Here is a 48,798-nt window from a genome sequence, read left to right as displayed (position 1 = left end):
GGGTTGTGGGGAGCGGTGGCACGATGGGGGTATGGCGCGACTCGATTATCAGGCTCTCAATTCGACCATCCGATACCTGATGTTCTCGGTGTTCCAGGTGCAGCCCGGAGTGCTGGGGGAAGATCGGGAGGCGGCGATCAAGGAGGCGCGGGTCTTCTTCGACGGCCTGGCCGACAAGGGTGTGATCGTGCGCGGGATCTACGATGTGTCCGGGATGCGCGCCGATGCCGACTTCATGATCTGGTGGCATGCCGAGCGGATCGAGGAGTTGCAGGGCGCCTACGCCGATTTCCGCCGCACCACCGAACTGGGCCGGGCCAGCGCGCCGGTGTGGAGCAACGCGGCGCTGCATCGTCCCGCGGAATTCAACAAGAGCCACGTGCCGGCGTTCCTGGCTGGTGAGGCTCCGGGCAACTACATCTGCGTGTACCCGTTCGTGCGCTCCTACGACTGGTATCTGCTCCCCGACGAACAGCGCCGCAAGATGCTCGCCGATCATGGCAAGGAAGCACGCGACTACCCCGACGTCCGGGCGAACACCGTCGCGTCCTTCGCCCTCGGCGACTACGAGTGGATCCTTGCCTTCGAAGCCCCCGAACTACACCGCATCGTCGACCTGATGCGCGATCTGCGCGCCACCGAGGCCAGGCGTCACGTGCGCGAGGAGGTCCCGTTCTTCACCGGCCCGCGCGTAGAGGTCGAGCAACTCGTCGCCGCCCTGCCCTGAGCGAGGTCGCCCGGTCGAGGCGGCCCCGCCCTGAACACGGGCGCCTCAGTGGGGCGCGTCGTCCTCGTTCGAACATCCACAGGCCAAGTGTCGACAAGTGTGTCCCGACACCCTGGCGTGTCACGCCGAATGCTCATTCGGTTGCCGAAATAATTTGCGGCAGTTCACTGTTGTCGGGATGACTTGTTGCATCAGGATCCGGGAGCCCGCTCTACGGGCAGCCCTGGGAGAGGAAATCGAGTGACAGTCGGGAATGCGTTGAACTTGTCCGCCGACGAGGTCCTGTCCACCACGCGTTCGGTGCGTAAGCGGCTGGACCTCGAGCGTCCGGTACCGCGTGAAGTGTTGCTGGAGTGCCTCGAATTGGCGCTGCAGGCACCGACGGGCTCGAATTCACAGGGTTGGCAGTGGATATTCGTCGAGGACGCCGAGCGTAAGAAGGCGCTGGCCGACATCTACCGGACCAATGCGACCCCGTACCTCGATGCGCCGAAACCCGCATTCGGCGACGAGCGTGATCTGCGCAGGCCCCAGGTGGTCGACTCGGCCAGGTACCTCAACGAGCATCTGCACGAGGTGCCGGTCATGCTGATCCCATGCCTCGAAGGGCGTGCGGACAAGGCGCCGGGTGTGTCGAGCGCGGGTTTCTGGGGTTCGCTGTTGCCCGCGGTATGGAGTTTCATGCTGGCGTTGCGCTCGCGCGGACTGGGTTCGGCGTGGACGACGCTGCATCTGGTCGGTGACGGCGAAAAGCAGGCCGCCGACCTTCTCGGGATCCCGTTCGACCAGTACAGCCAAGGCGGCCTTTTCCCGATCGGTTATACGAAGGGCACCGACTTCCGGCCGGCCAAACGCCTACCGGCCGAACAGTTGACCCACTGGAACGGCTGGTAGGCCGACCGACCGAATACCACTCTCTCAGCTGGTAGGGCTGTCCTTCGGCTGCAAACGCAGCGCAACTGCCGGAGGCTACATCGGGGACGACGACGTGCACGAGGTCGACCACGGGCGGGATCTCTGCGAGAGCTACTCCGGCGGCAAGCTGGGACAGCTCATCGAAATCAAGCGAATCTACGCCCCTTGGCGGTCTTCCAACGCAAGTTGAGTATCCCGACGGTGTGAGTTGGAGCCCAGCATCGATGTGCCCTGAGCGGAGGGTGGCCACGGCGCCGTCAGCACCCGTAGGAACACGGCACCCCTGCCGATTCATTGATCTGGCATATTAATCAGTGCAAAAATAGTATTTGTCCTGACTTAATATTCAGATCTACCGTGACTGAATACACATCAACGTGTCGCGGTGCATCGGAAGGAGGCCGGAGATGGAACTTCGTCACCTGCGGTACTTCGCGACCGTCGCGGATACCAAACACTTCGGCCGGGCCGCCGAACGGTTGCATATGGCCCAGCCCGCGTTGTCGCAGTCGATTCGGCAGCTCGAGGCCGAACTCGGCGCGGCGCTGTTCACCCGCACCACCCGGCAGGTCGCGCTGACCCCGGCCGGGGAGTTCCTGCTCGGTGAGGCGCAGCGGGTCCTGGATACCGTCGAGGACAGTGTGCGGGGGGTCCGCCGGATATCGGACGGGCGGCTCGGGCAGGTCCGGATGGGCTTTACCGGAACGGCCACGCTCTCGCATCTGCCCGCGATGGCCCGTCGGTTGCAGCACGCACTGCCCGATGTGGCCCTGCGCATCCATTCCGATCTGCTCACCGCGGAGCAGTGCGACCGGCTCCGTGCGGGGAGTCTGGATCTGGGCGTGCTGCGGCCGCCCCTGCGGGGCGATGACCTGGAGCTGCTGGTACTGGAAGTGGAACCGCTGATCCTGGCGGTATCCGCGGACCATCGTCTCGCCGCCGAACCTGTCGTCGCGATGGCCGATCTGCGCGCGGAGAGCTTCGTCTGCTACTCGGGCCGCGACTCGGTGGTCAACGCCGCGATTGTACGCAGTTGCCGCGCAGCGGGTTTCGGGCCGCAGATCGCGCACGAGGCCGTGGGGACCGGTGTTCTGCTGGCGCTGGTCGCCGGGGGGTTGGGTGTCGCGGTGCTGCCTGCCTCGGCTCGCGCCCTGCCGCTGGCCGGTGTCGTATTCCGGGAGTTGGCGGACGCGGAGTCGGTCGAGTTGGCGCTGGCATGGCGGCGCGACATCGATTCCCCGGTCGTGCGTTCCGTCCTCGGCGCGCTCGCGCCCACTCTCACCCGCGCGGGCGATCCGCGATCGGGCATTCCGACACATCCCGACGAGCCCGCGGAGGCCGGACGATGAAAATTACTGCGGTGGAGGCGATTCCGTTCGCCATCCCGTATCGCAAGCCGTTGATGTTCGCCTCCGGTGAGGTGCGGGTGGCCGAGCACGTCCTGGTTCGGGTGCACACCGACGACGGCGTGGTCGGCATCGCCGAGGCGCCGCCGCGCCCGTTCACCTACGGCGAGACGCAGGACGGTGTGGTAGCGGTGATCCGGAAGATCTTCGCCCCGCAGATCGTCGGACTGAATCTGTTGCAACGCGAGACGATTCACGCACGGCTCGGTCGCACGGTCGGCAATCCGGTGGCCAAGGCCGCGATCGATATGGCCGTATGGGACGCGCTGGGCCGCACGCTGGACATCCAGGTCACCGAACTGCTCGGCGGCTACACCGACCGCATGGGCGTCTCGCACATGCTCGGCTTCGACGAGCCCGCCGCGATGGTCGCCGAGGCGGAGAAGATGCGAGATCGCCACGGCATCAACACCTTCAAGGTCAAGGTGGGGCGACGGCCGGTCGAGCTGGACATCGCGGTGGTGCGTGCGCTGCGCGTCGCCCTCGGCGAGGAGGTGGAGCTCTACGTCGACGGCAACCGCGGTTGGACCGCCTCGGAATCCGCGGCCGCGATGAAGCGGATGGCCGATCTGAATCTGCTTTTCGCCGAGGAACTCTGCCCGGCCGACGACGTGCTGGGACGGCGGTGGCTGGTCTCGCACCTCGACGTCCCGTTCATCGCGGACGAATCGGTCCCGACCCCGGCTGATGTGACCCGTGAGGTGCTGGGCGGTGCGGCCACCGCGATCAGTATCAAGACCGCGCGCACCGGCTTCACCGGTTCGCAGCGCGTGCACCACCTCGCCGAGGGCCTGGGCCTCGAGGTCGTCATGGGCAATCAGATCGACGGCCAGATCGGTTCGATCTGTTCCGTGGCCTTCGGCTCGGCCTACCGGCTCACCTCGCGACGTGCCGGGGAGTTGTCCAACTTCCTGGATATGAGCGACGACCTGCTCACCGAACCGCTGGAGATCCGCGGCGGTGAGCTGATCATCCGGCCCGGCGGCGGACTCGGCGTCGAACTGGATCCCGACAAACTCGCCAGGTACCGCCAGGACATCTGACGATGCATACCCGAAACCTACAGCCCCACAACTGAATACAGGAAAGTATTCAAGGAGGACCCGATGACCACCGTGAACCCGGCACCGACAGCCGCCGATTCCGGCGCCCGCGCCACCGAACGTTTCGCCGCCGACAAGACCGATATCGCCGACACCCCGCCCGAGCGGGTCGACATGCTCGCCCGCGAGGTGCTCGAGGCGGTGCACGACACGATTCGTCGGCACAAGCTCACCTACGCCGAGTACAACGCCCTCAAAGCATGGCTGATCGCCGTCGGACAGGACGGCGAATGGCCGCTGTTCCTGGACGTCTGGGTCGAGCACGCGGTAGAGGGGGTCGCCACCGAGCACCGCCACGGCAACAAGGGCACCATCGAGGGCCCCTACTACGTGCCCGGCGCCCCCGAACGCGGCGTGGGCGATTCGGTTCCGATGCGCGACAACGAATCCGGCAGTCCGCTGGTGTGGACCGGCCAGGTCACCTCGACCGACGGCTCGGCACTGAGCGGCGCCACGATCGAACTCTGGCACGCCGACTCCGACGGTCTGTACTCCCAGTTCGCGCCCAACATCCCGGAGTGGAACCTGCGCGCCACCTTCCACGCCGACGCCGATGGCCGCTTCGAAATCCACACCATGCGTCCCGCGCCGTACCAGATCCCCACCGACGGCGCGTGCGGCAAACTCATCGCCGCCGCAGGCTGGCACCCCTGGCGCCCGGCGCATCTGCATGTGAAGGTTTCCGCCCCGGGCCACGAATTGCTCACCGCGCAGCTGTATTTCCCGCACGACGAGCACAACGACGACGACATCGCCTCCGCGGTCAAGCCCGAACTCATCTTGGACCCGCGTCCCCGGCCGGAGGGCGGCGAGAGCATCGACTACGGCTTCGTCCTCGACCGCGCCTGAGTACGGCACTGCCCGAACATCTTTCGAGTCCAGGAGTTACGACATGCTGTTCCACGTGCGGATGGACGTCCAACTGCCCCGTGATCTCGCGCCCGAGGCCCGTGCGGAGATCGTGGCCCGCGAGAAGGCGTACAGCCAGGAGTTGCAGCGCGCGGGCAAGTGGCCGCAGCTGTGGCGGATCGTCGGCGAATACGCCAACTACTCGATCTTCGACGTGGAGTCCACCGACGAACTTCACGAAATACTGTCCGGGCTACCGTTGTTCGAGTACATGAGTATCGACGTCACGCCGCTGGCGACTCATCCGTCCAAGATCTGACCGATCGGAGACTGATCGTGCCGATACTAGCCACCCGGTTCGGGCCCGTCGGATACTCCGATCACGGCAGCGGCCCGGCCCTGGTCTTCGTCCACGGATTCCTGTTCGACAAGCGCATGTGGCAACCGCAGATCGAGTCTTTCGTCTCGATCGGGTACCGCGTGATCTGCGTCGACATGGTCGGCTTCGGTGAGAGTGCCGCGGCGTGCGGCACCATCACGATGGCCATGCAGTCCCGCGCGCTGCTCGACGTCCTGGACGATCGCGGTGTCGGTGCGGCGGTGCTGATCGGGTATTCGATGGGCGGGCAGGTCGTGCTGGATCTGCTCGAGCGGTATCCGAGACGGGCGAATGCCGTGGTTCTCTCGGACACTTTCGCGGGTCTGGACACTCCCGAGGTGGGAGCCGGTCGCCGGGCCCTGGCCGATCGGCTCGTGGCCGAGGGCGTATCGCAGTACGCGGAGGAGTTCCTGCCGTTGGTACTGAGCGAACGCACCGTGCGCGAGCGTCCGGCGGTCACCGCGCATGCCCGGGAGATGATGACCGCCGCCCATCCGGTGACTGCGGCGGCCGCGCTGCGCGGGCGGGCGACTCGGCGGGATTACACCGAAACCGCACGGGGGCTGGATATTCCGTCCCTCGTGGTGGCCGGCGCAGAGGACGTCTTCGACCGCGGCGTGCTGGCCGCCGAGCTGGCGAATCTGATTCCGGACGCTCGGCTGGTGATCATCCCTGAGGCCGGACACACCCCCAGCATGGAGACGCCCGCCGCGTTCGACGCCGTCCTGCGGGAATTTCTTCGATCGATTCGCCGGGATGGTCGCCTACCCGGGCAGGAGGAGAAGGTGACCGCGAGGTCGTTATCTCGTGCGATCCAGAATTGATTCGAGCAGTGTGAGCTGTGCCTTGCGGGAGGTCGTCGAACGGTCCAGCACGGCGGTCACCTGGAGTCCGATCATCGTGGTCATGATGAGCTCGGCGTAGTCGGCCGTATCGAAGGGGGCGCACTCGCCGTCATCGACGGCTTCCTGCAGATGGCCTGCGATGCGGGTGCGCCATTGGGCGACTGCGTCGTTGTTCACCCGTTCCAGGGCGTGGTCGGTCATCGCTCGTTGCCACAGAGAGACCGCGATGCGCGCTTCCAGGCGCGCGGTCTCGGTGAGCGGCATGATCTCGTAACACACTTTGCGCACGGCGCGCAGCCCCCGCAGGCCGTGCGCGGAGGTGGCTATTCGCTCGTTCGTGGCTGCCAGCACGTGTTCGAATGCTGTCCGCAGGATTTCGTCCTTACCCGAGAAGTAGTGGCTCAGTGCGCCGTTGGCGAAGCCAGCCTCCGCGGCGAGGTCGCGCATGTTGATCCCGTCGATCCCGCGGGCGGCGATGAGCCGCCACGCGGCCGCGACGATGGCCCTGCGTCGTTCGTCGTGATCGACGAGCTTCGGCATCCAGACTCTCCCTGAGCATTGGTCGGGGCAGCGTATCAATTCAGTCGAATCGGCTCTTGATACTACATTTGTTTACCAAACAGGAGCGATTCTCGTCGGCTTCCCCGAAACTTGCCAATTACAAGTGCTTATCTGATCGGCAACAGGCTTCAGAGAGTATTCCGTCTACATACGTAGAAACAAACAGGGATGTGCAATGACCTCTGTCAACCCGGCTGAAGCCCGGAAGAAGACCACCGCCGCGGCGGCGACCGATCCTTCGTCGCTCGCGCGCGGCAAACTGGGAACCACCGACCTGGTCGCTCAATCGCTCGCGGTCGGTCCGATCACCTCGGCGGCCCTGCTCGGCGGGATCGTCGCGGCCAAGGGCGGCAGCGCCGGCCCGCTCTATCTGCTGGTAGTTCTTGCCGGTGTGCTGGGGCTCGGCGCGATCGTGGTCATGTTCGCGCGGCGTTTCACCCACGCGGGCGTGATGTACGAGTACGTCGGGCGGACGATCGGACCGGGGGCCGGAATAGCCACGGCGGGCTTCTACTACGCGGCGTACGTGATTCTGGGCGGGCCGACGATGCTGATCGGCGCCGGAGTACTGGGCCGGGACCTGATTTCCGCCCATCTGCACTACGACGTGCCGTTCTGGCTGATCGCGCTGGTCGTGCTGGCGGTCGTGGTGGTGCTGAACGTCCGCGGCGTCGACTTGTCCGTGCGGGCCCAGCTGGTGATCTTCGCTCTGTCGGTGCTGCCCTACCTGATCATCGCGGTAGCGGTGATCGTGCGCGGTGGCGTGCACGGCAACACGGTGCAGGTGTTCGATCCGTCGGCCTCCACCGCGGGAGACTTCCTGCCCACGTTCATGTTCTGCGCACTGCTGTTCGTCGGCGTGGAGTCCGCGGCGTCGCTGGGGGAGGAGGCCAAGGACGCACGCAGATCGGTGCCGCGCGCGGTGATCGCGACGATTCTTATCGTCGGGGCCTTCTGCCTGCTCATGCAGTACGCCGGGACGATCGGATTCGGTCTGCCGAACGTGGCGCAGACATGGGCGTCGGACCCGCGTGGGTTGTCGACGCTCGGCGCGCGGTACGTCGGGAGCTGGATTGCCCCGCTGGCACAACTGGGGCTGGTGTTCGACATGATCGCGGTGGCGATCGGTTTCATGGTGGCCTCGACGCGCGGGATGTACGCACTCTCGCGTGGCGGGCTTTTGCCCACGGCCTTCACGCGGTTGAGCCGCTGGCGCACGCCGGTGGTCGGCATAGCCGCTTTCGCTGTCGTCTCCGTTATCGGCGTCGTCGCGGTCGCCGCTCTGAGTTCGGCGACGGGCATGGACCCCTATCTCGGGTTTTCGATCGGCGCCACCTTCGGTGGACTGCTGGTGATGATGGCCTACCTGGTATTGATCCTGGCCGCCGGTTACCTGCTGGTCCGCGGCCGGTGGCAGCGTGCCGGGTGGATCGCGGTGGTGCTGGCGCTGTTCACCGTCGCGGCGGGCATCGTCGGATCGTTTGTTCCGATGCCCACCGACGAGACCCGTTACGGGGTGTGGGCCGCCGTGGCCGTGGTGCTCGTGTGCATCGGCTGGGGCGGCTATCACTCGAGGGTGAAGAAGCACCGGCTGCCCGAAGCGCCCCGCGCCGTAGATGTCATGGAAACCGTTGAGCTGTAACAGTATCGGTACGAGAAAAGGATGACGACGATGAGCGATGACGAGATGACGCTCTACAACCTGCGAGTCACCGTGTGTGAGATCAAGGGAAGGTCGGTCTGCGGTATGCGGGTCGGCGACTACTTCGAGGTCAGCGACAGCGATCGGCTCAGCCTCCCGCCCGGGCAGACCTTCTGCTACTGGGCCATCCAGTCGGTGCTGCCGCTGCTGCCCGCGAAGATGCGCAGGCTTCCGGAAACCGATTGGCTGGAACAGGATTCGCTCGTGTGCTGTCCCGACCCCGAGGAGGGTCTGACGATGACCGTCGAACGGATCGGCGAGGTGACGATGAAGACAGCGGACCTGACATGACCGTGCGGCCCACGGAATTCGGAGTCGGGTTCGGCGGGACGCTGAAGCCGTCGGAATACGGTCCGCTGGCGGAATGTCTGGAGCGGTACGGATTTCACGTCGCGACCGCGTTCGGCGACCTGATGATGCAGCCGCCCGCCCTGGTGCTGGCCATGATGGCCGGCGCCACCGAACGGTTGCGGCTCGGCGTCGGCTGTTACACGCCCTGGACGCATCATCCGGTCGAGATCGCCGGGCAGATGGCGTATCTGGACATGCTGACCGAGGGGCGCGCGTTCCTCGGGCTGGTACGTGGCGCATGGCTCGATCAGCTCGGCATCGACACCTCGCACGCGTTGCCCGCGCTCACCGACACACTGGCGATCATCGACGCGGTACTCGCGGGCGGCGAAACCGGTCACACGGGACCGGTGTACTCGGTCGAGGCCGGAACCCGTCCGTATTACCCGATCCACCGTCCGCGGCTGCCGCTGATGATCGGTACCTGGAGTCCGCGGCTGGCTCGGTTCGCGGGAGCGCGGGCCGATGAGATTCAGATCGGCGGATGCGCCAACCCGGCGATGATTCCGGTGGTCCGGGCCTGGGCCGATGAGGGCGCCGTCGCGGCGTCTCGCGACCCGGCATGTGTCGGGATCGTTGTCACGGCGGTCACCGTCGTCGACGAAGACCGGGCCACCGCGCGTGCCCTCGCGCGAACCGAGGCGGCGTTGCCGATGCACGCGATCGCCAGGCTCGACCGAACCCTCGAGGTCGATCCGGAGTTGCTGGATGCCATGGGCGTGCTGTTGCGGCAGAACGACTTCGAGGCGGCGGGCCGGTTGATTCCGGACGATCTGCTGGACCATTTCGCCTTCTGCGGCACGCCGGAGGAGGTGGCCGAGCACGCGGCGGCCGCCTACACGGCCGGGGCGAAGCGGGTGGAATTCGATTCGCCGTTCGGGTCGTCTCCCGCGCAGGGGATCCGGCTACTGGGCGAGCGGGTCCTGCCGATCCTACGGGCATCCGGTCTGGGACAGTGATGACAGCTGTGGACCGACTTCCATTGCTTCCCTGCGGAATTCGCGTGGCGTCCGGCCATATGCGGATTTGAACAACCGCGCGAAATGGCTGACGTCGGCCACGCCCCAGCGGGCGGCGATTAGCCCTACCGACTGATGACCCATCGCAGGGTCGGCCAGGTCCCGGGCGCAGCGCCGCAACCGCTGCGCCCGGATGTACCCGGCAACGGTGGCGCCCTCCGCGGCGAACAGCTTGAACAGGTAGCGCCGGGAAAGACCGAGCGCCGCGCAGACACTGTCCGGCCCCAGGTCGGGTTCGGACAGATGCCGTTCGATGTGGTCGCGCACTCGCAGCATGATCGCCGGGCAGGACCAATCGGGGTGGTGCTCGGTGACCTGCTCGGCCAACAGCCCGGTGAGTAACGACAGCGTACTGTCCTTCAGCCGCGGCGTGGACGTGGCGCCGACGTGATCGATAGTGCCGGTCAGCGAGTACAGGAACGATACGACGATGCCCGCGAGGCCCTGGTGGGCTTCGATCCGCCGCGCGGTGATCGGCAGCAGAGAATCCGGCCCCAGTGGTATCAGCGAACGCGGCACCAGCGCCAGCAGCGTGCGGAACGGAGCGTCGTACGAGAACGAATAGGGCCGCGAGGTGTCGCAGAGCACCAGATCACGCGGACCGATGCGGCATCGCTGCCCGTCCTGCTCGACCACGGCCGTCCCGTCGATCTGCAGGCCGAACTTGTAGTAGGCGTCCTCGGCGCAGCCGCTGTGCCGACCGGACTTGCTGACCTGCATGGGATCGGCGCTCACCCAGCACAACTGCAGCTCGTCGATGTTCGCTCCGACGGCCCGGCCGTGAAATACCTCGGAGGTCCCGGGCCGCGCGTCCACCGCGACGAACATCGTCCGCGCGACCTCGCCGACCCAATGGTCGAAACGCCGCTCGGGTTCGGTGCCCTGGGTGGTGACAAGTGTTTGCATGACGGCACTCCTGCGCTGCGGTACGAGGTCGGGGGACCAGGAGTGCAACTCCCCGTCCTCGCCGCTCCTCGTTCTCCGAGTCACCCGAACAGTACGAGAGCAGGCCGAGCAGGGGAATCGGTAGTGCCTCTGCGCGGGTAGGGGAATTCTTTACGGCAGGCCGAGCCTGCGGCCGCGTCCGTCCCCGGGGCTGCCGTGTCGTCGCTCAGATCTCGACGCGATGGAGCAGTACATCGCGGACGAGCGTGCCGAGGCTGTCCGCGTCGGTCTTCGCCTTGATCCGGGCCCGGTGCACGTCGATGGTCTTGACGCTGGTGCCGAGCCTGCGGGCGATCACCTGGCTAGACAGTCCGTCCACGACGAGCCGCAGTACCTCGCGTTCGCGATAGGTCAGCATCGCGACCCGGCGCGCGGTCGCCTGCCGGGCGATCTGCCGGGCGAAGCGCTCCCGGGCGGCGATCAACTGCAGCTGGACCACATCCAGCATGCGTTGCGGCTCGTACGGTTTCTCGAGGAAGTCCACGGCTCCGGCGGTGAGCGCCCGCACCGACATCGGGATGTCGCCGTGCGCGGAGCAGAAGATGACCGGTGCCGGATAGTCCAGCTCGAGCAGGCGTTCCTGGAGCTGGAATCCGCTCGATCCCGGCATCCGGACATCGAGGACCACGACTGCGGGCTCCGCGGTGTCGAGCTCCGCCAGAAACGAGTCCGCGTCGGGGTAGACGTAGGCCTCGATGCCGACGCTGTCGAACAGGAAAACCAGCGACTTCCGCAGGTCCGCGTCGTCGTCCACGATGTGCACGACGACGCGGGTGTCCTCGCTGTCCGGCGATACCGTCATACGACCGTCCTGCGCCACCGGCAACCTACAGGACCACCGTCACGGTCTTGGTCTCGGTGTTGGCGAGAATCCCCTCGTAGCCGAGTTCCCGGCCGATTCCGCTGGCTTTGTTTCCGCCCCAAGGCAACTGGGGCGCCAGTGGTGACCAGCCGTTGACCCCGATGGCACCGGCGTGCAACGCCGCGGACACCGTGTGCGCACGCGCGAGGTCTCGCGTCCACACCGTGGCCGCCAGGGCGTAGTCGTTGTCGTTGGCCAGCGCGATGGCTTCGGCGTCGTCGTCGAACGGGATCACCGTGCCGACCGGCCCGAAAATCTCCTCACGGGCGATGGTCAGGTCGTTGGTACCGCGGAACACCGTGGGTGTGACGAAGAAGCCCTTGCGGTCCAGAGCTGTACCGCCGGTGACCAATGTGGCGCCCTCGCCGCGGCCGCGTTCGATATAGCCCAGGACCCGATCCCGCTGCGCCCGGTTCACCAGCGGGCCCATCGTGGTCTCGGGGGCGAACGGATCCCCGACGACCTGAGCTTCGGCCGCACCGCGCAGCCCTTCGAGGACGTCGTCGATGATCGTGCGGTGCACCAGGATCCGCGTCCCGGCCGCGCATACCTCGCCCTGATTGAAGAACACGCCCATCGCCGCGCCCTTGATGACGGATTCGAGATCGGCGTCGGCGAACACGATCTGCGGTGACTTGCCGCCGAGTTCGAGTGTGGTGCGTTTGAAGTTGCCCGCGGAGTTGCGCAGGATGCGACGGCCGACCTCTGTCGAGCCGGTGAAACTCACCTTCTGCACGCCGGGGTGCACCGCCAGCGCCTCGCCGGTCATCGCACCGATCCCGGGCAGCACCTGCACCGTGCCGGCCGGGAATCCGGCCTCGGCGATCAGCTTGCCCAGATGCAGGATCGACAGCGACGCGTCCTCGGCGGGCTTGATGATCACCGTGTTGCCGGACACCAGCGCGGGCGCGAGCTTCCATCCCAGGATCATCAGCGGCGCGTTCCAGGGCACGATCGCCGCGATCACCCCGACCGGCTCACGACGGGTGTAGGCGTGCGTCGGCGCCCCGAAATAACCGTCGGTGGCGACCAGTTCGCCATTGATCTTGTCCGCCCAGCCGGCGTAATAGCGAAGCGAGGCAACCAGGTTGGGGACGAACATGGCCGTCGCGAAGCCGAGCGGGACCCCCATGTCGAGGGACTCCAGCGTTGCCAGGGTCTGCGCGTCGCGCTCCACCAGATCGGCGAGACGATGCAGCAGCGCGCCCTTCTGCGAGGGCGGCACGGCGGCCCAGTCGCCGCGCAGTGCGGTAGTGGCGACCTGGACCGCGCGATCCACATCGGCCTCGTTCGCGGCGGCGATCTGTGCCAGAGGTTCCCCGGTGGCCGGATTCAGGGTGGTGAAAGTGCCTGCGCCACCCGGCGACCAGGCGCCGTCGAGAAATAGTTCGGTAGTGAGGGTGGGAACGTCCACCATGGGAATCTCCTTGTTGTATAGCGGTGCGCGAGTCTCATCGAGACAGTGCGGCCGACAGGTGCGAGTGAGACCGCGGCGCGAACATATGAACCGGCCGGAAGGGCGGCCGGTGGGTGATCCACCCACTCGTGTGGCCTGGGCCACGCCTTGCGGTCCATGGTGCGGGACCAACCCTCGTATCGGCCCACACAGCACGGCTTCATGCAGTCATTGGCGGTTTTTCGTGCACGCATTGGCGAAGTCGCTGCGCCGAACCTGCTTAGTGTGTGTGCTACACCACAGCGGCGCTCGGCGAACTCTGCCGCTTATTTTCTACAAACGTAGACAAAAAATTGTCGGAGCGAAGGAGTACTCGATGCCCACACTCACCCCCGCCAGGGTCGATCATCCGTTGGCATTGCCGACCGCCGCCGAGATCGACGAGGTCCGCGCCATCGTGGCGGCGGCCGGGCTGGTGTCGGCTGACACGCGATTCGCGTACGTCGGACTCGACGAGCCGGACAAGTCGTTGCTCACCGACGAGGCTCCTGCCGATGTCGATCGCCGGTTCCGGGTGCTGCTGCACGAGATGGACCGGCCGCACGCGATGGATGTCGTGGTGTCCCTGGGCGCGGGCGAAGTTGTCTCCCAGCGCACCCTGGACGCGGTCCTCGATGGTCAGCTCCCGGTTCTGGAGGAGGAGTTCGGGCTGGTCGAGCAGCTCCTGTCCACTCGTCCCGAGTGGCTGGCGGCCCTCGCATCACGCGGGCTCGATGTCGCCGACGTGCGCGTCGCACCGTTGTCGGCCGGGGTCTTCGACTACGAGGGGGAGCGGGGCCGTCGGATCCTGCGCGGGCTGGCCTTCCTGCAGGAGCACGAAAAGGACCATGCCTGGGCGCATCCCATCGATGGCCTGGTCGGCTTCGTCGATGTGATGACCCGGGAGGTGCTGCGGGTGATCGACACCGGTCCGGTGCCGATCCCGCGGGGTTCGGGCAATTACGACGATCCCGCGGTCGCCGGCCCGGCTCGGACCACGCAGCGGCCGATCGAGATCACCCAGCCGCAGGGGCCGAGTTTCAGCGTCGAGGGCAACCTCGTCGAATGGGAGAACTGGTCGCTGCGAGTCGGTTTCGATGCTCGCGAGGGACTTGTCCTGCATCACATCGGATTCCGGGACTCAGGCCGGTTGCGCCAGATCATCCATCGCGCGTCGATCTCGGAAATGGTTGTGCCGTACGGTGATCCGTCGCCCGTGCGCTCCTGGCAGAATTATTTCGACACCGGTGAGTACCTGGTCGGGCGGTACGCCAACGCCCTCGAACTCGGCTGCGACTGTGTCGGGGACATCACCTATTTCGACGCCGTCATCGCCGACGAGGCCGGGCGCCCGCGTACGTTGCGCAACGCGATCTGCATGCACGAAGAGGACTTCGGCGTGCTGTGGAAGCACACCGATCTGTGGACCGGCTCGCACGAGGTGCGTCGGCAGCGCCGGTTGGTGATCTCCTTCTTCACTACCATCGGCAACTACGACTACGGCTTCTTCTGGTACCTGTACCTCGACGGGACCATCCAGTTCGAGGCCAAGGCCACCGGGATCCCGTTCACCTCTGCTCATCCGGGAGGTGAGTACCCCTACGCGTCCGAGATCGCTCCCGGGCTGGGCGCTCCCTATCATCAGCACCTGTTCAGCGCCCGGCTGGATATGAACGTCGACGGGTCACGCAACCGGGTCGACGAGATCGAATCCCGTCGCGTCCCCGCTGGACCGGACAATCCGCACGGCAACGCGTTCACTCTGCGGCGCACGCCGTTGACGCGGGAGTCGCAGGCGCAGCGAACAGCCGACAACAGGATCGGCCGCACCTGGCATATCGTCAATCCAGAGGTCGAGAACCGCATGGGCCACCCGGTGGGCTACATGCTGTACCCGGAGGGACGGGAAACACTGCTCGCGGCGGACGGTTCGTCTGTCGCCGGGCGCGCGGCATTCGCCACCAAACACCTGTGGGTGACCCGATTCGATCCGCGGGAACGTTATGCCGCAGGCGATTTCGTCAACCAGCATGCCGGCGGTGCGGGACTGCCCGCCTACGTGGCCGCCGATCGCGACATCGACGGCAAGGACCTGGTCGTGTGGCATACCTTCGGCCTCACGCATTTCCCGCGACCCGAGGACTGGCCGATCATGCCCGTCGACTATGCGGGCTTCGTGCTCAAACCGGTGGGATTCTTCGACCGCAACCCCGCCCTCGACGTTCCCGTTACGTCCTCGGCGCACTGCGCCTCGGTCGAATCCGATTGCTGCCATGGAGGTTCCGATGAGTGAGACACCGACGAGCGCCGAGGCGGGCGCCCACCCGGAGGGAACTGCCGGCAGCCTTCGTGGCGCGATAGGCGTGACGGGCATCGTCTTCCTGGTGATCGCGGCGTCGGCGCCGCTCACTGCGGTCGGCGGGGCGCTGCCGGTGATGATCGCACTCGGGAACGGAGCCGGTTCGCCGACCGCGTTCCTGGTCGTGGCGGTGGTGCTGCTTGTATTCAGCGTGGGCTACGCGGCGATGAGCCGCCATATGGTCGACGCCGGAGCGTTCTACGCCTACGTCCGCACCGGCCTCGGAGAAGTCTGGGGTCTGGGCGCCGCGGGACTGGCGCTGCTGGCCTATACCGCGATCCAGGCCGCGATCTACGGGCTGGCCGCGCATACGGTCCAGGATCTGGTCACACGGTACGGCGGCCCGAGCCTGCCCTGGTACGTGTACGCGCTCGTGCTGGTGGCGATCGTCGCACTGCTGGGATACCGGAACATCGAATTGGGCGCCAAGGTGCTGGGCGTGCTGCTCGTCATCGAGATCGGCGTCATTCTCGTACTGTCCATCGCGGTGCTGCTTCGCGGCGGGGCCCACGGAATCGATGCCACCTCGTTCACCCCGTCCGCGTTCTTCAATGGATCGCCGGGTATCGCCTTGATGTTCGCGATCGCATCGTTCGTGGGGTTCGAGGCCACCGCGATCTACGGTGAGGAGGCCCGCGACCCGAAGCGGACGGTGCCGCTCGCCACATATACGGCGGTGATCGTGATCGGCGCGGTGTATGCCTTCGCGAGTTGGGCGGTGGTGCTGGCCTTCGGCAGCGGTGAGGTGGCCGCCGCCGCGGCGAAGGACCCATCCGGCCTGACCTTCGCCGCCGCGGTGCGTTTTCTCGGCGGCCCGGCGGCCGACGTCATGCAAATCATGCTGGTGACCAGCCTCTTCGCGGCTCTGCTCGCCTTCCACAACGCGATTTCGCGATATTTGTTCGCACTGGCTCGCGACGGTGTCGGTCATCGGGCACTCGGCCGTACGCACGTCCGACACGGCTCTCCGCATATCGGTTCGGTCGCGCAGACGATCTCGGCGATCGTGGTTGTCGGGGCCTTCGCGGTGGCGGGCGCGGACCCCGTGCTCCAGCTGTTCACCTGGTTGGCCGGCTTGGCGACCGTGACGATCCTGCTGCTGATGTTCCTGACCAGCATCGCCGTGGTGGTTTTCTTCCGGCGCTCGGGCGCCGATCGGAGACTGTGGCAGACCCGGATCGCTCCGGTGCTCGGGGCCGCGGGACTGGCGGCGATCGCGGTGATGGTGGTCGACAACTTCCCCACCCTGGTCGGCGGGCGCGGTATCGCCGATGTGCTGTTGGCGGCGGTGGTGATCGTGTTCGTCGCCTGTATCGCGGCCGGGTGGTTGCGGCGTCGGCGTGGCGCCGTCGTCACCGCTCCCGCAGGCTGAGCGTCCTTCACCGCACGGGCCATCGCGTCGGCCGCCTACATGAGGGGGCGGCCGACGCGACGCCCTCAGCGTGCGAAAGTCTCGCCACCCCCGTCCGAGGGCGAACGATGGCGAGACGAAGATGGAGATATGACGACATCGGCCGGTGAGCAACCCGAACCAGTCGTGCATATCGTGGACGACGATGAGGATCTCCGGAACTCGCTGATGTTCCTGCTGGAGAGCGTCGGCGTCCAGGCTCTGATCTATCCCGACGCCGCGACGTTCCTCGCCGAATTCGATCCGGCCGAGCCGGCGGTGGTGGTCGTGGACGTGCGCATGCCCGGCCTGAGCGGATTCCAGCTCCAGCAACGGCTGGTCGACCTCGATTATCCGGCTCCCGTGATCTTCTGCTCGGCGCACGGCGACATTCCGATGTCGGTGCGGGCGATCACCGCCGGAGCGGTCGACTTCCTCGAGAAACCCTACGAACCGCAGCGCATGCTCGACGTGATTCAGCAGCAGTTGAGCAGTGCCCGGCAGCGCTTCGCGGACCAGGTCGCCCGCCGCGCGATCGTGCGGCGGGTGGACACCCTGACACAGCGGGAACGGGAGGTGCTGCGGCTGGTCGTGGACGGGTTGCCCAGCCAGGTGATCGCGCACCGGCTCGGCACCAGCGTCAAGACGATCGATGTTCATCGAGCACGGATCAAAGCCAAGACGGAAGCGGAGAGCATGGGCGCGCTGGTGCGCGACATCCTGTCCCATCAAGTCACGGTGTGAGAGGACGCGATGGGCGGCACAGTCGAGGTCAGGCGCTCAGACTCGGCACGGACAGGTTGTGGAAGCGGCGTCGAAAGTACACCAGCGCCCCGCTGTCCTCGCGCGTGATCACCTTGTCCACCTCGACGAATACCACCGAGTGCGATCCCAGGGTGCGGTCGGCGACGATCCGGCCGACCAGAGACACCAGAGCGCCGTGCAGGACCGGTACCCCCTCGCTGTCGTGATCCCACAGGCCGGTTTCGAAGCGCTCGGACGTCTGTACCTTGGTCGCCCCGGCGAAATGCATGGCCAGATCCTCGTGGTCCGCGCCGAGCACGTTCACACACAGTGTGCGGTTGCCGACGAGGATGTCGTGCGACCTACTCGACCGATTGACGCAGACCAGCAGGGTGGGCGGGTCGTCGGTGACCGAGCAGGCGGCGCTGACGGTCATTCCGGCGCGGCCGTGCGGGCCGTCGGTGGTGACGACGGTCACGGCGGCCGACAAATTCGCCATCGCGTTTCGGAACTCGCGCTGCGTCCGGTTCAGTTCGGACATGATTCCTCCCTTTGTCGGATGTGGGGCTGTGCCCATGAATAGACATTAGGACGAGCGCCACACCGCTAGGCATCATGAATTTCGCTGCTGCTGTTAAGGATTTCCCCTATTCGGTGGCCGACGAATCGGAATTTCCGATGACGAGCGGAAGCGTGAATCCGAAGCGGGAACCTCCGGACGGCCGTCGCTCGGCCCAGATCGTGCCGTGCTGGCGGGTGATGATTCGGTAGCTCAGCGCCAGTCCGATACCGCTGCCGCCCGATTTCGAGGTGAACGCTTCCTCGAACGGATCCTGCGCGATCCCGTGGCCACCGTCGTCGACGGTGACGCGTCCGGAACCGTCGGCCACGCTGGTGGATATCGTGACCACGCGCAGTTGCTCGGCGAACCCGGCCATTTCATCGACCGCGTTGAAGCACAGATTCAATACGACCTGCCCGGTGAGTACGCGTTCGCACCGGACGGGGACCGGGTCCGGATGGGTCCGCACCTCGATCCGGACTCCGTGTTCCGCCGCACGCAGGCGTACGAAATACAGGCATTCCTCGACGATCTCGTTCAGATCGACTTCCTCGCGGATGTGTTCGAGGTGCCCGACGAAAGAGCGCACCGACGTGACAACGGCGCTGGCCCGCTCGATCTGCTGGATCGCGCTGTCGATGCCGTAGGACAGGTCCGCCCCGGCGGGCGACTGCGCCCGGGTTCGGACGCCGGCCAGGAAATTTCCCGCGGCGGCCAGCGGCTGGCCGAGTTCGTGCGCGAGGGCCATCGCCATGTCTCCCATGGCGTTGTAGCGAGCGAGATAGTTCTCCCGGCGCGACTCGCGCTCTTTGCGCACTTCGCCGTGGATCCGGTCGGACACGTCGTGCAGGATCATCAGCAGCGCGTCGCCGTCGGCCTCCTGCAGTCGCTCCAGGCTGCCCTCCAGCCAGACCGCCGCTGCGGAGTCCGCGCGGACCTCGAGTTGCACGGTGGTGACCGGATCGGCCTGCCGGGCGAGTTCCTCCCAGGTGAGGCTGCTCCCGTTCGATCTGAGCCGGCCGTGGTGGGTCACCGGGCCGAGCGCTTCGTTCGGGTCGGCGCCGAGCATCGCGATCGCGGTGTCGGTCGCGAACCGCACGGCGCCCGTGGAATCGAGCATCAACGCGATGGTCGAGGTGTGATGGGCGAGCGCGTCCACGTACGACGTCGTCAGTCGCAGGTCGCGTTCGATCTGTTGTTCGTGTTCGATATCGCGGAATTGGACCATCACCGCGGTCTGCCGGGTGAGTTCGACCCGAATCGCCAGCGCGTCCGTCGGAATCACGCGTCCTGACTTGGTCCGGTAGTGCCACTCGATCCGGCTGACCCCCTGTTCGACCGCCTCCTGCAGCCACGCCCGCCCGATTACCCGGTCGTATTGCTGTGCCGAACTGCTCATATCGTTCGCCTTGAGCGGGCGTAATTCGCTCATACTCCATTCGAGCATCTCGCAGGCGGCGGGATTGGCCCACAGAATGTTCTTGGTGGCGGCGTCGTGAATCAGTACGCACAAGCGAGTGGCGTTCATCATCGTCACGAAATCGTCCATGGCGAGTTCCGGGGCGCGGGGGTCGACCTGCATTCTGTCAGGCTAGTCCGCACTTTCCGGCGTCGTGCTGAAGATATCCCCTACGGGGACAGAGACAATACCCATTTTCCCGCTCGAATCGTGCTCGTAGTGTCCAGAAACATCTGGAGAACGAGGAGCAGCGATGACGAAAACCCAGGAGGTACGGCCCGTACCCTCCGCCGACCTCGATGACGGAACCCTCTTCGACTCGGTGCTGAACGAACTGGCGACTCGCCGTGAGGAATTCCGTCGTCAGCGCTTCGTGACCAAGGATTTCATCGCCCGGCTCAAACTGACGGGCCTGTACCGGGCGGCGACCCCCGCGATGTTCGGCGGGCAGCCTCTGCCGCCCGCCCGGTTCCTGGAGCGGATCGAGCGGATCTCCGTCGTCGACGGGTCGACCGGGTGGGTGGCCAGCTTCGGCTCGGCGCTGATCTACCTGGCCGCCCTGCCACTGGACACGCAAGCCGAGCTGTATGCCGACGGCCCCGATGTGGCCTTCGCGGGTGGACTTTTCCCGGTCCAACCGGCCCCGCCCACGCCCAACGGCTTTCTGGTCAACGGCCGCTGGCGTTTCGCGAGTGGTTGCATGGGAGCCGACATACTCGGCGTCGGAATTCCCGGCGACGACACCACCGCCGGTAAGCCGCGTACCGCGCTGCTGCGCCCGGATCAGGTCGAGATCGTGCAGGACTGGGATGTCGTGGGAATGCGCGGCACGGGTTCCTTCGACCTGCTCGTGAGCAATGTCGAGGTCCCCGCTGCCTGGACATTCGTTCGCGGCGGTGAACCCACGGTGGACGAGCCGCTGTACCGGTATCCGACGATCGCCTACGCCGCCCAGGTGCTGGCTGTCGTCGGTGCGGGCGTCGCACGCGCCGCGCTGGACTATGCCCGCGAGGTCGGCGCCGGATACGCCGGGATCACGGGCGCGCCGAAGCTCGCCGACCGTCCGTACTACCGCACCGAGGTCGCGTCGGCCGAGGCCGCGCTGCGCTCGGCGCGCGCCTGGTTCTACGACATCAGCGACGAGGTGTGGGACACCGTGGTCGCGGGCGACCCCGCCTCCGACGAGCAGAACGCCCAATTGCGGCTCGCCTCGGCACATCTGGCGAAGACATCCTCCGACGTGGTGTCGCGGCTGGTCGAGATCTCCGGTACCGCTCCCATCTACTCCGGCCATCCGTTGCAGCTGCTGCTCGGTGACGCGCTGGTCCCGAAACAGCATGCCTTCCTGGGGCCCGCCATGTTCGATTCCGCCGGCGCGGTGTTGATGGGCCTGCCGCCCACCGCGCCCGGATTCCGGTGACCCGACCCGACCGACGACAAGGAAATCCCATGACCGCACAGCCACTGCGCGTGCTCTTCTGTATCGGAATCAACCAGAACTTCTTCGACCTGCCGGCCGACGACATCACCGCCGGTGACGTCTGGCAGTCGTTCGTATCGATGATGGATCAGCTCAAAGCGCTGCCCGGAGTCGACTTCATCGGCGACATCGACGACGACGCCACGTTGGTCGGCCCGTCGGACAGCTGGCCTTGGACCTGCTACATACTCGCCGACGTCGACACCAGGGATACGGTCGTCGCGGCGTGCAATCTGTTCCGCACCGTGCCGGTGGGCGCCGCCGGGGCAAAGCTGTGGAAGTTCGCCAAGATCGAGGCCCGCATCGGCCGCGCGCTCACCGTCCGCGACGACGTCGAGCTGCCCGAGCAGCGAGGAGCCGCCCGATGAGCATCGAGTCCTTCCGCACCGATCCGGCGGATCTGGTTCTCGGCGATCGCGTCGCGGGCCGGCTGTACACCGATCCCGACATCTTCGAACAGGAGATGACCAGGATCTTCGAGTCCACCTGGGTATGGGTCGCGCACGAGAGCGAACTGCCCGGACCGGGCACCTTCAAGACCGCCCACGTCGGTCGTCAGCCGGTCGTGGTGACCCGTGATCGCAAGGGCGCGTTACGCACTCTGCTCAACCGTTGCCGCCATCGGGGCGCCAGCATCTGTGAACAGGCGGCCGGTAAGGCAAACGGATTCACCTGTCCCTACCACGCCTGGTCCTACGGTCTGGACGGGGCGCTGCGCGGGATCCCGTACCCCGAGGGTTACGACGGCGTGCTGGACAAGCGCGAGTTGTCCCTTCGGCAGTTGCGCACCGAGTCCTACGGCGGCATGGTTTTCGCCACCTTCGCCGACGAGATCGAGCCGCTGACAGAGTTTCTCGGCGACGCCAAGCTCTGGATCGACCGATTCATGAAGCAGGGGGGTGGCTACCCGATCAAGGTGCTCGGGAAGCACCAGTTCAAGTTCCGGGGTAACTGGAAGATCCAGCTGGAGAACACCACCGACGGTTACCACTTCCCGATCGTGCACCGTTCGTGGATGTCGTCGGTCGACGCGGAGACCGCGAACATGATGTCGTTCATGACCGACCCGACCGCGGTGACACATGATCTGGGACACGGACATTCGGTCATGCAGATGGTCCCGGGACATTCCGATCTCGACGCCGACGACGGCAGCGAGCCGCTGCAGGCACGGTTCGACCCGGTGATCACCGAACTGTCCCGGACGTTCGAGCCGGCCGAGGTGCGAAAGCTGGTGCGGGCCATGCACGGCACCGGATTCAACCTCAATCTGTTCCCCAACGTGTCGATGTCGGCCGCGTTCTTCCGGGTGCTCCGACCCATCTCGGTCGACGAGACCTGGATCGAGCACATCGCCATCGGACCGGACGGGCCGCCGGAGCTCGACGTGCTCAATCGGGAGCGGCTACGCGTCCACGAACACTTCCAGGGCCCGTTCGGTTTCGGCACACCGGACGATGCCGAAGGCTGGGACCGGGTGCAGCGCGGCGCACAGGGCGCACCGGACATGCCGATCATGGTCAATCGCGGCCTGGGCCGGGAGAAACCGAATCCGGACGGCTGGCCGACCTCCCACGTGACCGATGAAACCGGCATGCGCGCGGCCTATCAGCAGTGGAAGCAGATGATGAGCGATGACTGAGGCAGCGACGGCGACCGAGCCGATTTCGACCACCGATCCGCGGGTCGCACGGGCGATCGAACTCGCGTGGCGCGAGGCCGAACTGCTCGACCGCAAGCAGTACGAGCGCTGGAACGAGCTGTACACCGAGGACGGGATCTACGTCGTGCCGATCGATCCCGGCACCGATGACTTCGCCGCCGGGCTCAACATGATCTACGACGACGCCCGGATGCGCGGGATGCGAGTGACCAGGATGACCGAGGGGTACGCGATGAGCGCCGTCGACTCGGCACGCACGGTACGCACGGTCTCTCGCTTCGTCCCCGAATCGGTGTCCGACGACGAGGTGGTCCTGCGCTCGGCGCAGATCCTGATCGCGTTCAAACGCGACCGCCACGACATCTGGGCCGCCGATCTGGTGCACCGAATCAAGTTGTGCGACAACGGGGCCGAGGGAGACCAGATCGTGCTGAAGGTGATCCGCCTTGTCGACAGCGATAGCGCGGTCCCGGCGGCGGGATTTCTGCTGTGAGCGCCCCGCAGGGTGAGCCGGGCGTGGCGGTCGTCACCGGAGCCGCGAACGGACTCGGGGCCGCCATCGCGACCCGCCTGCATCGAGCCGGTCACACCGTGGTGGTCGCCGACGTCGATGGTCCGGCGGCGACTGCGGCCGCCGCCGCGCTGGACCCGAGCGGCGTTACCGCACACGCACACCAGCTGGACGTCGCCGACCGCGACAGTGTCCAGGGATTGCTGGATTTCGCCATCGAGCTGGGGGAGGTCCGGGTGCTGGTCAACAACGCCGCTCGCACACGGTCGACGCCGTTGATGGAGATCACCGCGGATGAACTGGCGTCGGTGCTGTCGGTGAACTTCCACGGAGTGTTCTACGCGTGCCAGATCTTCGGCAGCTACATGTCCGATCGAGGCTATGGACGCATCGTGAACATGGCGTCGCTGGCCGGCCAGAACGGCGGAACCGCCACCGGCGGGCATTATGCGTCGTCCAAGGGAGCGGTGTTGTCCGCGACCAAGGTCTTCGCTCGTGAACTCGCCCGCCGTGGCGTGACGGTCAACGCGGTCTCGCCGGGGCCACAGGACAGTCCCGCGGTCGAACAGATCGTCGGCGCGGACAATCTCGCGACTTTCGCCGAGAACATCCCGGTGGGACGGCTCGGCGATCCCGCCTTCATCGCCGAGATGGTGGCTCTGCTCGCCACGCCCGGCGCGGCGTCGGTCACCGGCGCCTGCTGGGACGCCAACGGCGGGCTCTACCTGAGGTAACGAGAGGACTCATCGATGAGCGACATCGCGGTTCGCGTCGCGGACATCGCCCAGGAAACCGCCGACATCAAGGCACTACGCCTGGTCGGCGAAGATGGTGCGGCGCTGGGCCCGTACCGCGCCGGCGCCCACATCGACGTCGTGGGGCCCACCGGCATCCGCCGTCAGTACTCGCTGTGCGGTCCGCCCGACGAGCCGGACTCTCTGCTCATCGCCGTCAAACGAGAGGCAGCCTCGCGCGGCGGATCGGCTGCGCTGCATACGGTTTCGGTTGGGGACCGGCTGCTGGTCGGACTGCCGCGCAATCTGCTGACACTGGCCGACGGCGCGGACCGCGCGATTCTCGTGGCCGGCGGCATCGGGGTGACGCCATTACTGAGCATAGCCTATGAATTACACAGCCGCGGAGCGGAATTCGAGCTGCATTACTTCGCGCGCAGCCGGGATGAGGCGGCCTTCGCCGAACTCCTGGATCGTGTTGAATTCCGCGACCGCGTGCACTGGCATCTGGGCATCCCTCGCGCGGAGCACGCGGCGGCACTGGCGGCGCCGCGCGCGGCAGCGACTCGCGCGACTCACGTATATACATGTGGCCCAGAGGGTTTCATGGATCAGGTGCGAGAACTGTTCGCGCCGCAGGTGGGCGAGGGCAGCGTGCACGTAGAGCATTTCGCCGCCACCGAGGTCGATACCAGTCAGGACGCCGCGTTCACGGTCGAACTCGACACCGGTGAGACGTTCGAGATCCCGCCCGACCGTTCGATCCTGTCCGTGCTCGAAGAGAACGGCATCGAGGTCTTCAAATCGTGTGAGGAGGGCATCTGCGGCTCGTGCGTGTCCGGAGTGCTCGAAGGAGTGCCCGACCATCGCGACAACTGCCTGTCTGCGGCGGACAAGGCTGCCGGAAATCAGATGGCGCTGTGTGTATCTCGCGCGTCGAGCGAGAAACTGGTCATCGAACTGTACTGAACAGCATCCCGGCGGCGTACGACGCTGAGCCCGGTCGGTGTTCGATCGGCGGGCTTTGCGGCCCGGTGGTCAGAGCCACCGGGCTCGCGTGTGTCCCGATTTGCCGGGCCCCGGCAATTTCAGTCCATGAGTGTTGGCTCCGGGATGCGCCGGGCGCGCCGCAGCATCGCGGCCGGAGCCGTGTCGTAAATGGCGAAGTCGTACAACTTCAGTGACGTGCCCACACTCGCTGCGGCCGCGACTCGTAGCAGGGCCCGGAGAGGTGTCCCCGGATTATGGTTTCATCAGAACCGATGTCGAGGCGTGAGCGTCGGTGAAATTCGGCGGTAGCGGCGCGACGAAGACATTCTCCGTACGGGTCCGGGTGATTCGCCAGGTGTCACCGGTTTTGCGAAATGCGTTGTTGAGCCGGCTCGAGCGCAATATCGCGGTGCCGTCGGAGAACAGCCACGGTTGCATATGGATCCACTGACCGGTCGCCTGCTCGCCGTCCACCCGGATCTGTTCGGAGGTGAGGTAATGCGCGTTGAGCAGCAGTGCGGGGTCCTGCTTGCGGCCCCAGAAGTTCTCGAAGTGCCGGCGAATCGCGGCGGCGCCCTCGGCTCGCCCGAACTGGCCGTCGTAGTACTCGCCGACGCCTTCCCAGACGGCGTCGTCGGTGTAGAGCTCCATGATCAGATCGATTCGATGCGCGTCGTCGCGCACGCCGAATTCCGGGCACGGGGTGTCGCACAGGAACATGTATCGTGCCTGAACTCGGCGTATCTCGGCCTCGGCTTCCAGGACCTCGATCCGTCGTAGCAGTTCGGCTGCTGTCGCATCACTGATCACGTCGTCTCCTCGCGTCGGCTCGTCGCCGCGGTCGGCCGCTGGTACGGCCGGCCCGTGGCAGGTATCGCGCGATGCCGACCGTACGGGCAGATTCATATCGGCGGGAATGCGGAGTTACACGTGCCGGAGTAGGGGATTTCCTCAATCCGGAGAACGTGGGCGGCTCGGACATTCGATGGGGAAGTAGGGGAAATCTTCACGCGAGGCGGAGAAAGTCTCGATTTCGGGGATCCGCGCCGCGCCGTAGGTTCGGATTCACTCGTGCCGGTCACGACGGGAAGCGGGAACAGATGCACATGACGCTCGTCTGCTACAACGACACTCACGGCTGGGGCTGGAAACACGTGGACCTTTTCGTCCGCGACGTCACCGGCCGGGAGCTGAGCTGGGTGCACTGGGGCGTTCCCGAGGACGGACCGGACGCGGCCGACCGGGCCACCGCCAAGGTCGAGCCCTCTCTGCGGCGTGTCTCCGAATGGCGCCACGGCAGGAGCTCGAGCGGCATGGACTACTGGGAGGCGGACGCGGCATGGGAACAGGCGTGAACCTCTGGCAGCCGTGGCCGCTGCGCGACCTTGTCGTCGACCTTCGGCAGGGTCGCACGACCCAGGAGGCGGCGGCCGCGCGCAGTCGTGACCGGATCGCGGCGACGGAGCCGGAACTGGCCGCCTGGGTCGCTCGGCACGATACGCCGACAGTGCCGGTTCCCGGGCCGCTCGGCGGCGTGCCACTCGGGGTCAAGGACATCATCGATGTCGCGGGCTACCCGACGAAATGCGGATCGGCCCTGCGCGCCGACATCGCCGCCGCGGACCGCGACGCCGCGATCGTGAGCGCGTGGCGCGCCACCGGCGCGGTGCCGGTGGGCAAGACCGTCACGACCGAATTCGCTTTCTTCGCACCGGGTCCCACCCACAACCCGGCTGATACAGCGCACACTCCCGGCGGCTCCTCGAGCGGATCGGCCGCCGCGGTCGCCTCGGGCCAGGTACCACTCGCCCTGGGGTCACAAACCGCGGCATCGGTGACGCGTCCGGCCGCGTACTGCGGCGTCGCCTCATTGGTGATGAGCCGTGGCCGATACCCGGTCGACGGTGTGGTGGGCCTCAGCCCGAGTCTGGACAGTCACGGCGTGTTCGCCGCGCGTGTGTCCGACCTGGCCGTCGCGTGGTCGGCGCTGACAGGTGCCGATGACGCGGGCGTCCGGGCCGTTCGGCCGCCGCGGTTACTGCTGTGGACGGCCGAGCCGCTCGGCGTCGTCTCCGATGAGATGGGTGCGGCGCTCGAAGCCACGGCAACCGCGCTGCGTGCGGCCGGCGCGACCGTCGACGCGTTTCCCCGGGAGGATCTCATCGCCGAGATCACCACGGCGCATCCGGTCATCATGGCGTTCGAGGCCGCTGTCGAGCGTGCCGGGGAGTTGGCACAGGCGGACAGCCTGAGCGCGCCCCTGGCGAATCTGCTGCGCACGGGTGCACGGACGGCCCCGTCGCTGTACACCGCAGCGCGTCGCACCGTGGCCGCGGCGCTGGCGGAAGTCACCGAGGTGATGTCCGGCTACGATGCCGTGCTGGGACCGGCCGCACCGGGCGCCGCTCCTGTCGGACTCGCTTCGACCGGAGACCCGGTGCTGAGCCGGGCATGGCAGGCGCTCGGCCTTCCGGCAGTAGCCGTGCCCGGTCTGCGTGATCCTGCCGGTCTTCCGCTCGGATTACAGGTGATCGGCCCCCCGGGCGGCGAACTCGACGCGCTCATGGCCGGCTGCTGGATCGAGAAGCGCCTCGGCCGCTCGCTGATCAGACTGTGACTCGTGTTGCAGGTTGTCGCGCACCAGGATTCGCGCACGCCGACACCGTACGGAGGACCTGACATGACCGCGCACGAGGCCGGACTGTCCATCGGACTGGGATGGGCCGCCGCCGCCCGCCCGGGCGAGTACGGGCCGCTCGCGGCGTATGCCGAGGAGATCGGCGTCGACGAGTTGGTCGTTTACAGCGACCTGATGTTTCGCCCGCCGCTGGGCCCCTTGCTCGAGATGGCCGCTGCCACCGAGCGGATGGAACTGGGGCTCGGGTGTCTGACTCCTTTTACCGTGCATCCGGTCGAGATCGCCGGACAGGTCGCCTATCTCGACGCTCTGTCCGGCGGTCGCGCTCACCTCGGGCTGGTCCGGGGCGCATGGCTGGACAAGCTCGGACTCGAACAGCGACGGGCGATCACCGCGATTCGCGAGACGTGGGAGATCGTCTCGAAGCTGCTCGCCGGGGACACCTCGGGAGTATCCGGTCGCGTCTTCCGGTTGGAGCCGGGCCTGTCGCTGGAGTACGAACCCGAGCGGAGCCGGGTGCCGCTGGCAATCGGTACCTGGAGCCCGAAACTTGCCGAGCTCGCCGGTGAACTCGCCGACGAGGTCGAGATCGGCGGTACCGGCAATCCGGAGATGGCGGAGGTCATCCGGAACCGGATGGCGCCCGGCGCCGAGCGTGCTGGGAGAGATGTCGGGCAGATCCAGGTCTCGTTCAACCCGATGCTGGTCGTCGACGAGGACGGCCCGGCCGCCGAAGCCCTCGCCCGGCGGATGGGCGCGATGTACGTCGAGGTGGTCGGACATCTGGATCCGACAGTGAGCCTGGACCCGGACATGATGAACAGGATGCGCGCACTGCTCGCGCAGGACGATCACGAGGCTGCCGGCCGCCTGGTTCCCGTGGACCTCCTGCGGCGTTTCCTGGTCTGCGGCACTCCGACTCAAGTGGTCGACCACCTGTTGGAACTCGAGGCCGCAGGCGTCGACAAGGTCTACCTGGGGAATCCCTTCGGCCTGGAAGAACGCCGTGGGCTCGAGGTCCTCGCCGAGCGGATCATCCCCGCGCTCGCTCGTGCCCGCGTCCGCTGAGCCGGTCACTCGTCGGTCGCGGCGAAGGATCGGACCGCTCACCGGCTCGCGACCGGAGAATGCGCGCACGGTATCTCTTCAGCGGGTCAGTGTGGTGGCACGAGCTGAAACGCTGCCCGCGTCAGGTCCAGTCACCGGACCGACGGCGTGCTCGTGGCGTGCGGGTTTGGAACCTTGGCGGGAAGGCTCTGCAGTGGAGCTCCCATATGTGAAGGAGGGGCCGATGCGTGCAGCGCAGCTGCTCATCGACAACAGCTGGACCGATGCGTCGACCGGGGCGACCGGAACGACCATCAACCCGGCCACTGGCGAGCCGATCGGAAGCTTCGCCGAGGCCACGGCCGCCGACGTCGACTCCGCCGTCGAGTCCGCGCGCCGCGGCTTCGAGTCGGACGATTGGCAGGGGATGTCGCCGGACGTCCGCGGCAAGCTGCTGTGGCGCATCGCCGAGCTGATCGATGAGAACGCCGTGGAGCTCGCCGCGCTCGAGACCCTGGACCAGGGCCAGCCGACGTTCATCAGCACCGGCGTTTCGGTGCCGCTGGCAGCCCAGGTGTTCCGGTACTACGCCGGCTACACCACGAAGATCGAAGGCAAGGTCTCGCCGGTTTCGATCCCGAATCAGCTGAGTTACCAGACCCGGGTTCCCTTGGGGGTCACGGGCCTGATCACGCCGTGGAACTTTCCGCTCGACATCGCCGCCTGGAAGCTCGCGCCCGCGCTCGCGACCGGAAACGCGGCGATCCTCAAGCCCGCGGAGCAGACTCCCTTGTCGACGGCTTACCTCGTCGAGCTGTGTGTGCGGGCCGGTGTGCCCTCCGGTGTCGTCACTCTGCTCACCGGTGGCCCTGACGTCGGTAAGGCGCTCGTCGCCCATCGGGGCGTCGACAAGGTCTCGTTCACGGGCTCGACCGCTGTGGGGCAGGAGATCGTTAAGGCCGCGTCCGGCGACCTCAAACGTGTAGGGCTCGAACTGGGTGGCAAGGCTCCGAGCATCGTGTGCGCGGACGCGGACATCGACGCGGCCGTGCTGGGAAATCTGCAGGGTGCGCTCTTCAACACCGGCCAGGCGTGTGGCGCCTTCACTCGTTTCTACGTGCATCGCTCGAAGGTCGACGAGTTCACTTCGAAGCTGGTGGCAGCCGCCGACGCGCTGCGCATCGGGCCCGGCCAGGACCCCGACACGGTGGTCGGTCCGTTGGTCTCCGCGGAGCACCTCGGCCGCGTCGAGAGTTACGTCGCGAGCGGGAAGGCCGAAGGAGCCGAGCTGGTGACCGGAGGCGAACGCGTCGGTGGTGAGCTCGAGCGGGGCTTCTTCTACCGTCCGACGGTCTTCACCGAGGTCCGGGACACTATGACCATTGCCCGGGAGGAGATCTTCGGCCCGGTGTTGTCGGTGATGCCCTTCGATGACATGGATGAGGTCGTCGCGCGCGCCAACGACACCGACTACGGCCTTGCCGCGGTCGTGTGGACACGGGATCTGAAGACCGCGCACAACCTGCCGAAACGGATCCACGCCGGAACCATTTTCGTCAATCAGCTTCCCCTCATCGACCCAGGCTCCCCGTGGGGCGGATTCGGTATGAGTGGGTGGGGGCGTGAAATGGGCGAATACTCGATCGATGAGTTCACCGAGCCGAGAACCGTGTTCATCAACCTGGACTGAAATCCCCGCATCATCACTATCAGGGAGACGGTGAACTGCGGTCCGCCTTGTCGGGTCGATGTGTCGTAGCCGGATCATGCGAGAAGGAAACAACCATGCACAGCGAACTTTTCGACGCACTGACGGCCGATGAGATCACCAAGGTTTCCGAGATAGTCCGCAAGGCCGGTATCGGTGGCGAGCGTCCCGGCTTCGGATCGGTGTTCACCGAGGAGCCCGATAAAACGGTTCTGCGGTCGGGCGGCACGGCCGGTCGCCGGGCGCGGGCGCTGATCCTGGACCGGACCTCCGCCGCCACGTTCGATGTCCTGGTCGATCTCGACGATGAATCCGTCGTGAGGTCGACGCAGCTCACTGCCGGCGGCGCCCAGATGCTGGCCGAGGAACTCGAGATCGCCACCAAGCTCGCCAAGGCGGATCCGCGCTATGTCCGGGCACTCGCCGAACGCGGCATCCATGACCTCGACCTGGTTCAGATCGACCCGTTCGGCGCCGGCAACCGCGACGACATCGATCTGTCGGGGCGTCGCCTGTGGTGTTGTGTGTCCTACTACCGTCACTTCCCGGAGGACAACGGTTACGCCCATGTCATCGAGGGGCTCATTGCCGTCGTCGACACGGTCAGGGGTGAGGTCTTCGCAATCGAGGACAGCGGCGCCAAGCCGATGAACCCGACCTGCGACAACTACACTCCCGAGCACAACCAGCCCATGCGCGATGACATCAAGCCATTGGAGATCATTCAGCCCCAGGGTGTCAGCTTCCAGCTCGACGGTCCGCAGATAACCTGGCAGAAGTGGCGTTTCCGCATCAATATGCACCCGCTGGACGGCCTGGTGATCTCGGGCGTGGAGTACAAGGACGGCGAACAGTACCGCTCGGTCATGCATCGGGGGTCGCTCGGCGAGATGCTGGTTCCGTACGGTGACCCCGACGATGCGCATTATTGGCGCAGCGCATTCGACGCCGGTGAGTACGGGCTGGGCAGGATGGCCAACTCGCTGCGCCTGGGCTGTGACTGCCTCGGTGAGATCGTCTATCTCGATGCCGTCATGGCCGATGACGACGGCAACCCGGCCGTCATCGAGAACGCGATCTGCATCCACGAGGAGGATGCCGGGATCCTGTGGAAGCACACCGACTGGGTAACCGGCAACGTCGACGTTCGCAGGTCCCGTAAGTTGGTTGTCAGCTTCATCGCCACCATCGGCAATTACCACTACGGGTTCTATTGGAATTTCTTCCAGGACGGCCACATCGAAGTCGACACCAAACTTCTCGGTGTCGTGCAGACCCGCTCGATCGAACCCGGAGAGGTGCCGGCGCACGCTACTCCGATCGCCGAGAACCTGGCTGGCACCTACCACCAACATCTGTTCTCGTTCCGCCTCGACATGGAGGTCGACGGTTGGCAGAACACCGTCTTCCAGAACGACGCGGGCGGTACTCCCGTCGGCCCGGCGAACCCACACGGCAATGCGATTTCGGTAACCAAGACGCTCATCGCCCGTGAGCAGGACGGTGACGGATTCACCAATCCGCAGAGCGCGCGTAGCTGGACGGTCGTCAATCCGAACAAGAAGAACAAATGGGGTATGCCTGTCGGCTACAAGCTCCTCCCCGGCTGGGCGTCCGACACCTTGATCGCGCAAGCGCCGTCACTGATGGTCGAACGTGCCGGCTTCGCCACGAAGAACATCTGGGTGACGCCGTACTCGCCGTCCGAGATGCATTCCGCCGGTGACCATCCCAACGCGGACCGGTCCGGCGCTGGGTTGCCCGCCTGGACCGCTGCGAACCGTCCGGTCGAGAACACCGACGTGGTGCTGTGGCATACGGTCGGTGTCACGCACATTCCGCGGTCGGAGGACTGGCCGGTGATGCCCACCGAGGTGGCCAGCTTCATGCTCCTCCCCAACAACTTCTTCGACCGGAATCCCGCACTGGACGTACCGGCCGGCGAGCCCGGGCACGGTGCCGCCGTGGACGGGTGCTGCCATCCCGAACCCACCGAGGTTCATCCACGCTGAGGCGCGTCCGTGGCCCGGGGCGTGAGACCGGGGCACGGACAAAGGGTTCGTCTGTGAGTTTGAAACGCGGTAAAGGAGCGCCGTCAGTGATTACCGATCTCGCATTGCGATGGATCACGACCGGACTATTCGGCTTCGGGGCGGCGAATGTCATATCCCGGCTAGTGCGCGCCGGATCGTGGATCAGCCGAGTCGACCACACCGTGCACTTGGCGATGTGCACAGCCATGATTCTGATGGCTTGGCCGCGAAACCATCACATGCCGCTCGGTTTTCAGGGGGCGTTCTTTTCAGTCGCCACTGTGTGGTTCGGCGCGATCGCCGTGCGGCGCGCGCGAGCTTCTCGCCATGAGCCTGTGGGCGTACCCGGCCACGAACCGATGACGATCCGTCTGTATTACGCGCTGATGATGGCGGCCATGGTCTGGATGGTCGCGGTGATGGCGCATTGGTCGCTGCGGCAAGGCCACCGAATGCGTATGAGCGGGCAGGCCATGATCGAAGCCCCTCGCGCGGAAATGAGCATGGGGCCCATATGGACCACATCGGTCTCAGCGGTGCTGACAGCCATCTTCGCGACGGCGGCGGCAATGTGGCTGTACCGGTCTTTTGCCCAGTGGAAGCACTGGGCAAAAGACCCGGCCCGATATGCCGTACAGATCGGAAACACGGTGGGAGCAGCGCAAGCCGTGGTCACGGATCGTGTCGTTCCGATGGCTGAGCCTGCCTCGTTGCTATGCAACGCCGCGATGGCAGCGGGAATGGCCATCATGCTGGAGACGATGTCTTGACAGGGTTTCGCCGACTTCTGGCCGAATAAGGAGCCGCGCCCAGTTGTCGCGGCTGTTTCGAGTTGCGCGCCACGCGGAATGAGCTGAGCCCGCTCGCCACCCAGACACTGAGCCGCTGCGCCTGATCGATACTCGCTCGGCCCAGGCCGGCAGCCATCCGCGACTCGGCCCGCGTGGAGGTACCGAGTTGCGCTGACGGCCAATCGATTCGAGGCGTACCCGGATCGGTCCCCGAAACCGCGCGTCCAGCGACCGACCGAGATTGGGGTCAGGGCTTGATCTCGGCCGGATCGGTCCGAGGCACCCGGTGGGTCGCTGTCTGATTGTGTCTCATCGACCGCGCACTATGCGGCAATATCGCTCACTCGCATTAACTGAAGTCAGCTGTGTCGCCATCGAAAATGCCGCCACTGGTGACCGTCGTCGACGGAGGTGCCGATGTCCTCGATGCCGGTGAGCTTGACGATCGCCGACAGGCTGCGCGCGTTGTCGTGACGGATGCAGACGTGGAAGGCCTCCGCGGCCGCCGCTATGGGCCGCTCACACGCGGCCAACTTGGCTGCACCCGCGTACCCACGGCCCCACAACTCGGGATCAACCAGTGTCGAGAAGGACATCCACGGCCCTGTCGGCTCGCTGAACGACTTGCTCGGCGAGAACACCTCCGGCCGACGCCATCTCGACAGCTCAGCGGAGATAAACGCCACCGGCCGCTGACCGTCGTAGGCCACCCAGCTGTGCGCTGCCAGGCAGTCCTGGAACCGGAGCTCGGGCCGCAGCGTCCGCGCCACCGACAACGCCATCATCGCCTGCGACGCGTGGGCGGGCATCAGTTCGTGACTAGCCCAGCCAAACACCCGGGTCTGAGTCTCGCGATCACAGACTGCCCACTCATACAGAGTCAATCGCGCGGGACTTCCCATTTGGGAACCTTAAGCCGAGATTTGCAGCTGCACACCACCACTGGCCGCCGAGGCGATCAAGGGTCGGGAGGGCCGTGCGTAATCTGCCCGGCCAGGGCCATTGGCTACGGTCGGTGTGAAGAGACGTCGCGAAAATCCGTTCGAGTTCTGTCGGACCTCGGTGGTCCAATTATCTGACCACGGAGATCGACGAGGAGTGGTTTCTGCCGCACTAACCGCTCGGCCAGTGCGATCTGCGGCATGTGAGGGTTGAACGGCACCGGCCCCGCCCGACTGGACGGGGCCGTCCGTGCACTTCAGTTCACCCGGTCAGCGGCATCACTGCGCGATCTATCGTCGATATCATAAATTGAATTCGGTCCGGCACCATACTCCTCAGGTTGACACCTGGCCGACACGCCGGTGTGACGGCTAATAATCGGTCGCTGGGGGTGAAGCTGGGCGGGGCGAGCATAGAACTTCCAGCCTCAACCGCTTAAGTGGGGTGAGACGGCTCAGTTCTTGGCTTCCACTGTACCAATGTCGTCTGGCCAGGAAATGCGACCTGCGTTATTTCGCAACTGAGGTCGTTCTGATCTTCGGCATCCGGCGACAGTGTCAATTCATTACTTGCGCCGACCTGCGTAACGGAAAATTCTAAGCCGGGCACGGCGGACCCCTTGATGACGATTGTTTGCCGCAGGGCAACGCGCGGCTGAAACAGTGGCAGGAAGTCCACCATCCACCGTGACGTCTTGATGTGGCGCTCAACCGCATAATTACCTTGAAACGGAACGCCGCTGTCGATCCTGAGCTTCTTTTGATCGAGAACCGTCCGGCCGCTACTGTCTACGCTGAGTGCGCCGGAACTCGCAAGCTTCGCCGTGTCTTTGGCGATTTTGCGATCGCCGCTCTCGAATGACCAGTACACGTATTGCGACGGCTTACCATCATGTCGACTGACGACGACAACTTGGCCATGCATCAAATAGCCCCGCCGGTCCAAGACTGTCCCTCGGGTCCATATTCCCCAGCTCACGTTCAGATATCCAGGCGTGTCAGGTTCGTCGACACGAGTAAAGTCCAATTCATACTTGACGCGGTCGAGATAACCGTCTGGAGATGCGAGGCCCTGTAGTGCGTCTCGGAAGTCGAGCGGTGCATTCGGGCTGAATATCGCCCAGTATAGGTCTCGGCCCCAATCGGTCGCGAACTGCGCTTGAACGACAGGGTCGACCAACCCTGCAAGCACACCGGCTATTAGAAAGGCCTCACCGAATCCATTGGTGAGCTCATCCGGCCCCCACAGGAAATGGGTACGTCCGATGACAAGCAGAATGATCGCGAATGTAATTACGGCTGAGAGTTGAATCTGATAGATGGGTCGGCGTTTGACCAGGGCCAGGTACCGACGCGTCCCGAGAAATCGAGTGGGCATAACTAACTTCTCCAGTTCAGCACTGGCCCGGGCACGAACAGCCCGGTTTCGCGTAGTACAGCGTCCAATTGGTTGAGCACGGTACCGACCGCCGTACTGGCAGTGCGTAGTTCCGCCGCCGTGACGCTGTTCTGCTCAAACACTTCGTGTAGCGAGTCCAGGCGCAACCCGGCGTCGAACAGGTTCCGTGCCAGCCGATGGCTCACTTGCGCGAATGTCACCGCATCATCACTGTGTCCGGCCTGCCGGATCGGAGCCACCGTGGCCTCCTGCGACTGCTGCACCGGCACCAGCTCAGACATCACCCACTCCTCGCTCATCACACCCTTCGCCGAACCGCGGACCGACCCGACGTGGACAAACCCTACAAACGGTGCCCGCTCCACGGCAGGGGCTATAAGTCACCAGCACGACCGCGAAGGGCCGCAACAACGCCAGCGATTCAGGCCCCGTCCGCAAACCCACCCGTCGGTCGATACCAGTGCACTGCCCGTCGGTGTGTCACTGTGGACCGTCGCATGGCGCGGTGGGTGCGCAGGTTAGGGGTCAGCTCGTGGTGCATCTGGCCACGGGCCTGGATGAACAAGGTCCGGTCGATCGTCTCGTGCGACACATAACCTATGCGGGCCTGCGGATTTGGCCTCTCGGTCGACGAAAGCTTGCGGCTGGATCTGTCGTCCCGCTCTACACCTGGGGGCCGGCCTGGACAACCGAGCCCTACACCCTCAGCCGCGGCAACAAAAGCCTGCTCACCGTGTACGGCGGCGAGCACTTCCTCGGCGGCATCTCCGGCTATGAGGTGGCAGAGACCACCGACGAGAACCACGGCCGTGTCGCTCTCATCCAGCACGTCACCCTCGCCTCCCTGCACCACGTCACCGAGATCGACCACACCGACTGGAGGAAAGCCGAATCCATCCTCACCGATGCCCACCCAGTGGGACGACTGGAATCCAAATAACCCCGGCGGCGACCGCACACGCCGTCGCCCGACACGGTCACCGCGACCTCACCGGAAGCCGCTGCCCGGCAGCTTCAGCCGGGCCGCCTCCACCGACAAGGATCCGTACGACAAATGCCGGTGCAACCACCGAGCGCGGAACCGTCAGCTCTTTGCCACTCGCCGAGTAGCGCCACCGTGTCACAACAACGCAGCCGCTACACCCGGAGAACAACCGGAAATCGGCAGAAGAGTGCGTTCTCGCCTGAGTGCATCGGCTCGTTTCCGCTGTCTGAAACGCACTGACCGCACGGTACTGCGTGCCGGGAAACGGTCGATGCTTCATACGAGACTGGCATGAGCGCCCTGGCTGAAGACCGCGACCGCTGCCCTGGACATCCAGACCGGAGGTGGCGAAGTCCTCGCCGAGGCCGAGACCTTCCCGCCGACCGTGGTTGCCACCGAGTCGTGGTCACCCGACATCGCCAGGGCCGCCGCGCTGCTGCACCCGCGGGGCGCGGTGGTCCCCGGCTTCACCATCGATGATTACCTGGACCGACTTCGCCTGCTCCACAACCAGATCCAGCAGCAATGCCCGTTCATCGCCTACTCCGCTCGCACTCTGATCGAAGCCACAGGGCCCTGACCGGGAACCCTGGCGAGGTCCGATTGGATTGTGTCTCAGATACACAGCTACCGCCCCGGGTTGCGTATGCAGGGTGTCCGGCGTGAAGGATCACGTGATCCGGGTGGGGGCATTTAGCCGGTTGTGAGCGTGCTGCACAATCACAGGGTTATGAATTCGTTGTTCTCGATCGTTCCGCTGGCGGTGGTGGACTCCGTGAATGTCCTGGCGTTGCTTGCGGTCTCCTTTGTGTGGATATCGAGCGCATCGCGGTGGGCGTATGCGAGGACAGCCGTTTCGTTCATGGTTGGTGGGATCTGCGGGCTGGCGCTGACCCTGGTGTTCTCGTTCACCGTGATCCTGCAACTTGTGCACCGGGCCCTGAACTCGCTGTCTCCGACGGCTGTTGCCGCGATCGTGGTGGTAATCGCGCTGCTGGTCATCGGTACGGCGGTGCACGGATTCCTCCGCCCACCGATGTCACTGCCGGTGCACCACGGTCTGCACCCGGCCGCGGCCAGCGCACTCGGTCTGATCACCTGGACCGCCCAGTCACTGACCTCGGCACCGTTCTACGGGGCCATCGCCGTAATGGCCAACGAGACCATCGCCTCGCGCCTGGGACTGTCCACGGTCTTCGTCGTGATCGCGGTTGCGCCGGTCGCCGTGCTCATGATCGCTCTGTTGCTCTGCCCCACCACGGCCGGACACCGTATGCTCGCCCACCTGCAGGCAGCACTGCCCATGACATCGCGGATCGTCGCGGCAATCCTCATCGTCGCCGCCGTTGCCGCAGCCGCCGTCGGACTCACGATCATCTTCAGATAGCTGCGTGGGTTTGGACACCGGCGAGTTCGGCCCGCACTCCGCGGGCGCGCGACGAGGCAGCGGCGCAGCTCACCTGATGCGGCGTTCACACTCCTGGTAAGACGCACCACACCGCGTATAACCCGGGGCGTCGGTGCCGTCGGGCATGCGGCAGCGGCGTGGTCGCAGGTGTAGGGCTGCTTGTTCGGGTCGCTGACCATGCTGTGTCGGCTGTAGGACCCACGCGGGCGTCGGTGCGGTCGACCAGTACGCAGTACACGGTCCGGCCGTTGGCTGCCGCCGCCCACCTGGACCCAGATGCAATATTCAACCCGGGGCTATTACGCGGGAAAACAGGATAACTCGGACCCTGGCCAGTCGGGCGAGCGCGCAGCCGCGCGGCCGGGACGAATATCACCGAGTTGGGGCTCCCGGCCGTGGGCGTCGGATTTGCCTGGTCTCGATGCCGTGCCAGGACTGGTGCGCTCAGATGGCTTGGAAGTCGGGCAGTGACCAGGTTTTGTCGAAGAAGGATTGGGTGGGGGCGTAGAGGCGGAAGTAGACGAACCAGCCGTCCTGGGCGATGGTTTTCATCCAATTGTTCTGTGCGCCTTCGGGGGCGGTGGGGCCGATATACAGATCGATGCTGCCGTCGTCGTTGAATTGCAGGTCGGGGTCTCGGCTGTCGAGGCTGACGCTGCGGATGTCGGTGCCGCCGTTGTCGTATGGCCGGCGGGTGTCCTCGCTGTAGAGGGTCAGCGACCAGAACTGGGCGACGGGCACGCCGGCGGGTACGTGCAGCCGGTAGGTGTGGTCGGCGCGGACCAGGCGGGCTCGGTCGTCGCGTTTGGTGGTCATGTAGACCTGTCCGGCGCCGGGTGTGGGGTGGACCATGCCTTTGGTGCTGGTGACTGCTTCGTAGAACCAGGTGGCGCGTTGATCGAGTTGCAGGATCGTGTCGTTTTCCTGCTCGATGTCGAAATCGAAGCTCTTGTACCAGCTGGTCGCGGGCCAATAGGGGGCGGTGTATCGCGGGTTGACCTGGATGTTGCGCACCAGCAGCTCACCGAGTGCGGCGCCCTCGGTCAGGATGCGACGCTGGCGTTCGTCGGGCGTGAAGGGTTCCCCTGTGCTGATGCCCAGTGGTTCGAGCATGGCCATGAGGGCTTTGTCGACCTCGCGGACGGGTTCCTCGTGCAGTGCCATGGCCAGGTCCTGCCAGAAACTCAGACCGCGCCCCGGGGTTGCGCTCCATTCGGTGTCGACGCCTTCGATGAACCGTGCCGGCGCGGGGTCGCGGCCGGCCCGCGAGAGCTTCAGGCCGTTCTTGGCCGCGGCCATCAGGTCCGCGTCGCGGGTCAGCACACGAAACGCGATGAAGATGTTCACCGTCTGCGATTGCACGACATAGCGCCCGGAGCCCTCGAACTCGGTGGCATCGTCGGCTGGGCCCAGGATGAGGTATCCGCCGCCGTTGCCTTTGTCGGGGCCGGTCTGGCCGAGGTCGACCACGGGGCGCTGCCAGAAGTCCAGAACGCCGCCGGCGGTGGGGCCGGCGGGGTAGTCGATCAGGACCGGGCCCTCGGCGAGGCTGGTGAAGTTGATGATGTAGGGCGTGGTGAGGTTCGCGGTCACGATGCCGCGTTTCTCGCGCAGCGAGTCGTAGACGACGAAGTCGCCGAACTGTGTGGCGCCGAACGTTTTTCCCGCGCGCTCACGCCAGGTCAGGAACCCGACCAGCGGCAGCGCCCACAGATACCCCTGCGCGGCGCGCTGGGCATCGAGCTGGTCGAACAACAACTGCGCCGACGCGTCGGTCGGGAAGGTGTGCTCGAGCTCGATCGTCCCGAACGAGGTTTCGATCCTCTCATCGCCGGTCAACCGCGCGTCACCAAGAGTGGACATGCACATCACCTTTCGTCCCAGGATGTTCGGATGCTGGCCGGGTCAGCCGCCCTCGATCGCCTGCTTGTACATCGTGCGATAGTTCATCACCAGCGGATACGCGAAAATATAGGCATCGGTGCCGAACCCCGCAGATCACCGGATTCCGCCGATGTCGATCCGCTCCCCGACGAATTCGAGGTGGATCCGGAACCACACCCCGACGCCGTCGCCGACAGCGTCGCCCCCAACACCAGCGAACCACCCGCCGCGAACATCCGCCGCCGCGTCCAACCGGCCATCACGTCCCACCTTCCAGCCCGTCGCACCGAAGGATCAGAACAGAACAAACCGCACGCCGACGTTAGCTGACTGATAGCTACATCGGAGTGGAACGGCCACACCTCTATACAGACGGCACAATCATCACGTTGCGAAGCGTCCTGCATCAGGATCGTCGAATGATGCGAGTACCCGGTATGCAGTCGCCCACTGTGGAAAGACCGCGCCAAGACGGGTGCCGCAAATGCCTCTCCAGTGGTCCGGTTAAGGACCGGCGATGGACGACTCCGTCACCCCTCCTGACGGGGACTGCGACCGGACGCCTCCCAGACGAAGTCTTTCGGGAACTATTCCATCAACCGGTGAACGAGCCCACGCCGAGCGCCCTCCTCAGCAACGGCAGGCAACCAGCTCAGTCGCCTTATCGTGTCAGAGTTCCACCGCGCGACCGAGCGAGGGTTCGGGACGGAGCTTGTATCAGCTTGGGTGACAGGAGTTTTCGGTCGTCGTGGTCAGCATCGATGGGTCGACCGCGTCGGCCATGGCCTGATAACCGTGGGGTCCGGGATGTAGGTGATCGACACTGCTGTCGGCGGCCTGCAATACGGCGGGGTCGGCGGGGTCGCGGAGCGCGGCGTCGAAGTCCACCACGCCGTCGGCGTCGTGCTGGGTGCGGATCCATGAGTTGATTCGCTGCCTGGTCGCTTCGCTGTTCGGTGCGAGGGCCCGACCGTCGACGATGGCGTTCGAGGCGGGCAACAGGGTGCCGAGCCAGATCTTGATACCGCGAGCGTGGGCTCGCGCGATGAGCTGCCGGTATCCGGCGATCATCTGATCGGCGTCGGGCCGGGGCAGCAGACCGAGGTCGTTGATCCCTTCCTGAAGGAGGACGCCGGCGACCCCGGCCTGATTCAGGGCATCGTGATCGAAACGTTCCAGTGCGCTCGGGCCGAGCATGAGCGGTTCACCGCTGGCGAGGAGGCGATTGCTGCCGATTCCGGCGTTCACCACCGAGATCGGGATACCGGCGCGGTCGAGGATGTGTTGCAGGCGGTCGGGGTATCGGCCGTTGGTATCGGCGACGGCGCGGTCGGCCGGGACACTGAGCGGGGTGGAGGAGACGAAGCCATCGGTGATGGAGTCGCCGAACGCCACGATGGCGCGCTGCGGGCCGGAGGCCGCGACATCCAGGCCCGAGAGATACAGCCAGGAACCAGTGGTCGCTCCGAACCCCCGCCCGTCGGTCCGGCCGGTCAGATCGCCACTGCGCGGTGGTGAATAATAGGAGGTGGCGTTGGCATTCCAATGCTTGGTCGGCGGCCCGGCCGAACCGGGTACGTATATGCTGACCGCGAGTGGCGTGAATGCGTTGAACCGCAAGGCAACCGGATCGCTGATCATATCGCCGCCCGCCGGGACGGTAATCGATGTCTTTCCGCCGAAGCGCACCGGCTGCGGGTCGCGGACCGCCGCTGCGGCGGTCTGAACGCCGACGTTCACCTGGCCGAAGGTCACCGGGGTGAGCCCGAATCTGTTGGTCAGATGGATTCGCACCTCGGACCCGCCCAGATGGGGACTGATGACCATGCGGAAGGTTTGATCGTCCACAGTGAGGGGGATCGGCCCGCCCGAGGCGTCGACGGGGGAGATCGCATCGGTGGGACTGGCCAGCCAGCTCGCGACGAAATGCGTACCGCAGGAACCGGATTCCGCCATGCCAGGCGGCGAGGCCGCGACCGCGCCCGCGATCAGCGCGCCCACGGCCACAACCACTCCCGTGCAACGAGACCGGCGCCGCACCGCTCGCCGTCGGCCGCCGATCATGTCGCCGATGACATTGCCGGAACCCATTGTCCGCACCTCTCGTCTAGGCCGTCCTCGCGTGGTCCGGTCCTGGGAGGACGTGCTGTTCGAGTGCGCGCCGGCCGCTGTCGAGATCCGATGCTCACTCGGACTACCCAACCAAAATAGACACTTGGCGGCCAAAGTGTCTATGAATGTAGATGTCGCACCCCGGATAGTCCAGAGCGCTTCGAAACCAGGCCCGGGCGGTTCGCGGTCGCCCGCTCGAACCCCGGCAAACACGCGTACATCGGCATCATGACGCGTTCGCGGGACACGCCCGAGCGTTCGGACACGCTCATCCACAACTCAGATTCCGCCGATGCCAACAGCTCCCGACCACACCATTGCATGCCGGAATGCACCGGCAAGCGCGATCGAGCCCACCAGCGTGACCACCAGGCAGGCGGCCGGGAGCAGAGGCTCCCGGTCGCCTGATCGTGCGAGTGGTCGATGCCGAGATCCGTTGCGCCAATCCGAGAACGGGCGAATGTGACTCCCGTGCCTCAGCGACCGAACCGTCGACCACCCAGGGATTTGATCGTGGCAACTCTGGATAAGTGCGCCGGTCGAGGGGTTCGAGACGACGATTTTCCTTCCCAGACCGGCGAAGTGCCCGCAGTCCGACCGGGGTGCGGCGCGTCGATCTTGTCTCGCACCTGAAGTCGAGCCATCGGCACCACGCAGAATGTTCGAACGCTTGACCGGTGACCTGAGGTGAGGAACACTCCCTCCAGTAACCGGATATTTCCCTCCGGTTACCGGCCTGCCACGGCGGACGTGACTCTATGAGGAGTTGACGATGAACACACAGAGCCGGATCGGTGCGCGAGGCGGAAAGCAGAGACCGACGCGGCTGGTTGCTGCGCCAGGATGGATCACTGGCGGTGGTGACCGGACCTACATCCCGGCAACCGGCCCGCGGCGGGGTGCCGGGCCCGCGCCCGACGATCGTGATCGGCCGGGGTACCGCCGGTCGAGGTGATCGATGTGCGGTGGACCGGCTGGCCGACAAACCGGTCGCGGGCTGCACGTTCGCCTGAGCTTGCGAGGCGCGATGTTGCACCCGACCGGCATCCTCGCAGCACACCATCGAGCTGAGGTGTGCCGCTCCCATGCGAGTCGACCGGCCCGAAATCTGCCGATTGTATGGTGGGGGCGTGAAAGCGCCCTCACGCGTCAATCGCGGTCCGGCCGCCGCGGCGGAGAATCGGGCGGCCCTGATACGGGCCGCGCGGGAGGTCTTCGCCCACAGCGGCCCGCACGTACCACTGGCGCGCATTTGGGAAGCGGCGGACGTCAGCCCAGGGGTGTTCTACCGGCATTTCTCCGGGCGCGCGGCCTTGACCAGATCCCTGCTGGAGCAGGATCTCGAGCACCTCGAGGCGCTCGTCGCCGAACCCGAATGCACCTTGGATGTTCTGCTGGCCAGAATCCTCGACCAGCTCGTCGGATGCGCCGGGCTCGTGGCCACCCTGGCCCCGGACAGCGAGGATGTGGCCGCATCCCACGCACGAATGCACACTCTGGTCGCCGACAAACTCGCTACCGGCGACCACGGCAGTCTCGGTTCCGATATCACCGCGGACCGTTTGATGCTGGCGTTGGCCCTGATCGGGGGCCTGCTCACCAAAACTCCCGAACGCCGCCGACGCCGGGTCGCGGAGAATTCCTGGCAACTCCTGCTTTCCGGGCTGCGCTGACAGCCCGCCGCCCAGCGCAGGCCGCCGACTCCGGCACCCGCCCTCGAACCGGGTTGCATCGTTCGGAAACCGCTGCCCGCCTAGATAACCCGACTCGCACAAGCCTTGACCGTCACCAAGATGTAAGGAAAACTGGTCGATCCCAACCGGACTTTTTACTCCGGTTCACGATGCGGTCTTTCGACAATCAGTCCGCACCTTCACGTTGAGAAGTACTGCCGATCGAGCCCGGCATCATCGCGGTCTCGACGGTGAGAGGAGTGCACGATGCAGACGAAAAAGGCTTTCGATACCGCTGCTGATACCGGGCCGGCTGCCACGTCCTTCCGTGACCGCACAGCCTTGGCCCGAGAAATGGTGCAGCACTTCAAGCAGACTGTCGCAAACTGCTTGACCATGCCCGACGACACCCTGCGCGGCGACGTCACGGCCGTGACTGTCAACTGCCTCACAATCGCGACCGCGATCCTGGACGGGCGTGGTACACCCGCCGAACACGAGGTAGCGCAACTGGAAGCCGCCGCCGGGCGCTGGGCGCGCGCGGGTATCCCGGTAGACGTGATCCTGCACGCCCTGCACGAGGGGTCGAAGATGGCTCACGCGCTCGTGACCAGCCAAGCCACAGTGACCACGGTCGCCGACTGCGTCGACCTCGGCACCCGCACCATCGCGCTACTCGATCTGATGAACACCACGGTCACAATGGCGTACCTGCGCGAATACCGTTCCGTCACCGAGCATCACGCCGTGAGGCAGACACTCACCACCGCGCTGCTCGAGGACCGGGCCACCAGCGCGATGGCACGCGCGGCAGGTACGACGATCGCGGAGTCCTATCACGTGCTGGCGATTTCTCTGGCGCCGCACCCCGCAGAACACATCGACGGCCTCGACCGCAGCGTGGCAGGGCGCCGCAAAATCCGGCGCGCCCAATCCGCACTGACCCACCACACCCGCGGCGATGCGCTCTCGCTGCTGAGCAGCCGCGGTGGGACAATTCTCATCCCGTCGGACACCATGACACCGAACGCGCTGGCACCGCTCATCAAAACACTCGCCGAGGCTGCGCAGGTTCCGGTCGTCGCCGTCCACGGTGTCGCCGACGCCGACGCAATCAAGGCCAGCACGAAGACACTGCACGAGATGCTCGATCTCGCAAGCCGGCTACACGGAACCCGGTCCGACCGAACAGTCACCCGGCTCTACCGATTCGGCGAACTCTCCGCCGAGCACCAGGTCACCCGTCCGGGACCGGCCCGAGACATCCTCGCCGCCAAGCTGATTCCACTCGCCGACCAACCCGCACTGCTGGATACACTGCGCCTCTACCTGCTGCTGAACGGCAACCGCCAGGAAGTCGCGCACCGCCTGTACATCCACCCCAACACCCTCGACTATCGCCTCAAACGCATCACCGCACTCACTGGCGCCGACCCGACCCGCGCCGACGGCCAATGGCAACTCCGCGCAGCCCTCATCGCGCAAACCTTCGACACCTCGAATCACACCACCACAGCCCCCGCCGGCGATGAACCCACGATCGCCTGATCAGCATCCGGCCACGAACACCACCGCCCAGACAACTCCTGCGATACGGCAACGGCAACCCATTACCAGACGACGTTTACGATCATGTCTGACACCGCACCGGCCGAAACTCCCCACTCGGGGCCGTCACTCTTCGGCGGCGACCGGATTTCCGTTGAAGCAACGCCGCTCACCGCCTCGCGCCGCCGCCATGACAAAGCGGCTGAGACGCCGGGCTCACGTCCGGCGCCGCCGTGGTGCTGACCATCGTGATCGGCGGGCTGGTCAACGGGCTGCTGATCGGCCGGGCGAAGCTGTCGTTCCTCGTGGTCACCCTGGGCTCGTCGGCGGTGTTCCAGGGTGTGGTCAACGTGTGGTCCGGCGGCGCCACGCGGCAGATCGCCTCACCGTTCCTCGCGTCGCTGGGCACCGGCACGTGGCTGATTCCGGTGCCGATCTGGCTGATGCTCGCCGCGTATCTGCTGGCCGCGTTCGTGTTGCGCTGGACGTACTTCGGCCGGGACGTGTACGCCACCGGCGGCAACCCCGACGCCGCGCGGCTGGCGGGGATCAACACGACCCGCACGGTCGTGCTGGTGTACGTGATCGCCGCGGTCTTCGTGGGCGTGGCCTCCGTGGTGCAGGTCGGCCGCATCCAGTCCGCGAGTCCGACCGTGGGAGCGACGCTGGCCCTGGACGCGGCGACCGCAGTGCTGCTCGGCGGCACCAGCTTCCGCGGGGGAGTGGGCTCGGTGACCGGCACGATCGTGGGAGCGCTGTTCCTCGCCGTGCTGCAGAACGGGCTCGCGCTGTCGGGCGTGCAGAGCTACTGGAGCCAGATCGTCAGCGGCGCTGTGCTGATCGGTGCCATAGCCGCCGATCGCGCGCCGGTCGTCCGGGCGGCGCTGCGCCGCCGCCGGAACTCCGCACGCGAGCCCGCGGCGGTCGCTCCGCGCTGAAGAGGTCGTGGGATCCAGCTGTCGGAATCGTTGAAGCGGATCCTGGCGGTGATGGTGACGGCTGGGAATTCCGGCCGCGAAGGTCGGCGCAGGTGTTGGCGTCGCACGGTATTCCGGCGGCACGGCTGATCCTGGGCCACGAGGAGAACTCTGCTATCACCACGCAGGCGTATGTGCTCCCGGACCGCCCGGTGGTCGACCTCGCGGACGCTCGGTGAAAACGTTCACTCGGCGTCCGTGAGCGGCTGGCAGCGGGTATCTCAGCTGGTAGGACCGTCCTTCGGCTGCAAACGCAGCGAGATGGAGTTGATGCAGTACCGCTTGTCGGTGGGGGTCGGGTAGCCCTCGCCCTCGAAGACATGGCCCAGGTGGCTGTGGCAATTGGCGCACAGTACCTCGATGCGCCGCGCGCCCAGGGAGTCGTCGGTGCGCAGCAGGACCGCGTCGGAGTCGGCGGGGTCGAAGAACGACGGCCAGCCGCAGTGGGAATGGAACTTCTCGGTGCTGCGGAACAGTTCGGCGCCGCAGGCCCGGCATTCGTACACCCCGGACGTCTCCGTATCGGTGTATTCGCCGGTGAAGGCGCGCTCGGTGCCCGCCTCGCGCAGCACCGCGTACTCCTGCGGGGTGAGCTTTGACCGCCACTGCTGCGGGGTCAGCACGATCGCGGGGGTGGGAAGCGAGGTATCGGCGTCGGAACTCATGAGATCGATTCTAGTGAGGACTACCTGCGTACGCCGCCGCGGCGGAATGACGAGACTGTGACACCTACGACGGCGACCGCCCCGGACGGTCCTTCACCCACCGACCCGGGCGATCGTCATCACTACGCGCTGTCTAGCTGGAGGGCGTGAAATACCACTTCCCGCTCCCCGCCGGGTACTCGAAGCACCCGCTGTATTTGCCGGTCGCGATGGACGCGGCCTGGCAGGCAGACTTACCGGTCGGCTCGCCGGTCTGAGTGAACGGACCCTTCGAGGTGGGCCCGGGCTGAATCGGATCGGCCGTGCCGACCCCGGAAAGGCCCAGCACCAATCCGAGGGAGACCGCGCCTACCGCAACAACTTTCGAAAACAACTGCCGCTCCATGTGAATCAGGTGTGAATAGTCCCGGTCACATTAGTGCGAATCGGACACTGCCACTCGGCAGGTTGTAATCAAGGCAATTGCGATCAATGTTATTAGCACAGCGGTAACCGTTGGCCCGTTATCGCGCCACGCTGCGCTCCGGTTCGGCGACGGCGGACAGATCATCGTCTTCCTCGAGCGATTCCCGCTCGTCCACCGTGCCGGGAACAGGGTCCGTGACCTCCGGCAGGGGCGCGGCGCCCCGTTCGGGCAGCAGGAACAGCGGATCGATCCCGGTGCCGAGCCGACCGTCGCGACGCGCGGCCAGATACCGGTCACCGAGCACGCAGAACGTCACGATCAGCAGCAGACCCCACCCGAAGGTGATGCGCAGGTATTCCAGGTCCCGCCCGAGGCTCTGCCAATGGTCGAGCAGCCACTTGTCGTAGGTGGTGAACCCGAAGATCGCCAGCCACGCGGGCCAGTTGCGCAGCACCGAATTGCGCAGCGCGATCGTCATCAGGAACGGGAACAGCGTCATCGAGTAGTACTGCTGGCCCAGCCCGCTGATCAGGTATTCGCCCACCAGCAGCACACCGGTGCTGGTGCAGATGAAGAACACCTCGTCGTTGCGGTAGTACCGGTACAGCAGCCAGATCGAGACCGCCACCAGCACGCCCATGGCGATTCGGATGGCCCACACCAGCGGCGAGGGCAGCCCCCAATAGGCGGCCGTACCCGGGATCGAACTGTTGAAGTAGTCCCGGGCCTGAATCGAGTACGGCAGAGTCCGACGCAGATAGTCCATCGGATCCTTGATCAACGGCAGAGCGAGCGCCGTCAGCACGACCGGTACGCCCACCGCGGGAATGAACACCTTCCACTGCCGTCGCAGCAGCGGAATCAGCAACATCGGCGCGAGGGTCGGCTTGACCGTGAGCGTCAACCCCATGATCGCGCCCGCCCACAGATCCTTGCGCTTGATCAGCAGCACGATGAACAGAACCTCGGCCAGCAGCACGCACCCGTTCACATTGCCGAAAGCCAATGTGTTGATGACCGTTTCGGAGGCGAACATCAGCAGCAGGGTCAGCGGCGCGGCCCAGTGCTTGACGCTCAGCTTGAACAGCTTCAGCATCAGGTACCAGGCGATGATGATCGCGACGGCGTTGAGCGCGACGAAGCACCACTTCGAATGCATCGGGTCGATGAACGCCAGCGGCGCGATGACCAGCGTGCCACCCGGAGGGTACAGGTAGTGCGGGTCGGTGAGGTTGACGTTGTCGTTGTAGATCGCGTGCCCGTGGAGGAATGCGAGCGACGCCTTGTACACCGGCGCGAAATCGTCGGTGACGTTGAAATTCGTCCCCATGACGAAGATCTGATGGATCGCTGTCATGACCGCGAACGGCCAGAGCGCGAAGTTCAGAACCTCGGAGTTCGTGCGAGCGGTGCGTGGCTCGAGCTGACGAAGGAACACTGGGGCACGGTACACCGGAAACTCTCACGACGGTTGCCCGGACCCGCTGTGTTTTTGGCCTCCGCTTCGCTGCGGCGGGTTTTCGGCGCCCTGGGGGCGCGTCGGTCGGGCACCGCTGCTTGCTCCTTCGTCGCCTACGCAGCGGTACCCGACC

At 65.8% G+C, this 48,798-nt stretch carries 47 protein-coding genes and 1 pseudogene; 32 read left to right on the top strand and 16 right to left on the bottom strand.

All coding sequences use genetic code 11. The annotated features are described in order from the left end of the window. Window positions 1-31: 31 nt before the first annotated feature. The 7 genes from hemQ to JZ791_RS24420 all read left to right on the top strand — a co-directional run bounded on the left by hemQ (window position 32) and on the right by JZ791_RS24420 (window position 6,203). Window positions 32-727 carry a hydrogen peroxide-dependent heme synthase gene (gene hemQ, locus JZ791_RS24450; protein ID WP_216897550.1) on the top strand — a complete coding sequence of 232 codons (696 nt, stop codon included), beginning with the start codon at window positions 32-34 and terminating at the stop codon, window positions 725-727. 240 nt (window positions 728-967) lie between these two features. After that, the gene (locus tag JZ791_RS24445) at window positions 968-1,621 is read left to right on the top strand and encodes a nitroreductase family protein (RefSeq protein WP_216897548.1); all 654 of its coding nucleotides are present in this window, start codon (window positions 968-970) and stop codon (window positions 1,619-1,621) included. Between the two features lie 428 nt (window positions 1,622-2,049). After that, the gene (locus JZ791_RS24440) at window positions 2,050-2,991 is read left to right on the top strand and encodes a LysR substrate-binding domain-containing protein (protein ID WP_216897547.1); all 942 of its coding nucleotides are present in this window, start codon (window positions 2,050-2,052) and stop codon (window positions 2,989-2,991) included. Then, window positions 2,988-4,091, top strand: a complete 1,104-nt coding sequence (locus tag JZ791_RS24435; protein ID WP_216897546.1) for a mandelate racemase/muconate lactonizing enzyme family protein — start codon at window positions 2,988-2,990, stop codon at window positions 4,089-4,091. Before JZ791_RS24440 ends, JZ791_RS24435 begins: the two co-directional genes overlap by 4 nt. Before the next feature lie 63 nt (window positions 4,092-4,154). After that, on the top strand, window positions 4,155-5,000 hold the full coding sequence (catA, locus tag JZ791_RS24430; protein WP_216897545.1) for a catechol 1,2-dioxygenase: 846 nt from the start codon (window positions 4,155-4,157) through the stop codon (window positions 4,998-5,000). 43 nt (window positions 5,001-5,043) lie between these two features. Then, the gene (gene catC, locus JZ791_RS24425) at window positions 5,044-5,319 is read left to right on the top strand and encodes a muconolactone Delta-isomerase (protein WP_216897544.1); all 276 of its coding nucleotides are present in this window, start codon (window positions 5,044-5,046) and stop codon (window positions 5,317-5,319) included. A gap of 17 nt (window positions 5,320-5,336) precedes the next feature. Next, window positions 5,337-6,203: an alpha/beta fold hydrolase gene (locus JZ791_RS24420; RefSeq protein WP_216897543.1), complete on the top strand. Its 867-nt coding sequence runs from the start codon at window positions 5,337-5,339 to the stop codon at window positions 6,201-6,203. On the opposite strand, the gene JZ791_RS24415 is transcribed toward JZ791_RS24420, so the two are convergent. Further along, window positions 6,180-6,764, bottom strand: a complete 585-nt coding sequence (locus tag JZ791_RS24415; protein ID WP_216897542.1) for a TetR/AcrR family transcriptional regulator — start codon at window positions 6,762-6,764, stop codon at window positions 6,180-6,182. The two genes, JZ791_RS24420 and JZ791_RS24415, sit on opposite strands and share 24 nt — an antisense overlap. 196 nt (window positions 6,765-6,960) lie before the next feature. Here JZ791_RS24415 and JZ791_RS24410 point away from each other — a divergent pair, with 196 nt between their 5' ends. From JZ791_RS24410 to JZ791_RS24400, 3 genes are read left to right on the top strand one after another with little or no spacing between them, the layout of a single operon-like run. Next, the gene (locus tag JZ791_RS24410) at window positions 6,961-8,427 is read left to right on the top strand and encodes an APC family permease (protein WP_216897541.1); all 1,467 of its coding nucleotides are present in this window, start codon (window positions 6,961-6,963) and stop codon (window positions 8,425-8,427) included. Window positions 8,428-8,457: 30 nt separating this feature from the next. Then, window positions 8,458-8,778 carry a TIGR04076 family protein gene (locus JZ791_RS24405; RefSeq protein WP_216897540.1) on the top strand — a complete coding sequence of 107 codons (321 nt, stop codon included), beginning with the start codon at window positions 8,458-8,460 and terminating at the stop codon, window positions 8,776-8,778. Beyond that, complete coding sequence (locus JZ791_RS24400) at window positions 8,775-9,797, top strand: LLM class flavin-dependent oxidoreductase (protein WP_216897539.1); 1,023 nt, start codon at window positions 8,775-8,777, stop codon at window positions 9,795-9,797. The genes JZ791_RS24405 and JZ791_RS24400 overlap by 4 nt, the downstream gene beginning before the upstream one ends. Here JZ791_RS24400 and JZ791_RS24395 read toward each other — a convergent pair. The 3 genes from JZ791_RS24395 to JZ791_RS24385 form a co-directional block, all read right to left on the bottom strand. Then, the gene (locus JZ791_RS24395; RefSeq protein WP_216897538.1) at window positions 9,771-10,763 is read right to left on the bottom strand and encodes an AraC-like ligand-binding domain-containing protein; all 993 of its coding nucleotides are present in this window, start codon (window positions 10,761-10,763) and stop codon (window positions 9,771-9,773) included. The two genes, JZ791_RS24400 and JZ791_RS24395, sit on opposite strands and share 27 nt — an antisense overlap. Before the next feature lie 205 nt (window positions 10,764-10,968). Continuing rightward, entirely contained in the window at window positions 10,969-11,604 is a 636-nt protein-coding gene (locus tag JZ791_RS24390; RefSeq protein ID WP_216897537.1) for a response regulator transcription factor, read from the bottom strand. A gap of 25 nt (window positions 11,605-11,629) precedes the next feature. After that, window positions 11,630-13,081, bottom strand: coding sequence for an aldehyde dehydrogenase family protein (locus JZ791_RS24385; protein ID WP_216897536.1), 1,452 nt, complete (start codon window positions 13,079-13,081; stop codon window positions 11,630-11,632). Window positions 13,082-13,436: 355 nt separating this feature from the next. Between JZ791_RS24385 and JZ791_RS24380 the strand changes: the two genes are divergently transcribed. The 3 genes from JZ791_RS24380 to JZ791_RS24370 all read left to right on the top strand — a co-directional run bounded on the left by JZ791_RS24380 (window position 13,437) and on the right by JZ791_RS24370 (window position 17,592). Next, window positions 13,437-15,392, top strand: coding sequence for a primary-amine oxidase (locus tag JZ791_RS24380; RefSeq protein WP_216897535.1), 1,956 nt, complete (start codon window positions 13,437-13,439; stop codon window positions 15,390-15,392). Further along, window positions 15,385-16,830: an APC family permease gene (locus JZ791_RS24375; protein ID WP_216897534.1), complete on the top strand. Its 1,446-nt coding sequence runs from the start codon at window positions 15,385-15,387 to the stop codon at window positions 16,828-16,830. Before JZ791_RS24380 ends, JZ791_RS24375 begins: the two co-directional genes overlap by 8 nt. 129 nt (window positions 16,831-16,959) lie before the next feature. Next, complete coding sequence (locus tag JZ791_RS24370; protein WP_216897533.1) at window positions 16,960-17,592, top strand: response regulator transcription factor; 633 nt, start codon at window positions 16,960-16,962, stop codon at window positions 17,590-17,592. A gap of 28 nt (window positions 17,593-17,620) precedes the next feature. Here the strand turns inward: JZ791_RS24370 and JZ791_RS24365 are convergent, their stop codons facing one another. Beyond that, window positions 17,621-18,133 carry a flavin reductase gene (locus JZ791_RS24365; RefSeq protein WP_216897532.1) on the bottom strand — a complete coding sequence of 171 codons (513 nt, stop codon included), beginning with the start codon at window positions 18,131-18,133 and terminating at the stop codon, window positions 17,621-17,623. 106 nt (window positions 18,134-18,239) lie between these two features. Then, window positions 18,240-19,736, bottom strand: coding sequence for a PAS domain-containing sensor histidine kinase (locus JZ791_RS24360; RefSeq protein ID WP_216897531.1), 1,497 nt, complete (start codon window positions 19,734-19,736; stop codon window positions 18,240-18,242). A 130-nt stretch (window positions 19,737-19,866) separates the two neighbouring features. On the opposite strand from JZ791_RS24360, the gene JZ791_RS24355 reads away from it, so the two are divergent. From JZ791_RS24355 to JZ791_RS24330, 6 genes are read left to right on the top strand one after another with little or no spacing between them, the layout of a single operon-like run. Further along, entirely contained in the window at window positions 19,867-21,033 is a 1,167-nt protein-coding gene (locus tag JZ791_RS24355; RefSeq protein WP_216897530.1) for an acyl-CoA dehydrogenase family protein, read from the top strand. A 29-nt stretch (window positions 21,034-21,062) separates the two neighbouring features. Beyond that, window positions 21,063-21,461 (top strand): hypothetical protein, encoded by a 399-nt coding sequence (locus JZ791_RS24350; RefSeq protein ID WP_216897529.1) that lies wholly within the window; start codon window positions 21,063-21,065, stop codon window positions 21,459-21,461. Next, entirely contained in the window at window positions 21,458-22,735 is a 1,278-nt protein-coding gene (locus JZ791_RS24345) for an aromatic ring-hydroxylating oxygenase subunit alpha (protein ID WP_216897528.1), read from the top strand. Before JZ791_RS24350 ends, JZ791_RS24345 begins: the two co-directional genes overlap by 4 nt. Further along, window positions 22,728-23,249, top strand: coding sequence for an aromatic-ring-hydroxylating dioxygenase subunit beta (locus JZ791_RS24340; RefSeq protein WP_216897527.1), 522 nt, complete (start codon window positions 22,728-22,730; stop codon window positions 23,247-23,249). The genes JZ791_RS24345 and JZ791_RS24340 overlap by 8 nt, the downstream gene beginning before the upstream one ends. Continuing rightward, on the top strand, window positions 23,246-24,001 hold the full coding sequence (locus tag JZ791_RS24335; protein ID WP_216897526.1) for an SDR family NAD(P)-dependent oxidoreductase: 756 nt from the start codon (window positions 23,246-23,248) through the stop codon (window positions 23,999-24,001). Before JZ791_RS24340 ends, JZ791_RS24335 begins: the two co-directional genes overlap by 4 nt. Before the next feature lie 15 nt (window positions 24,002-24,016). After that, window positions 24,017-24,970 carry a PDR/VanB family oxidoreductase gene (locus tag JZ791_RS24330; RefSeq protein ID WP_216897525.1) on the top strand — a complete coding sequence of 318 codons (954 nt, stop codon included), beginning with the start codon at window positions 24,017-24,019 and terminating at the stop codon, window positions 24,968-24,970. A 273-nt stretch (window positions 24,971-25,243) separates the two neighbouring features. Here the strand turns inward: JZ791_RS24330 and JZ791_RS24325 are convergent, their stop codons facing one another. Beyond that, window positions 25,244-25,798, bottom strand: a complete 555-nt coding sequence (locus JZ791_RS24325) for a nuclear transport factor 2 family protein (RefSeq protein WP_308163064.1) — start codon at window positions 25,796-25,798, stop codon at window positions 25,244-25,246. A gap of 293 nt (window positions 25,799-26,091) precedes the next feature. On the opposite strand from JZ791_RS24325, the gene JZ791_RS24320 reads away from it, so the two are divergent. From JZ791_RS24320 to JZ791_RS24295, 6 genes are all read left to right on the top strand, one after another. Beyond that, on the top strand, window positions 26,092-26,346 hold the full coding sequence (locus tag JZ791_RS24320) for a hypothetical protein (RefSeq protein ID WP_216897523.1): 255 nt from the start codon (window positions 26,092-26,094) through the stop codon (window positions 26,344-26,346). After that, on the top strand, window positions 26,331-27,608 hold the full coding sequence (locus tag JZ791_RS24315) for an amidase family protein (RefSeq protein ID WP_216897522.1): 1,278 nt from the start codon (window positions 26,331-26,333) through the stop codon (window positions 27,606-27,608). The genes JZ791_RS24320 and JZ791_RS24315 overlap by 16 nt, the downstream gene beginning before the upstream one ends. Before the next feature lie 63 nt (window positions 27,609-27,671). Beyond that, window positions 27,672-28,697 (top strand): LLM class flavin-dependent oxidoreductase, encoded by a 1,026-nt coding sequence (locus JZ791_RS24310; RefSeq protein ID WP_216897521.1) that lies wholly within the window; start codon window positions 27,672-27,674, stop codon window positions 28,695-28,697. A gap of 223 nt (window positions 28,698-28,920) precedes the next feature. Then, on the top strand, window positions 28,921-30,366 hold the full coding sequence (locus tag JZ791_RS24305) for an aldehyde dehydrogenase family protein (protein WP_216897520.1): 1,446 nt from the start codon (window positions 28,921-28,923) through the stop codon (window positions 30,364-30,366). A gap of 95 nt (window positions 30,367-30,461) precedes the next feature. Then, the gene (locus JZ791_RS24300) at window positions 30,462-32,396 is read left to right on the top strand and encodes a primary-amine oxidase (RefSeq protein ID WP_216897519.1); all 1,935 of its coding nucleotides are present in this window, start codon (window positions 30,462-30,464) and stop codon (window positions 32,394-32,396) included. Between the two features lie 86 nt (window positions 32,397-32,482). After that, the gene (locus tag JZ791_RS24295; protein WP_216897518.1) at window positions 32,483-33,187 is read left to right on the top strand and encodes a DUF5134 domain-containing protein; all 705 of its coding nucleotides are present in this window, start codon (window positions 32,483-32,485) and stop codon (window positions 33,185-33,187) included. Between the two features lie 380 nt (window positions 33,188-33,567). Here the strand turns inward: JZ791_RS24295 and JZ791_RS24290 are convergent, their stop codons facing one another. From JZ791_RS24290 to JZ791_RS24280, 3 genes are all read right to left on the bottom strand, one after another. After that, the gene (locus tag JZ791_RS24290; RefSeq protein WP_216897517.1) at window positions 33,568-34,017 is read right to left on the bottom strand and encodes a GNAT family N-acetyltransferase; all 450 of its coding nucleotides are present in this window, start codon (window positions 34,015-34,017) and stop codon (window positions 33,568-33,570) included. A 568-nt stretch (window positions 34,018-34,585) separates the two neighbouring features. After that, window positions 34,586-35,527: a hypothetical protein gene (locus tag JZ791_RS24285; RefSeq protein WP_216897516.1), complete on the bottom strand. Its 942-nt coding sequence runs from the start codon at window positions 35,525-35,527 to the stop codon at window positions 34,586-34,588. A 2-nt stretch (window positions 35,528-35,529) separates the two neighbouring features. Continuing rightward, window positions 35,530-35,847, bottom strand: a complete 318-nt coding sequence (locus tag JZ791_RS24280) for a hypothetical protein (RefSeq protein ID WP_216897515.1) — start codon at window positions 35,845-35,847, stop codon at window positions 35,530-35,532. A 233-nt stretch (window positions 35,848-36,080) separates the two neighbouring features. Between JZ791_RS24280 and JZ791_RS24275 the strand changes: the two genes are divergently transcribed. Continuing rightward, window positions 36,081-36,488, top strand: a complete 408-nt coding sequence (locus JZ791_RS24275) for a hypothetical protein (protein WP_216897514.1) — start codon at window positions 36,081-36,083, stop codon at window positions 36,486-36,488. Window positions 36,489-36,837: 349 nt separating this feature from the next. Beyond that, window positions 36,838-36,993, top strand: a pseudogene (locus JZ791_RS45240) (SAM-dependent methyltransferase); the annotation flags it as partial. 260 nt (window positions 36,994-37,253) lie between these two features. Here JZ791_RS45240 and JZ791_RS24265 read toward each other — a convergent pair. Beyond that, window positions 37,254-37,397 (bottom strand): hypothetical protein, encoded by a 144-nt coding sequence (locus tag JZ791_RS24265; RefSeq protein ID WP_216897513.1) that lies wholly within the window; start codon window positions 37,395-37,397, stop codon window positions 37,254-37,256. On the opposite strand from JZ791_RS24265, the gene JZ791_RS24260 reads away from it, so the two are divergent. Continuing rightward, a complete protein-coding gene (locus tag JZ791_RS24260; protein ID WP_216897512.1) occupies window positions 37,396-37,920 on the top strand; it encodes a hypothetical protein in 525 nt (174 codons plus the stop codon). The genes JZ791_RS24265 and JZ791_RS24260 overlap by 2 nt on opposite strands. Window positions 37,921-38,385: 465 nt before the next feature. On the opposite strand, the gene JZ791_RS24255 is transcribed toward JZ791_RS24260, so the two are convergent. Next, entirely contained in the window at window positions 38,386-39,804 is a 1,419-nt protein-coding gene (locus JZ791_RS24255) for a DUF1254 domain-containing protein (protein ID WP_216897511.1), read from the bottom strand. 738 nt (window positions 39,805-40,542) lie between these two features. Then, complete coding sequence (locus JZ791_RS24250) at window positions 40,543-41,916, bottom strand: GDSL-type esterase/lipase family protein (RefSeq protein WP_254206232.1); 1,374 nt, start codon at window positions 41,914-41,916, stop codon at window positions 40,543-40,545. 1,151 nt (window positions 41,917-43,067) lie between these two features. Between JZ791_RS24250 and JZ791_RS24245 the strand changes: the two genes are divergently transcribed. From JZ791_RS24245 to JZ791_RS46100, 4 genes are all read left to right on the top strand, one after another. Further along, a complete protein-coding gene (locus tag JZ791_RS24245) occupies window positions 43,068-43,610 on the top strand; it encodes a TetR/AcrR family transcriptional regulator (RefSeq protein WP_216897510.1) in 543 nt (180 codons plus the stop codon). A 267-nt stretch (window positions 43,611-43,877) separates the two neighbouring features. Beyond that, window positions 43,878-45,158, top strand: coding sequence for a PucR family transcriptional regulator (locus JZ791_RS24240; RefSeq protein ID WP_498049406.1), 1,281 nt, complete (start codon window positions 43,878-43,880; stop codon window positions 45,156-45,158). A gap of 233 nt (window positions 45,159-45,391) precedes the next feature. Beyond that, a complete protein-coding gene (locus tag JZ791_RS24235) occupies window positions 45,392-46,096 on the top strand; it encodes an ABC transporter permease (RefSeq protein WP_216897508.1) in 705 nt (234 codons plus the stop codon). 92 nt (window positions 46,097-46,188) lie between these two features. Next, window positions 46,189-46,314: a hypothetical protein gene (locus JZ791_RS46100; RefSeq protein ID WP_256461944.1), complete on the top strand. Its 126-nt coding sequence runs from the start codon at window positions 46,189-46,191 to the stop codon at window positions 46,312-46,314. Window positions 46,315-46,356: 42 nt separating this feature from the next. On the opposite strand, the gene msrB is transcribed toward JZ791_RS46100, so the two are convergent. From msrB to JZ791_RS24220, 3 genes are all read right to left on the bottom strand, one after another. Next, entirely contained in the window at window positions 46,357-46,800 is a 444-nt protein-coding gene (gene msrB, locus JZ791_RS24230; protein WP_216897507.1) for a peptide-methionine (R)-S-oxide reductase MsrB, read from the bottom strand. A gap of 133 nt (window positions 46,801-46,933) precedes the next feature. Then, window positions 46,934-47,173: a hypothetical protein gene (locus JZ791_RS24225; RefSeq protein ID WP_216897506.1), complete on the bottom strand. Its 240-nt coding sequence runs from the start codon at window positions 47,171-47,173 to the stop codon at window positions 46,934-46,936. A 130-nt stretch (window positions 47,174-47,303) separates the two neighbouring features. Further along, window positions 47,304-48,644, bottom strand: coding sequence for a glycosyltransferase family 87 protein (locus JZ791_RS24220; RefSeq protein ID WP_216897505.1), 1,341 nt, complete (start codon window positions 48,642-48,644; stop codon window positions 47,304-47,306). Window positions 48,645-48,798: the final 154 nt, after the last annotated feature.

Origin of the sequence: Nocardia alni, assembly GCF_019038435.1 — a bacterium.
Classification (GTDB): Bacteria; Actinomycetota; Actinomycetes; order Mycobacteriales; family Mycobacteriaceae; genus Nocardia; species Nocardia alni.
The sequence above is the reverse complement of the archived record's forward strand: the minus strand, read 5'-3'. Positions and strand labels throughout refer to the sequence as shown.

Excerpts from the sequence above, each read along its gene's own strand:
- hemQ (WP_216897550.1), top strand. The coding sequence starts at position 32 with ATGGCGCGACTCGATTATCAGGCTCTCAATTCGACCATCCGATACCTG.
- JZ791_RS24440 (WP_216897547.1), top strand. The coding sequence starts at position 2,050 with ATGGAACTTCGTCACCTGCGGTACTTCGCGACCGTCGCGGATACCAAA.
- JZ791_RS24435 (WP_216897546.1), top strand. The coding sequence starts at position 2,988 with ATGAAAATTACTGCGGTGGAGGCGATTCCGTTCGCCATCCCGTATCGC.
- catA (WP_216897545.1), top strand. The coding sequence starts at position 4,155 with ATGACCACCGTGAACCCGGCACCGACAGCCGCCGATTCCGGCGCCCGC.
- catC (WP_216897544.1), top strand. The coding sequence starts at position 5,044 with ATGCTGTTCCACGTGCGGATGGACGTCCAACTGCCCCGTGATCTCGCG.
- JZ791_RS24415 (WP_216897542.1), bottom strand. The coding sequence starts at position 6,764 with ATGCCGAAGCTCGTCGATCACGACGAACGACGCAGGGCCATCGTCGCG.
- JZ791_RS24410 (WP_216897541.1), top strand. The coding sequence starts at position 6,961 with ATGACCTCTGTCAACCCGGCTGAAGCCCGGAAGAAGACCACCGCCGCG.
- JZ791_RS24405 (WP_216897540.1), top strand. The coding sequence starts at position 8,458 with ATGAGCGATGACGAGATGACGCTCTACAACCTGCGAGTCACCGTGTGT.
- JZ791_RS24400 (WP_216897539.1), top strand. The coding sequence starts at position 8,775 with ATGACCGTGCGGCCCACGGAATTCGGAGTCGGGTTCGGCGGGACGCTG.
- JZ791_RS24395 (WP_216897538.1), bottom strand. The coding sequence starts at position 10,763 with ATGCAAACACTTGTCACCACCCAGGGCACCGAACCCGAGCGGCGTTTC.
- JZ791_RS24390 (WP_216897537.1), bottom strand. The coding sequence starts at position 11,604 with ATGACGGTATCGCCGGACAGCGAGGACACCCGCGTCGTCGTGCACATC.
- JZ791_RS24385 (WP_216897536.1), bottom strand. The coding sequence starts at position 13,081 with ATGGTGGACGTTCCCACCCTCACTACCGAACTATTTCTCGACGGCGCC.
- JZ791_RS24380 (WP_216897535.1), top strand. The coding sequence starts at position 13,437 with ATGCCCACACTCACCCCCGCCAGGGTCGATCATCCGTTGGCATTGCCG.
- JZ791_RS24375 (WP_216897534.1), top strand. The coding sequence starts at position 15,385 with ATGAGTGAGACACCGACGAGCGCCGAGGCGGGCGCCCACCCGGAGGGA.
- JZ791_RS24370 (WP_216897533.1), top strand. The coding sequence starts at position 16,960 with ATGACGACATCGGCCGGTGAGCAACCCGAACCAGTCGTGCATATCGTG.
- JZ791_RS24365 (WP_216897532.1), bottom strand. The coding sequence starts at position 18,133 with ATGTCCGAACTGAACCGGACGCAGCGCGAGTTCCGAAACGCGATGGCG.
- JZ791_RS24360 (WP_216897531.1), bottom strand. The coding sequence starts at position 19,736 with ATGCAGGTCGACCCCCGCGCCCCGGAACTCGCCATGGACGATTTCGTG.
- JZ791_RS24355 (WP_216897530.1), top strand. The coding sequence starts at position 19,867 with ATGACGAAAACCCAGGAGGTACGGCCCGTACCCTCCGCCGACCTCGAT.
- JZ791_RS24350 (WP_216897529.1), top strand. The coding sequence starts at position 21,063 with ATGACCGCACAGCCACTGCGCGTGCTCTTCTGTATCGGAATCAACCAG.
- JZ791_RS24345 (WP_216897528.1), top strand. The coding sequence starts at position 21,458 with ATGAGCATCGAGTCCTTCCGCACCGATCCGGCGGATCTGGTTCTCGGC.
- JZ791_RS24340 (WP_216897527.1), top strand. The coding sequence starts at position 22,728 with ATGACTGAGGCAGCGACGGCGACCGAGCCGATTTCGACCACCGATCCG.
- JZ791_RS24330 (WP_216897525.1), top strand. The coding sequence starts at position 24,017 with ATGAGCGACATCGCGGTTCGCGTCGCGGACATCGCCCAGGAAACCGCC.
- JZ791_RS24320 (WP_216897523.1), top strand. The coding sequence starts at position 26,092 with ATGCACATGACGCTCGTCTGCTACAACGACACTCACGGCTGGGGCTGG.
- JZ791_RS24315 (WP_216897522.1), top strand. The coding sequence starts at position 26,331 with ATGGGAACAGGCGTGAACCTCTGGCAGCCGTGGCCGCTGCGCGACCTT.
- JZ791_RS24310 (WP_216897521.1), top strand. The coding sequence starts at position 27,672 with ATGACCGCGCACGAGGCCGGACTGTCCATCGGACTGGGATGGGCCGCC.
- JZ791_RS24305 (WP_216897520.1), top strand. The coding sequence starts at position 28,921 with ATGCGTGCAGCGCAGCTGCTCATCGACAACAGCTGGACCGATGCGTCG.
- JZ791_RS24300 (WP_216897519.1), top strand. The coding sequence starts at position 30,462 with ATGCACAGCGAACTTTTCGACGCACTGACGGCCGATGAGATCACCAAG.
- JZ791_RS24290 (WP_216897517.1), bottom strand. The coding sequence starts at position 34,017 with ATGCCCGCCCACGCGTCGCAGGCGATGATGGCGTTGTCGGTGGCGCGG.
- JZ791_RS24285 (WP_216897516.1), bottom strand. The coding sequence starts at position 35,527 with ATGCCCACTCGATTTCTCGGGACGCGTCGGTACCTGGCCCTGGTCAAA.
- JZ791_RS24280 (WP_216897515.1), bottom strand. The coding sequence starts at position 35,847 with ATGAGCGAGGAGTGGGTGATGTCTGAGCTGGTGCCGGTGCAGCAGTCG.
- JZ791_RS24260 (WP_216897512.1), top strand. The coding sequence starts at position 37,396 with ATGGTTGGTGGGATCTGCGGGCTGGCGCTGACCCTGGTGTTCTCGTTC.
- JZ791_RS24265 (WP_216897513.1), bottom strand. The coding sequence starts at position 37,397 with ATGAACGAAACGGCTGTCCTCGCATACGCCCACCGCGATGCGCTCGAT.
- JZ791_RS24255 (WP_216897511.1), bottom strand. The coding sequence starts at position 39,804 with ATGTCCACTCTTGGTGACGCGCGGTTGACCGGCGATGAGAGGATCGAA.
- JZ791_RS24250 (WP_254206232.1), bottom strand. The coding sequence starts at position 41,916 with ATGGGTTCCGGCAATGTCATCGGCGACATGATCGGCGGCCGACGGCGA.
- JZ791_RS24240 (WP_498049406.1), top strand. The coding sequence starts at position 43,878 with ATGCAGACGAAAAAGGCTTTCGATACCGCTGCTGATACCGGGCCGGCT.
- msrB (WP_216897507.1), bottom strand. The coding sequence starts at position 46,800 with ATGAGTTCCGACGCCGATACCTCGCTTCCCACCCCCGCGATCGTGCTG.